We start from the raw sequence: 48,503 nt of genomic DNA on the forward strand, positions 1-48,503 counted from the left end.
AATAGAGGTAATACGCTTTGACGAATAAAAAGAACGGCAATATCGACTCAGCCATCAATCCGAAGTTGGATGGGGATGCCCATGTCGCTTGGGCACAGGCTTGGTCGTCTATTTCGCCGGAGACATCGTTGCTCGCGTGGGTGGACTGGGCGAGCCATTTAGCAAACAGTCCTGGCAAGCAAGCCGAGCTTTTGGCGTTTGCAGCCTCCCTGTCCGAGCAATGGATGGCCGTATTGAAGAAGAATCGGGCCAACCCGAACCGGGGAGCCACCGCTCCTGACCGGTCACCTGTCAATGACCGCCGCTTCAACGATTCTGCATGGGATCAATGGCCCTACGACCTTTTCCGCAGTTCATTCGTCAATCAGACCAAATGGTGGGAGCAGGCCACGCAGGGGGTGTGGGGAGTGGATCCGAAACACCAACGCCTGCTGGCGTTTGGCGCCAAACAGTGGCTGGAAATGCTTTCGCCCGCCAACGCTGCGGTTTTCAACCCCGTTGTCCTGAAAAGAACCATCGCAGAGCAAGGCGCCAATCTAGCGCGGGGGACGTCCAACTTTCTCGACGACTTGCGTCGGCAACTATCCGGCCAGCCTCCCGCGGGAACGGAGAACTTCGTCGTTGGGCGCGACGTAGCGGTCACGGAAGGAAAAGTCGTTCTGAGAAATCGACTGATCGAACTGATTCAGTACACGCCCACTACCGAGAAAGTCCATCCCGAACCGATCATGATCATTCCTGCCTGGATCATGAAGTACTACGTACTGGATCTGTCACCGCATAACTCGCTGATACGGTATCTGGTTGCGCAAGGGCATACGGTTTTTTGCATCTCCTGGAGAAATCCGGATGCTGAGGATCGAGATTTGGGCATGGATGAGTACCTGGAGTTCGGCCTGCATGCAGCGCTGGACGCTGTGACTTCCGTTGTCCCCGGGCATGGAGTCCACGCGGCTGGTTATTGCCTGGGCGGAACGCTACTGGCCATTGGTGCTTCAGCCATGGCGCGTGATGGCGATACGCGGCTGGTGTCGGTAAGCCTGCTTGCCGCACAGACGGACTTCAGCGAACCGGGCGAGCTGAGTCTTTTCATCAACGAGAGTCAAGTGGCGCTGTTGGAAGCCAGCATGGCTCAAACCGGTTATTTGACCTCCGACCAGATGAGCGGAGCTTTTCAGCTACTGCGCTCCTACGATCTCATATGGTCTCGCATGATTGACGAATACCTATTGGGCGATCGCCGGCCAATGACCGACCTGATGGCTTGGAATGCCGATGGGACTCGCCTGCCCGCGAAGATGCATTCGCAGTATCTCCGACGCCTTTACCTGAATAACGATCTCAGCGCGGGGCGTTATCCCGTCACGGGTCGCCCCGTTTCAGTGGGAGACATCGCTGTGCCGGTGTTTTGCGTCGGCACTGCCTCGGATCATATTGCGCCTTGGCGCTCGGTTTACAAGCTGCATCTCCTGTCTTCGGCCGAGCTGACTTTCGTGCTGACCACTGGAGGACACAACGGCGGCATCGTGAGCGAGCCCGGCCGAGGTAAGCGCCAATATCAAATCCATACCCGCGCGGCCGGTGATGGATACATGGCGCCGGATGAGTGGCAAGCGACGATGCAGACGCATCCGGATTCCTGGTGGCCCGCATGGTCGGCGTGGCTGCGAGAGCGTTCCGGTGATGTTGTTGCGCCTCCGCTCATAGGTGCTGAATCCAGTGGATACCCCACTGTTTGCGACGCCCCAGGGGAATATGTACGCAACTGAATAAGCGCATACCGCGTCCGCTATTGCGACACGGTATACGCAATATCTGTTCGTCACCCCGTTTTACTCTGATAACTGGAGACATTCATGTACTCAAGAATCCTGGTTCCGCTCGACGGAAGTCCTACTGCCGATTTGGCGCTCCACCACGCTGCGGTGCTGGCACGCCTGAATGGCGCAACCATCGTCTTGCTGCACGTCATCGAGGAGATGAAGCACAGCAACGGCTTCGAGAGGCCGAGGATCTATATTGAAGAAGTGAGGCCGGGCTTCCTGGCGGCCGGGCAGAAGCTGCTGGACGAGGCGGCGCTGCGGCTGAGGCAGGGAGGCCTGGTGGTTGAGACCGTCCTTCTGGAAAGTAACGGCGAGCGCGTCTCGGTGCTCATCGCTCAGCAGGCACTGACTACTCAATGCGAGTTGGTGGTGTTGGGTACCCACGGACGCCGGGGCGTGGACAGGCTGCTGATGGGAAGCGATGCAGAGCAGCTCGCTCGCATCGCACCAGTTCCGGTGATGCTGGTGCGCCAGTCCCAATCGGTCATTGTGACTGCAACCCCTGGGCAGGGTGGCACGCCAGCGTGACGAAAGTTCAGTCCGCCGACCCCGCTGAATGGAGGCTGGAAGTCGCAGCCTCCTTGCTGCTGCTATTGCTGAGCGCCTCCGCACAGGCCCAGTCCTGCCACCAGGACAACCCGCTGCGCTCAACGGGAACGCTCAATCTGCGGATCGACAACGACATGTTCGGCGGCATTGGACAAGACCAAGGGTACTCCAACGGGTTTCTCGCCAGTTGGGTTTCCCCCAACCTCGTGGACTATAGCGATGACCCTTGTCTACCGCGTCTCGTCCGTGGGCTGAATCGCTTTCTCACGATGCTCCAACCCCAAGGCTTCGACGAACAGAACATGACCATCGGCTTCGGGCAGATGATGTACACCCCGAACGACAAAACGCGCAGCGATCTCATCAAGGATGATCGTCCTTTCGCGGGCGCCTTGATGTTGAGCCTTGGCTATAACGCGAGGCGGGGCGATACGCTGCGCACTTCGCAACTCCGCGTGGGGGTGGTGGGGCCCTCCTCCCAGGCCAGGCAAGTCCAGAACTGGTGGCATGACACCGTCGGAGTGGACAGATTCAATGGCTGGAGACATCAACTGCGCGACGAACCCGTGCTGCAGTTGCTCCACGAACGCCGAACACGAGTCATCAGGCAAGAAAACGTCAGCGGTTGGGGTTGGGATCTGACCCGCCACTGGGGCGGCAGCTTGGGCAATTTCGCCACCTACGCGAATGTCGGCGGAGAACTGCGCTATGGCCTACGCCTGCCGGACGACTTAGGCACCGCACCGCTGCGCCCGGCTGGAGAAAACACCTCGCCCGTGCGTAAGACCGCTGGCAGCAACTGGAACGGGCACCTGTTCGTGGCACTCGACGGTCGCTGGGTTTTGCACGACATCACGTTGGACGGCAATACGTTCAAGTCCAGTCATAGTGTTGATAAACGGCCATTCGTGGCCGATGTGGGCTATGGCATCGCGATGACTCAGGGCAACTGGCGCATCGCGATAGCCCGCTACCACCGCACCCGCGAATTTCGTGGACAAAAGGAAATCCCGGTCTACGGAACGATCACCGTAGGACGGCGATTCTGATGCAGATCGATTCCTTGAACGCCATGCAAGCCACTCTGTTGCTGTTCATGACAAGAGCCTGGTTGCTTGTGGAGCTACCACGTCGACGCAGTACTGCCAATGCCGTCGTCATTAGCCAGTTGGCAAGGTGAACACAGCGAGCTGAACGATAAGGCACCCGCGCTCGATAAGAGACCAAGGACAACAAATAAGGAGATAAATGGATGCAACGACTCACCCTGGCCCTACCCGGCAATGAAGATCTGGCCCGCGGCATCGCGCAGGCATGCGGCAGCGAAGCCGGCCGCATCGAAACGCGCCGATTCCCCGATGGCGAGAGCTATGTCCGGTTGCATGGCGAACCTGCCGATCGGATCGTGGATGTGATTTGCACGCTGGCCCATCCTGATCCGCAGTTCCTGCTTCTGGCTTTTGCCGCTGACGCGGCGCGCGAACTTGGCGCGCAAGAGGTGAACCTGATCGCACCGTATCTGGCCTACATGCGCCAGGACAAGCGATTCCATGACGGAGAAAGCGTGACGTCGCGGTCCTTCGCACGTCTGGTCTCATCGACCTTCGACAAGCTGCTCACGGTGGATCCGCATCTGCACCGCTATCCGACACTATCAGCGGTCTACACGATCCCCACCATCACCTTGCATGCCGCACCACTGCTGGCCGACTGGATCGCGAATCATGTCGAAGAACCTTTGATCGTGGGCCCCGACGAGGAAAGCGAGCAGTGGGCCGGCGCCATCGCGTCCCGCATCGGCGTACCGCACGCTGTGCTTCGCAAGACACGCCATGGCGATCGCAGCGTGGACATCGATGTTCCCGACCTGTCGATCTGGCGCGGCAGAACGCCGGTGCTTGTGGACGACATCGCATCATCAGGCCGCACGCTCGCCGTCGCGGCGCGCAAGCTCGCCGAGCAAGGAATGCGCAAGCCGGAGTGCGTAGTGGTGCATGCCCTGTTCGCCGAGGATGCCTGGGCCCAATTGACACCGTTGTTTGCCCGAATTACGTCCACCGACGCAGTACCGCATCCGAGCAACCGGATTGGTCTCGCTTCGCTGATTGCCGACGCTCTCTCTAGCGGGAAAACCGATCCGCGAGGCTGATCTTTTTATCGATCCAACTATTTTCAAGGAGACCTGAAATGTCCTCTCAAGCTAACCTCGCAACCGATTGGCGTGCTGGTTACGGGCCCATCGCGCACAGGTCTGAAACCATCGAACGTATGCAGGCCCTAGTGCAACGTCTGGTCGCGCAAAGGCGTATAGCAGACGAAGCCTCGGCCCATGCGCTGCTGGCTGCAGCCGACCGGGTGGCCTGCACGGCCATGAGCGTAGTGGCGCATATGACCTATGCCCGGCGCATCGACCGAAGCGGCTGCCCACTGGGCTCCGATGATTTCAAACAAACGCCCGAAGGCCACACCGGCGGCTCGCTCAACATGGTGCCAGCCTTCGTGGGTTATCTGTTGGCCAACGCGCTGACCGGGACGACACGCGGCTGGCTCATGGGGCAGGGGCACTGCGTGGCCGCGATCGAGGCGGTGAACGCACTGACCGGCGATGTATCCGCCGCCCAGCGTGGACGCTACGACCGCAGCGAGGCGGGCCTGTCGCTCCTGATCGCGGACTTCTACTCCTATGCCATCGATAAGCAGGGTCGGCCCGCGGTACCGCTGGGTAGCCATGCCGGGCCGAACACGGCCGGCGCGATCTCCGAAGGCGGCTATCTGGGGTTCGCCGGGCTGCAGTATGTGCACACGCCGTTGCCGGGAGAAAGCCTGGTGGCATTCCTCAGTGATGGCGCTTTCGAGGAACAACGTGGCTCGGACTGGGCGCCGCGCTGGTGGCGCGCCGAGGACTGCGGCTTCGCCATCCCGGTCATGATTCTCAACGGACGGCGCATCGAGCAGCGCACCCAGATCGTGCAGGAAGGTGGCGCTACCTGGCTGGCCGAAGATCTGCGCCACAACGGCTTCGATCCCGTCATCGTTGATGGACGTGATCCGATGGCGATCGCATGGGCCATTGTTGAAGCCGAAGACACGCTGAGCGCCTTCGCCGCACGCTCGGATCGGCGCTATCCGGTCAAGCTGCCCTACGTGATCGCCGAGACGGAGAAAGGTTTTGGCTTCCCGGGCGCGGCGACCAATGCCGCCCACAACCTGCCGCTGAACGGCAATCCGCGCGAGGATGCGCAGGCACGCGAGGCCTTCAACGCAGGGGCTGCGGCGCTGTTCGTGCCCGAGAGCGAACTGGAAAACGCGCTCACCGTCCTTGCGAATCACGGCCAGAGCCAGCGCTCGCGCGAAAGCGAGCACCCCATGGCCCTACGCCATCCAGCGAGCCCTCATCTGCCGATGCCGGCCTGGGCGCCAACTGAGGTATCGGGCAGCGCCATGTCCGCACTGGACCGTTGGTTCGTGGAGCTAGTGCAGGCAAATCCACAGTTGCGCATCCGGATCGGCAATCCCGATGAACTGGCCAGCAACAAGATGGGGACCACGCTAGCGCTGCTCAAGCACCGCGTCAACGTGCCCGAACCCGGCGTCCCGGAATCGACGGATGGCTCGGTGGTCACCGCACTCAATGAAGAAGCCGTTGCGGCCGCCGCCCTCGCCAACAAAGGGGGGCTGAACCTGATCGTCAGCTACGAGGCATTCGCGGTCAAGATGCTTGGATTGATGCGCCAGGAGATCATCTTCGCGCGTCGGCAGAAGGAGCTGGGCCAGCCGCCAGGCTGGATCTCCGTCCCGCTGATCGTCACATCCCACACCTGGGAGAACAGCAAGAACGAGCAGTCACACCAGGACCCGACCATTGGCGAAGCATTGCTGGGGGAGATGTCGGACACCGCACGCGTGTTGTTCCCGGTGGATGCCAACACGGCGTCCGCCGCGCTGCGAGCGGTCTACGCCAGCCGGGGCCAAGTGGCCTGTGTGGTGGTCTCCAAGCGCGACACGCCGAATCACTTCAACGCCGCCGCCGCTCAATCGCTGGTTGAGCACGGAGCAGCCCATGTAGCCGGCGATCCGGCTACAGCACAACTGCAGTTCGTGGTGATTGGCGCCTACCAGTTGGAGGAAGCGTTCAAAGCCCACGCCCGCCTGGAGCGCCATGGACTTGCGTCGTGCGTCACTGTAGTGATCGAACCCGGCCGCCTGCGCATTCCGCGAGATGACCTTGAGGCCACCTTCGTGGTCGGTGACGAAGCCCTGCAAGCACTCTTCCCGCCTCACTTGCCTCGCGTGTTAATAAGCCATACCCGCCCAGAGCCGATGCTGGGTGTGCTGCGCCGCATTGACAGCGGCACCTCGAAGACGCGGGCTTTGGGCTACATCAACCGCGGCGGCACGCTCGATGTGGCTGGAATGTTGATCGCCAACCGCTGCACCTGGGTGGACGCCATCTATGCCGCTGCGCAAGTGACCGGCCGGAACAGTTCGCAGGTTGCTGCGGCCGCGACCGACGAGCGAATTTCAAGTGGTTCTGACGCGGTCCGCGGCGACCGCGCCGGTTCCTGATTTCACAACCCACAAACAAGAGGGGAGACAAATACATGCTCTCATTGACCAGCCTGGGCGGTGCCGGCACCGTCACCGGCTCCAAACACCTTATCACCCATGGCAATACCCGCATCTTGATCGACTGCGGACTGTTCCAGGGATTGAAAAACCTGCGCGAACTTAACTGGCAGCGCCTGGCAGTTGAGCCCAAGGACATCGATGCGGTCGTATTAACGCATGCGCACCTGGATCATTGTGGGTATCTGCCCCGATTGGTGCTGGACGGGTTCCGCGGGAAGATTTTCTCGACCTCAGCCACGCGAGATGTCGCCGAACTCATCCTACTCGACAGCGCCTGGTTGCAGGAGAAGGACGCCGATTTCGCCAATCGAAAAGGATTTTCCAAACACAAGCCAGCCCTTCCGCTGTATCGGGTTCGGGATGCAGAACGTACGCTCCTGCAGTTCAAACCGGTGCCGCTGCATCAAGAGACTGAATTGCCGGGCAATGCCCGTCTACTGCTGCGCAGCGCCGGTCACATTCTTGGGGCGGCGACGGCTCAGATCGACATTGGCGGCAAGCGTTTGGTGTTCTCCGGCGACTTGGGACGCTTTGACGACATGGTCATGCCTGATCCTGAACCAGTCACGGAAGCGGACTACATCATCATCGAGTCCACCTATGGCAATCGTCGTCATGACCGTTCCGATGCCGTCGAAGCGCTGGGCGACATCATCGAGCGCACGACTCGCCGCGGAGGCACGGTGGTAATTCCCGCTTTTGCCGTGGGACGAGCGCAGTCGTTGATCTACGACTTGTGGCTGCTGCGACAGCGCGGTCGGCTCCGCAACGTGCCCGTCTATCTGGACAGTCCGATGGCCACCAACGCAACTGTGCTGCTGCACCGCCACTCCGACGACCACAAGCTCACGCAACACGATTTCGAGGCCGCATTTTCGGAAGTCAAATACGTGCGCGACGTTGAAGAGTCCAAGGCACTATCGGCGAATCGCTACCCCAAGGTGATTATTTCCGCCAGCGGCATGGCCACCGGTGGCCGCGTGTTGCATCACATAGAAGCGTTTGGCGGCATTCATCAGAACACGCTGCTGTTCTCTGGATTTCAGGCCGCAGGTACGCGCGGACGCAAACTGCTTGAGGGCGCTCGCGAAGTCAAGATTCATGGACGCTGGATGCCGATCAATGCGGAGGTCGCCGAGCTTCCGATGTTGTCGGCTCATGCCGACAGCGATGAACTGATGCGATGGCTGGGCGGCTTTACCCGGGCGCCGGAAGGGGTGTTCATTGTTCACGGTGAATCCGATGCCTCCGAGGCGCTGCGCGAACGTATCCAGCGCGAACTCAAATGGCACGCATCGGTGCCCATGCAAAACCAGGAGTTCGCCCTGTGAGTGCCCGCATCACTCCCCAGACACCCGCCTTGCAAGCATTGCGCATGCGACTGCATGCCCAGCATCAACCCGTCGTCTTGATGCGTACCGATTGCCATGTCTGCCGTGCCGAAGGGCTGGCACCGCGGTCACAGGTACTGATCATTGCCGGCGACCGCACTGTGCAAGCGCTACTGTACCAAATCGACAGCGATCTGCTCAAAACCGGACAGATCGCTCTGTCCGAGGCCGCCTGGGATGCCCTGGACATTCATGAGGGCGATCTTGTGCAGGTTCGGCATCCTCCGCTGCTCGAATCGTTGTCGGCCGTGCGTGCGCGAATTCACGGCCACCGACTGCAAACGACGGAGTTGCAGGCGATCGTCCGTGATGTGGTCGATGGTCGCTATACCGATGTCGCACTTTCGGCCTTCCTGACCGCAACGGCGGTACTGCCTCTGGATATGCAAGAGACCATCCATCTCACCCGTGCGATGGTCGATGTCGGGGATCACCTGCAATGGCAGGCTCCGATTGTTGTGGACAAGCATTGCGTGGGCGGATTACCGGGAAATCGCACCACGCCGTTGGTGGTTGCCATCGCCGCAGCCAATGGATTGGTGATGCCCAAGACCTCATCACGCGCCATCACCTCTCCCGCTGGCACCGCGGACACCATGGAAACGCTGGCTCCTGTAGACCTGGACCTGGATACGCTCAGAAAGGTCGTGGAGAAAGAGGGTGGATGCGTGGCGTGGGGCGGCGCGATGCACCTCAGCCCCGCGGACGACATCTTCGTGCGTATTGAGCGTGAACTGGATATCGACACGCAAGGACAACTGATTGCCTCGGTGTTATCCAAGAAGATTGCAGCAGGGGCGACCCACATCGTGATCGATATTCCGGTTGGGCCAACCGCAAAAGTCCGCAGCCGGGAAACTGCCGAGCATCTTGCGCATCACCTTTCGGAAGTCGCCGCGTCATTTGGCCTTGTATTGCGTTGCCTGTTTACAGACGGGAATCAGCCTGTCGGCAGAGGTATCGGCCCGGCGTTGGAGGCGCGCGACGTGTTGGCCGTATTGCGCAACGAGGCGGATGCGCCGCAAGACCTATGTGACCGCGTGGCGTTGGTGGCGGGCGCGGTGCTTGAGCTTGGCGGCGTCGCCAAAGAAGGGGAGGGACTTCGGTTGGCTCATGAGACGATCAGCAGTGGCCGCGCGTGGGAAAAATTTCAGAGAATCTGCGCGGCTCAGGGGGGATTTCGTGAGCCGCCCCAAGCTCTCTATGTCGAACCGCTTTTGGCAACCACTTCAGGCCGAGCAGTACACATCGACAACCGTAAGCTTTCTCGTTTAGCCAAATTGGCCGGTGCGCCTGAGAGTCCAGCCGCAGGGATTCAATTGCAGGTGCGCTTAGGTGACGAGATAACACGCGGACAACCATTGATGTTTTTGCATGCGCAAACCTCTGGAGAGATGGCCTATGCACTCGCATACGTACAAGGCATTGGGGACATTGTAAAGATTGAACCTTAGCGCCGTGGATAAACAGGGCTCTTGAATGCTCGGTCAAACACAGCCCGGCCTCTCGTTTGGAAAAGTTGAACGCCTACATCTCATGCTCAAGAACATATGAAAAAACATCGCTTAAAAGAAGTTTTCAACCTGCATCGCGTGGAGCAAACAGAAGGAGGTCGTCAGCGCCTGAATAGGAACATTGCTCATGGAACTGCGGCACCTGCGTTGCTTTATCGTTTTGGCCGAAGAACTTCATTTCACACGGGCGGCTGAGCGTCTTCACATTGAGCAACCTCCTCTGTCCCGCGCCATCAAGGAGCTTGAGGACGAGTTAGGCGCTGTGCTCTTCGACCGGGACCGCCGGGGCACCCGACTGACCGCTGCGGGTGCCGTGTTCCTGCAGGACACTCGCCGGCTATTCACCGTCCTGGAGCAGGCCCGCGAGAACGTCAAGGCTGTCGCGGCGGGCTTGCGAGGCAGCCTGCGCATCGCCGTATCCGACGGCGCGCTCGATCCCCGGCTGTCGGCGTTTCTAGCCCGTTGCCGTGCCGAAGAACCCGAGATCGAGATACGGATGTCCGAAGTGCCTTTGGCCGAGCAGTTGCGCGGCCTGCGCTCGGGCGACTTCTGCATCGGATTCGCTCATACCGCCGACGTCGGTGATGGCATCGTCGCCGAACCTATCTGGCAGGACCCGCTGGTGGTCGCCTTGCCAGCCCGGCACGCACTGCTCGTCCACAAGGAGGTTCCACTCCATGAACTCCGGGGGCATCCTCTTGTCCTGTGCGATCCCCAGGTGTGCGAAGGCTACTGCCGCGAGTTGGCGCGCCTCCTGCAGACCCAGGAACACAAACTGAATGTCGTTGAGGAGGTTTCCTCGCTGGACATGATGCTCACCTTGGTCGGTGCCGGCTACGGCGTGGGCTTCATGACGGCGACCAAGATTCCGGTCAGCCAGCGACCGGACGTGGTGATCCGTCCATTGGCGCTGGATACAGCCGTGATCACCACCTACCTGCTTCGACTCGAAAGCAGCAACTCATCGGCTTCGCTGGTGCGATTTATCGACCGCCTCCGGGACCCTTCGAGCGACTGACGCAACGGACCGCACCACTTAAGATTGGGCATCGGCACGAAGATTGCGTTCCGTTGCACTCATCAGCTCTGCCGCACTTATGCTGAGGGCAGCGGAGATTTTCAGTATCAATGCGAGCGTGGGCATGTGCTCCCCACGCTCGATCTTGCCCATATGCGAGCGAGCTATACCAGCCATGGACGCGAATTCATCCTGAGCGACTCCCTGCGCCAAGCGGGCAGCACGCACCGCTTGGCCGAAGGCCAGTGCCGGCTCGGCTTCATAGGTGGTTGTGCCAGGGGGGCGGCCCGGTTGAACGCTGCGCTTCTGCATCACCAGAAGCGTCGATCAATCGACCGAATTTAACCACGTTAAAGATATCTCTTTTGGCTATCATGGTGGCTCGCCTTTTTGATCCGATCGCTTTGTGGGGGCTCTCATGCACGACGCCACCAGCCAGTTTTCCTTTTCCAATTTCAGGCTTGCCATAGCGCCTGGCGTACCGTCATCGCATCTTTCGGCATTGCTTGCGTTGCAGCGTGCGGAAGAGCCGGAAGTCACCATTTCGTTTCATGAGGTCACAGCCGATGATTTGATTGCGGGACTTCGGGAAGGCCGCTACGACGCGGGCATGACGCTTGAAGGATCGAGCGATCCGTCGCTGAAAAGCCAACCTCTATGGACCGAGAACATGGCCGTCGCCATGCCGTTGCGCTTTCCCTTACTTGACCAGGCGAAGCTCACGATCGCCGAACTGTTGGACTACTCCGTCTTTCGCTGGCCTGCAGAGAATTGCCCTTTGCTGGATCAGCGGCTGCCTTCTCTTCCCGCGGTGAGTCAACAGAACATTCAGCGTGTCTCTTCCTTCGAGATGATCGCGCTATGGGTCGCTGCCGGCTACGGCGTCGGGGTATCCGCGCAATCGCGCATTGAGCATGCGCAGGGATGGGGCATTCACACACGGCCGCTGTCTGACGGACCCTACGAGATCGTGACCCACCTGCAGCGGCCCTGCGGACAAGCCGACGTTGTTTCAGAGCGGTTCGAGCGCAGAGCACTGCAGGTCGCCAAGAATGCTCCAACCTAGTCGAGTGCCAATGTCCTCGTTCTGCGTCTTCAGTTCAAGGTGCTACACGTGCATTAGGCATTCCACTCGCCAAGCAGCAGACATCACTCGCGCTCTATGACACGGAGCAGCGCCGTTCTACGCTTCGACATGGGGCCAAACGCCTTCGTGACCCCTTCAACGGGTTTCCCTGCCTGCAATGAGTCAAGGATGTCAGCCCAGTCCTGCATGATTACCTTGCGGGACTCCACAAACTTCGTGTGATCGTAGGGCGCGCGCGATGAGTCCTTGCTCTTTTTGGAATGAGCGAGTTGAAGATCGACCCGCTTCTCCGGATATCCCAACAGTCCAAGGATCGTCGTTGCGGTCGAGCGGAAGCCATGGGACGAAAACCGTCCGCCATAACCCATGCGCTTGAGTGCTTGATTGAGCGTCGTTGCCGACATCACTTGTCCCGGCTTTCTGTAGCTCGGGAACAATACTTTGCCGCCGCCAGTTAGAGCATGTAGTTCCCTAAGAGCGGCCACCGCCTGCCGTGACAGGGGAACCAGATGGGGGCGTCGCATCTTCATGCGCTCGGACGGAATCGACCACATGGCGTTGTCCAGGTCGAACTCTTCCCAGGAGGCCTTGCGCAGTTCTACGGTGCGCACGTAGGTCAAAGCCATCAGCTTGAGGGCGAGGACTGTCGTCTGGTAACCCCCTTCGTTGTCCACACGATTGAGAAAGTCCGGGATCTCTGCCCATGTCAACGGAGGGTTGTGGCGGACCTGAGGGCGCTTGACCAGTCCCTTGAGCAAGGCGGCAGGATCGTATTCGCAGAGACCTTGGGCAGCCGCATAACTGAAGATTTGCCCACACCACTGGCGGATGAGGATCGCCACAGTCTTCGCGCCACGAGCCGCCACATCCTTGATGATGGGGCGCAGATGTGGAGCCCTGATGCTGCTGATCGGCAACTTGCCAATCCGGGGGAAAACATCCTTCTCAAGGTAGCTGGTGACCTGGTTGGTGTAGTACTCGCTCCAGTGAGCATTGCTGACGATCCACTCCCGAGCAACGGTCTCGAACGTGCGTTCGTATGTGTCGGCCTGGAGGGCGATCGCCGCCTTTTTCTCCACGATGGGGTCGAGGCCCTTCTTGACCAACGCCTTTGCCCGGTCCCGTTCCGCACGGGCTGCCTCCAGCGTGACCTTTGGGTACACCCCGATTGAGTACACCTGTTCAGCGCCGCCCAGCCGGTAGCGGTACCACCAGAGCTTGGAGCCGTTGGGCTGAACGCGCAAAAAGAGGCTGCCTCCGTCCCGGAGTTGGTACACCTTGGGCCTGGGCTGCGCCGTTTCCACTTTGCGCGCCGAGAGAAGATTGAGTGCTGTGAGTGCCATGTGTATAACGCCTCCAGTTTGGCCCGTTACACACTCCATTACACACATGAGCACTGGATTTGTCCAGCTTTCAGAATCGCTCGATGGACGATCAACCCTTTAAAAACATAGACTTAGAGTTGTTCCATGGAGGTTGATAGACGCCAGTAGACCTCAATCGTAGTTATCGATCATCAACAGCATGGGGAAGGACTCATTGGGCGATCAGGAAGATCGCGTAGACGTTTTCGGAAAGAGTGATGCTGCCGGCTTCGAGCGATTCTGCGAAGAAGCCGTCAGTCGAGCGAGCATTTGCCTGTATGTCAGCAGGAGGAGCCGGTGGAGCTGGAAGGCCCCGCGAGCCGCGCGCTCCCGGCCATGTCCCTGCTTGAATGCCATAAGCGAAATTCGGAGCGACCTCGGAAATCGTGTACAGCCCACCCAGACGCACGCCATAGGAATCAGCCAGCTTCTGCGCCGTGTCCCTTGTCTGTTGCGCGGCTTGGCGCTTCAACTCGGCACGCACCGTGGCCTCATCCTTGAAGCTGGTGGTGATACCTGATACCTGCAGTTCTTCGCTGGTCTTCAAGCTGCCGAGCAAGCGGCGCACTTCGTCCAATGAAGCAAACCGGGCAGACAGCGAACGCTCGACCTTGGTTCCCGCAAACACCTGCGTATTGTTCGCATACCGGTACTCCGGGCTGATGCTCAATGCCGATGCCTGCACGCTGTCGCTCAACGCATGCTGCGCCTTGAACACCGCCAGCACCTGCGCCGCGTTGGCCTGCGCACGTTCGCGGGCAAGGGCCGGATCCTTGTCGATCGAACGCAGCGCTACGTTGATACCGAACTGGTCAGGCACAACCTCACGTGCCGCTTGTCCCTTCACCAGCAGATGCGGTTGCGATGGGAGGCTATTGGCCTGCGCCATCACAGCCAAAGGAAGCATCGACAAAAGCAGAACCAACGCACGCGGCAGTATCTGGCGCATCAACCCATCTCCTTGGTGAAGTCAGACATCGTCTCGAATCTGCAAGGCACGGCAATCGGCAGCCGGCACAAAGCGCATCACAAGCCCTTCGCCGCCTGCGCCACCGCGCGGAACAACGCGCGGCCCTTGTTCATGGTTTCCTGCCACTCGGCATCTGGGTCGGAGTCGTAAACCACGCCGCCGCCGGCCTGCACGTACAGGTAACCGTCCTGGATCACCGCCGTACGGATGGCGATGGCGGTATCGGCATCGCCGTTCCAGCCGATATAACCGACCGCACCGGAATAGACATTGCGCTTGACCGGTTCCAGCTCGCGGATGATTTCCAGCGCGCGGATCTTCGGCGCACCGCTGACGGTGCCGGCCGGGAAGGTCGCGCGCATCACATCGCTATAGCTCAGCCCAGCCTTCAAGGTGCCGGTGACTTCGCTGACGATATGCATGACGTGGCTGTAGCGCTCGATCACGAACTGCTCACCGACCTTCACCGTGCCCGGTTCGGCGACACGGCCGACATCGTTGCGGCCCAGATCAATCAGCATCACGTGCTCGGCGCGTTCCTTGGGATCGGCCAGCAGCTCGACCTCCAAGGCCTTGTCCAGCTCCGGCGTGGCGCCGCGCGGGCGGGTGCCGGCGATCGGGCGCACGGTGACGATGCCATCGCGCAGACGCGCCAGAATTTCCGGCGAAGATCCGACCACCTGCGTGCCGCCAACATCGATGAAATACATGTACGGCGATGGATTAAGCGCGCGCAGCGCACGGTACACATCGATCGGCCGCGCACGGAACGGCACGCGCAGGCGTTGGCTCGGCACGACCTGGAAGATGTCGCCGGCACGCACGTAATCCTGCGCCTTGCGTACCACCGCGTGGTACTCCTCGCGGGTGAACGAGGACTGGAAATCCTGCTCGTCGATGGCATCGGAAACCTGCGACTGCGGGTAACCGGCACCGCCCTGACGCAGGCGGTGTGCCAGCTCGTCGAGACGACGGTTTGCACGTGCCCAGGCCTGCGGCTGCGCCGGGTCGGCATGCACGATCAGGTACAGGCGGCCCTTGAGGTTGTCGAACACCGCCAGCTCTTCGGACAGCATCAGCAGGATGTCCGGCGTACCGAGTTCGTCGGGCTTGTCGCCCGCGCCCAGATGCGGCTCGATGTACTGGATGCACTCAAAGCCGAACCAACCGACCAGGCCGCCAGTGAAGCCCGGCAAGCCCTCCAGCTGCGGCACCGAGTACTGTTTGCGCAGCACTTCCACCTCAGCCAGCGGATCGGCTACTTCGCGGCGCTCGACCACTTCGCCCAGCTCGCTGACTTCCAGCGTATGGCCACGGAAGCTGTAGATGCGGCGCGCAGGCATGCCGATGATGGAATAGCGCCCGAAGCGTTCGCCGCCTTCGACCGATTCAAACAGGTAGGTATACGGGCCGTCGGCGAGCTTCAGATAGACCGAAAGCGGCGTGTCCAGGTCGGACAGCACTTCGCGGACGACGGGTACGAAATTATGCGGGTGTGCGCTGTGGCCTTCAGCGGCCAGCTGCTGGAACTGCTCTTGCGTGATCAAGACGGCTTTCCTTCCGGGAATCGACGATGGCGGTACGGACGACGGCAACGGGCCACCATCGCCACCAGCGGCGAGCGGAAGAAAGGGAACGCTTGGTCGTCAGAATGGGCACCGGGCAACTTTACCGCATGTCGGCGCCGATTGTGCGCTTGCAGCGCAGCGGATTTGCTTGCAGTGGCAACCTTGTCCTGCGGGACCGCCGGAATGACCGAAACCGCACCTGTTCAGCTTTCCGCTGCAGGCAGCAGCACCCGCACCCGCAAACCGGGCCCGCAGTCATCCAAGGTGACGCTGCCGCGGTGCCGGTGCACCACCGCCCGCACCAGACTCAAGCCCAAGCCTGTGCCGGGCGTGCCGCGGTCGGCCTGCAGGCGTTCGAAACGATCAAATACGCGCTGCCGCTCCTGAACCGGGATGCCTGGCCCCTGGTCGTCGACCTGCAGCAGCGCCTGCCGTTGCTCCCGGCCTACCGTGACGGTTATGGCGGTGCCGACCGGTGCGTATTTGATGGCGTTGTCCAGCAGGTTGATCAGCAGCTGGAACAGCTGGTCGGCATCACCGGAAACAGTGACCGAGGCAAGCTGCGGCACGATCTGCAGGCCGCGCTCGGCTGCCATCGGCGCATACAACTCGATCGCATCGGCCGCCAGCGCCTGCAGATCGAGCGCCTGCGCGCCCTCGGCTTGCGGCGGCGCCTGCGCTTCGATGCGTGCCAGCCGCAGCAAGGCAGCAAACGACTGCAACAAGGTGTCAGTTTCGGCCAGACCCGCATCCAACTCGGCCAAGGCCTGCGGCGAAGCCGCCATGGCCGGCGTAGCGCGCATCGTTTCCAGACGCCCGCGCAAACGGCTCAGCGGCGTACGCAGATCATGGGCAATGTGGTCGGTGGCGTGGCGCACACCGTCCAGCAGCTCCTGGATGCGATCCAGCATGCCGTTGAAGCGCTGAGCAACCCGGTCAAATGCATCACCGCTGCCGTCGCTATGCGCACGCAGCTCCATTTCGCCAGCGGCAACCCGCTCGGCAGTGCGGTCCAGGCTGCCCAGGCGACGCGCAACCCAGCGCGAGGTCCAGCGCCCGACAATCGCGCCCATCAGCGCTGCAACCAGCAATGCGGCCAACGCCGAATGCAGGATCAGCCGAAGAAAACCATCCTCCGAGCGCATGCGCAGGCCGGTGATCAGGTAGCCACCGTTATCCAACTGCTGTTGGTTGGCGACCACGCGTGGATCGTCGTCGGCCTCCTCATCAACAAACTCCAGCCAGTGCTGCTGTGGCTTCCAGCCGGGTACTGCCTGCAGGGAACCGGCGACCACGCTGCCATCGGCAGCCAGCAGCATGTACAGCGCGTCAGGATCCTCGGGCATGTCGATGCGCGTCTGTATCTCTTCGCGCAGACGGTCGTAACCGGCGTGACGATAGATATCGCGCAGGCCGGCACCGTCGGCACGCACGAGTTCGTGCGCATCACGCTCCAGCAGGGCGGAAACCGCCAGATAGATACCGGTCCCCAGCAGCATGCAGGCCAGCAGAAACGCCACCGATACCGACAGCGCCAGCCGTGACGTGGTGGAGCGCAACAGTCGCATCAGTTGCCCAATCGGTAACCGGCGCCACGCACCGTATGCAACAAGGGCACCGCGTAACCGTGATCGATCTTCTGCCGCAAGCGGCTGATGTGCACATCGATCACATTGGTTTGGGGATCGAAGTGATAGTCCCACACCGCCTCCAGCAGCATTGTTCGCGTCACCACCCGGCCGCTCTGCCGCATCAGATACTCCAATAGACGGAATTCGCGCGGCAGCAGCTCAATGCCACAACCAGCACGGCTGGCGCTGCGCTTGAGCAGATCCAGCTCCAGGTCTTCCACCCGCAGGCGGGTGGCCTCGGTAGCAGCCGCAGCATTGCCTCCACGCCGCAGCAGGCTTTCCAGCCGCGCACTGAACTCGGAATAGGCGAAAGGCTTGACCAGGTAATCATCGGCACCGGCGCGCAGGCCCTCGACCCGGCGTTCCACATCGCCCAGGGCGGTCAACATCAATACCGGCACCGTGTTGCCGGCACCGCGCAGCGTGCGCAACACGGTCATGCCGTCAATCACCGGCAGCATGCGGTCCAGCACGATCACCGCGTAGGCCTCGGTGGTGGCCATGAACAGGCCCTGCCGGCCATCGGCCACAGTGTCCACCGCATGCCCCTCTTCCTTCAGTCCCTTGACCAGGAAGCTGGCGATCTGCGCATCGTCCTCGACCACCAGTATCCGCATACCCACACTCCGCCCAGATTTGTTTGAGGATAGCGCGGTGCGCGCATGCCGGCTGCATGCGCTGCCGTCGATCAGGGCGTACGCGGTCGCGGCGATGTGGCCGCGTCCACCAACGGATGCCGCGATGGCAGCGACCAGCGCTCACAACGACCAAGCGCACTGCGCTTGAGGCAACGCCGGATAACCCGGGTTTCCTTGGTGACTGCGGCTGAATGCGACGGCGATACCACCACCGCCGAAGTCGGCACCACTGAAGTCGGCAACGGCGCCGCCGCCAGCAGACTCGCCACGCAAAGCGCGCCAGCCGACAGAATGACAAGGATCATCTTCACGACACACCCCCGGCATGCTTGACCATGGACACTACCCGCCGACAGCACGCCCCTGCCAAACCCACACAGGAAAAGGCCCCGTCATTGACGGGGCCTTCTCGCTGGAACGACGCCCCGGGATGTTGACCGGCACGTCCAACCGCAATCAGCGGCTGCCGGCGCCAGTTGCGGCCGGTGCAGCAACGGCCTTCTTCGCAGCACTGTGGTGGTGCTTCTTGCCGTGATGCTTCTTGGCGGCGTGATGGGCAGCCGGCTGTGCACTGCTGGTCATTGCAGGTGCGGGGGTCGCGGCCGGGGCGGTGGTCTGGGCGGCAAACGCGGCGCCTGCGCCGAGCGACAGGCCAACGGCGAGGAGAATGGCGGAGATCTTCATGAGAGTAATCCTTTTAAGCTGGCTGTAACGACGATGACGAGGATTCGGGATGGCGCTGTGTTTCGCCATCGGGGTCAGATTGCGCCCTCCGGTCTAACCTGGAGATGGCCGCTGCATGAACTCTCTGTAATGTTGCCGGCGATGGTTCTGCGGCAAACAAGAGCGCCACCAGCGTCGGTGGGTGCGGCCCGTCATGAAGTCGTCATTGTCGATCCGGAGAATGGAAGTCCATAGCAAGGACGACGGATGGAGGCAGGATCAGCCTCCAAAACATTCCCCGGCCGCAACGGTGACGTTGCGGCTTTTTTTTTCTGTTGTAGGAGCGGCGTAAGCCGCGAAGCTGACATCAATCAAACACCAGCGCATACGCAATCCGAAGCTGCGCGTGCTTCGCGGCTTACGCCGCTCCTACAAACAGCCGGTCATTCGCCTTTGGCGAATTTCTGCAGTGCTTCGCCTTGCAGGCGATACACCGTCCATTCGTCCTGCGCTGTTGCTCCGGCCGCTTTGTAGAACTCGATGGCCGGCGTATTCCAATCCAGCACCGACCATTCAAAACGACCGCAGCCCTGCTCCACCGCCAGCCTGGCGATGTGCTGCAGCAAGGCCTTGCCAGCACCACTACCACGCGCTTCCGGGCTCACGTACAGATCTTCCAGGTAGATGCCATTGCGGCCCAGCCAGGTCGAGTAGTTGTAGAAGAACACCGCGTAGCCAATCGCCTGACCATCGCGTTCGCAGATCAAGGCCTGCGCCTTGGCACCGGCAGAAAACAGACTGGCGCGAATGCCAGCCTCGTCAGTCTGCACTGATGATTCGGCTTTCTCGTAAATGGCCAGCTCGCGGATGAAGTGCAGGATCAGGCCTGCGTCATCGGCCAGCGCCGGACGGATCTGCACTTCAGCCGCGCTCATCACTCAGCCTCGCGCCGCAGCGACATTGCCGCGCATCTTGCTGATCATCTCAGCGTAGTTGGGCGCGTTGAAAATGGCCGAACCAGCCACGAAGGCATCGGCACCGGCAGCGGCAATCTCACCGATGTTGTCGGCCTTTACCCCGCCGTCCACTTCCAGCATCACCGGCTTGCCGAGCTTGTCGATCATCGCCCGCACTGCACGCAACTTGTCCAAGGTCGAGGGGATGAAGGCCTGGCCGCCGAAGCCCGGGTTGACCGACATCAACAGCACCAGGTCCAGGTCTTCCAGCACCCAGTCCAGCACTTCAACCGGCGTTGCCGGGTTCAGCACCAGACCGGCCTTGCAGCCGTGCGACTTGATCAGCTGGATGGTGCGGTGCACGTGGCGGCTGGCTTCCGGGTGGAAGCTGATGATGCTGGCACCGGCCTCGGCGAAGTCCGGCACGATGCGGTCGACCGGCTCCACCATCAGGTGCACGTCGATCGGCGCGGTGACACCGTGCTTGCGCAGCGCCTGGCAGACCATCGGGCCGATGGTCAGGTTGGGCACGTAGTGGTTGTCCATCACGTCGAAGTGGACCCAGTCGGCACCAGCGGCCAACACGTTGTCGACCTCCTCGCCGAGCTTGGCGAAATTGGCCGAGAGAATGGACGGGGCAATGATGCAGTTGGACATGGCAGGACCTTCAGCGTTTACGCAGGGATTTGATGCGGTCGTAGGCGGCGTTGATCTGCCGGGCCTTCTTTTCAGCCTGGGCGCGCAGCTCGGGGGCGGCGCCGGCCACTTTGTCGGGGTGGTACTGGGACATCAGGCGGCGGTAGGCCAGGTCGATCTCGGCGTCGGTGGCGTCACGGGTGACCCCCAGCTCGCGGTACGGCAGGTCCTTGCCCAGCTTGAACCAGTCGTTGTCGAAGGCATGCCCCAGCAACAGGCCAATAATCCCGCCAAACAAGGGGTTGGGCCTGAACAACAGGGCCCCGGCGATGAAGCCGAACAGTTTTCCGTACCAGCGCATGGGTGGGTGAATGGCCTGTGGACAATCAAGACGCGCATTTTATGCCACAGCGGCCCGATCCGGCCGTACACTAGGCCGCCCGCCGACCAGCCGCGGGCCCAGCGGGTCCTCCAGACCCGGGTCCTCCAAGCCGGCGGCATTCATTGCCAAGTCCCAGGAGTGCCCGTGCCGACCACGCTGTTGCAATCCGATCTTCCCGGCCTGCCCTTGCGCCATCGCGGCAAGGTGCGTGATGTGTTTGATATCCCGCGCGAACGTCTGCCAGCCGGAACACCCCCGGGCGAATACCTGTTGATGGTCGCCACCGATCGCCTGTCGGCATTCGACGTGGTGCTGCCCGACCCGATCCCGGGCAAGGGCGAGATGCTGTGCCAGGTATCCAATTTCTGGTTCGCCAAGACCGCGCACCTGATGCCCAACCACCTGACCGGCATCGACGTGGCCAGCGTGCTGCCCGAAGGCGTGGACCCGGCGCTGTACGCCAAGCGTGCGGTGGTGACCAAGAAGCTCAAGCCGGTACCGGTGGAAGCCATTGCCCGCGGCTACGTGATCGGCAGCGGCTGGAAGGACTACCAGCGCACCGGCAAGATCAGCGGCATCGCCCTGCCCGACGGCCTGCAGCAGGCTGAAAAGCTGCCCGAAGCCATCTTCACCCCGTCCACCAAGGCGGCGGTGGGCGACCACGACGAGAACATCGACTTCGACGCGATGGTCAAGGCAGTGGGCGCGGACATGGCCGAGAAGGTGCGCGATGCCACCCTGCGCATCTACCAGTTCGCCGCCGAGTACGCGGCCGAGCGCGGCATTCTGTTGGCCGACACCAAGTTCGAGTTCGGTACCGACGCCGATGGCCGTCTGTACATCATGGACGAGATGCTGACCCCGGATTCTTCGCGTTACTGGCCGGCCGACGAGTATCAGGTGGGCATCAGCCCGCCGAGCTACGACAAGCAGTTCGTGCGCGACTACCTGGAAACGCTGGACTGGGACAAGACCGCCCCGGGCCCGGCGCTGCCGGCCGAGGTGATCGAGCGCACCCGCGCCAAGTACGCCGAAGCGCTGGACAAGCTGGCCGGCATCAGCGTCGACTGATTCCTGCAGCACCGGTCACGGATGCGCACGGCCACCGTGCGCATCCGTAGGGAAGCCGCGCTATGCTCTGCCAGTCAACCCGGGAGGGAGTTGGAATGAGTATTGCGCGTCCTGTGGATCGTTACTTCGCCAGCTACTCAGGCGATCACGTCAACCACACCAACCAAGCCATCCACGTGTTCGCGGTGCCCGCGATCCTGTGGTCGGTGATCGCCATGCTGTGGTGCATTCCACCGCTGGTGCCGTGGTTCCAGCATGGCATCTGGGCGGCATTTGCCATGTTCGGCACCTGGGCCTATTACAACCGCCTGTCGCGTCCACTGGGCATCGGCATGCTGATCATTTTCTTCGTGTTTGGTTGCATCTGCCGGCTGTTGGAAGACCGGTTTGGCATCCAGATGCTGCTGTACATCGCCATCGGCGTGTTCGTGGTGGCGTGGATAGCGCAGTTCATCGGCCACAAGATCGAAGGCCGTCGCCCCAGCTTCCTCACCGACCTGACCTATCTGCTGATCGGCCCGATCTGGGTGCTGTCCAAGCTGTTCCGGCAGTTCGGCTGGCATTACTGAGCGCAGCGGATACATCCGCCGCCTTGCGAACAGGTTATGCCTGCGCCGATTCCGGCGGTGCGCTGAACATCGCCGCCTCGGCAACGAAGGCGCGCGGCGCATAGCCGAAATCACGTCGTGCCGGCTCGATATCGAATGCCAGCGGCTCGGTCATCCGCGCCAGCGCCGCCGCATTCATGCCCTGTAGCCGCCCGCCAGCATGGGCCAGGCGCAAGGCCAACTTGAACAGCGGTGCGGGTACGCGCAGCAGACGCGGACGTGCAGGCAAGCAAGCCAGCGTCCGCCGCACCATCTCGGCATAGCCCAGCACTTCGCCACCGCCCAAGGCATAGGCCTGACCTGCAGTGACCGGGCACGCCAGCACCTGCATCGCCGCATCGGCCAGATCCTGCACATGCACCGGTTGGCGCAGGCCATTGGCATTCGCCGGCAGCGCAAAGAAACCGGTGCGGGTGGCCAGGGCGGCGATCTTGGTGAGGGTTTTGTCGCTGGCGGCGCCATAGACCAGGGTTGGCCGCAGTACGGTCGCGGCCACGTTCCGCGCCGCAGCGCTGTCGAACAACACGCGCTCGGCTTCGCGCAGGCGGCGCGCGACATCGCGCTCGCTCGGCTCGGACGAATCCTGTTTCACATCCACGCTGGTCGAACCAAACGCAACCACCCGCGGTGCATCGATGCTCGAGGTTGAATACCAGCGCGCAAAGTGGTCCAGCGGACCACAGCTGAAAACCGCATCCACGGGTTGGTCCGCCAGGTGGGTGCTGGACAGATCGCCTAACTGCCATTCCACCCCGGGCATGGGCGCGCGCGCCTGCCGGGTCACTGCGCTTACCTGCCAGCCTGCGGCTGCCAGATTCGCCAGCAAGCGCTTGCCGATCTGGCCACTGCCACCAAATACCAGCGCGCGGTTACCGCCCGCTGCACTGCGAATGTCGTTCTCCATGGATGGAAGGATAGGCGAAGCACCCCCGATTCCGCAGCCGTCACCGGGAGTGAGCGGCGGCTGTGGGAGCGGCGTGAACCGCGAAGCTGATGTTGCTGAAGCCCTTGGCATCTTGTGCCATCTGATGATGTACCGGCTTCGCGGCTCACGCCGCTCCCACAAAAACGCCAGTCTGCATATCGACGACGTAGCCCGGGCTAGCGCTGTGTTTACCGGACAACCGGCTGCCGTTGCCAGCTGGTGCGCAGTCAGCCTGCTGCACCGCATCGAACGAGACCCCGGAACCTCCCCGCGACACGCCGCTTTCGTGTTTTCCGGCCGCAGCCACTGGCAGCACTGGCTCCAGCGACCTAACCCGAACGGATCATTCAGAAAAAGTCGCGGATCGAAAAAATCGCCTGTTAGACTGCAAAACCCCTTTCTGAACCGCGCCCTACATGACGCCAGTCCTGTTGCTACTGCTTGCGCTGCCCTTTCTGCTGGCAGCGGCCATCGCTCTCAATGGCCGCTTGTCGCGCAGTGCAGCCGCATGGACAGCAGCAGCGGCACCGGTTCTAGGTCTGGCCCTGCTCGGCAGCGTTACCCCGGCCGTGCTCGATGGCGAGATAGTCCGCAACAGCTGGCAATGGCTGCCACAGATCGGCCTGGATTTCAGCCTGCGGCTGGATGGCTTGGCCTGGATGTTCACCGGGCTGGTGCTCGGCATCGGCGCCCTGGTGGTGCTGTATGCGCACTACTACCTGTCGGCCAAGGACAGCGCGCGACGCTTCTACAGTTATCTGCTGCTGTTCATGGGCGCGATGCTGGGCATGGTGCTGGCCGGCAACCTGTTGCTGCTGATGGTGTTCTGGGAGCTGACCAGCATCAGTTCGTTCCTGTTGATCGGCTTCTGGTCGCACCGCAAGGACGCCCGCGAGGGCGCGCGCATGGCCTTGATCGTCACCGGTGGCGGCGGCCTGGCGCTGCTGGCTGGTGTGCTGCTGATCGGCCGCATCGTCGGTAGTTTCGATCTGGACGTGGTGCTGGCCTCGGGCGACCTGATCCGCGCCAGTACCTTGTACCCATGGGCACTGCTGCTGGTGCTGGCCGGCATCTTCACCAAGAGCGCGCAGTTCCCGTTCCACTTCTGGCTGCCACAGGCGATGGCCGCGCCGACCCCGGTATCGGCCTACCTGCACTCGGCAACGATGGTGAAGGCCGGCGTGTTCCTGCTGGCGCGCCTGCACCCCGCATTGGCCGGCACCGAGCTGTTCTTCTACGTGGTCAGCGGCATCGGCGCGCTCACCCTGCTGATCGGCGCCTGGAACGCGATCTTCCAGCATGATCTCAAAGGCCTGCTGGCCTATTCGACGATCTCGCACCTGGGCCTGATCACCCTGCTGTTCGGCCTGTCCACGCCGATGGCGGTAGTGGCCGGCGTGTTCCACATCCTCAACCACGCCACTTTCAAGGCCTCGTTGTTCATGGCCGCCGGCATCATCGACCACGAGACCGGCACCCGCGACATGCGCAGGCTCGGTGGCCTGCGCAAGCTGATGCCGATCACCAGCGCGCTGGCCATCGTCGCCTCGCTGGCGATGGCCGGCATCCCGCTGCTCAATGGCTTCCTGTCCAAGGAAATGCTGTTCGCCGAGGCATTGGCAACGCAGGGCCCGGACTGGATGCGACGGGCGATGAGTGCCGCCGCCCTGCTGGCCGGCATCCTCGGCGTCGCCTACAGCCTGCGCTTCGTCCACGACACCTTCTTCGGCAAGGGCCCGGTCGACATCGACGTGGTGCCACACGAGCCGCCGCGCTGGATGAAGGTGCCGGTGGAAGTGCTGGTGGTGATCTGCCTGGCCGTGGGCATCGCCCCGGCACTGACCATCGCGCCGGTGCTGCAGACTGCTGCCGCCTCCATCCTCGGCACCTCGATGCCGGAATACAGCCTTGCGGTCTGGCATGGCTTCAACCTGCCGCTGGCGATGAGCGCGCTCGGCGTGGTGGGTGGTGTTGCGCTGTACTTCGGCCTGCGCCGCTTCACCGATCTGTATGCCGCGCGCAACCGGCCGACCGGCAAGCACCTGTTCCATCGCGGTCTGGATGTGCTGTTCGGCTTCGCTCATCGCCTCACCACCGCGCTGGCCAATGGCAGCCTGCAGCGCATGCTGTTTGCGCTGGTGCTGGTGGCGGTGATCGTTGCCGCCGCACCTTACATCGCCAATCCGGTGATGCCGCTGTGGCCGGCTCCACAGACCATGCCGTTGCTGGGCTGGACGCTGTGGCTGGTGATGCTGGCCTGCGCCTTCGCCGGGCTGTTCCTGTACCAGCAGCGTCTGCTGGCGGTGATCGTGATGGGCGGTACCGGCTTGATGGTAGCGCTGACCTTCGTATTCCTGTCTGCGCCCGATCTGGCCCTGACCCAGCTGATGGTGGAAATGGTGACGTTGGCGCTGATGCTGCTGGGCATGAACTATCTGCCGACGCAGTCGCCGCCGGAGCACTCACGCTGGCGCAAGCGCCGTGATGCGGTGCTTGCCATCGTTGCCGGTGGCGGCATCGCCGCACTGGCCTACTCGCTGATGACGCTGCCGCCCAACACCATGTCCGGTGAGATGCTGCTGCGTTCGCTGCCCGAGGCCTATGGCCACAACGTGGTGAACGTGATCCTGGTCGATTTCCGCGGCTTCGATACCTTCGGCGAGATCACCGTGTTCGGCATCGCCGCGCTGGTGGTACACGCGATGTTGCGACGCTCACGGATGGCACCGGAACAGATCATGCCGGGCCCGCCGATCAAGCTGCCGGTGCCGGCCGATCTGGCCCAGATCATGTTCCCGCTGACACTCACGGTGTCGATCTTCCTGTTCCTGCGCGGCCACAACGCGCCCGGCGGCGGCTTCATCGCCGGCCTGGTGCTGGCGGTACCGCTGCTGATCCAGTACGTGATCCAAGGCACCGTCTCGGTGGAATCGCGCTTCGGCTTCGACTACATCCGCTGCATCGGCCTGGGTCTGTTGATTGCCCTGCTCAGCGGCGTGGCCTCGATGCTGTTCGGCGTGCCGTTCCTGACCAGTGGTCATCTGGATCTGGAGCTGCCATTGATCGGCACCGTACCGCTGGCCAGCGCGATTGGTTTTGATACCGGCGTCTACCTGGTGGTGTTTGGCGGGGTGATGCTGATCCTGTCGATGATGGGCACCATCAAGCCCTCGCGTACCCGCAATGCCCGCAACGGCGAAATCGATATCCACCGCCGTTCGGCACGCACCGGGGAGATGCACTGATGGAACTGGCACTGGCAAGCGCCATCGGCGTACTGGCCGGCATCGGCATCTACCTGCTGCTGCGCGCACGCAGCTTCGACGTGATCCTGGGCATGACCTTCCTGTCCTATGCCACCAACCTGCTGATCTTCAGCGCGGGCCGGCCGGTGATCGGCAAGGCACCGGTGCTCAAGGACGGCGTGGCCACCACCCTGACCCACTACACCGACCCGCTGCCGCAGGCGCTGGTACTGACCGCGATCGTGATTGCGTTTGCGATGACCGCGGTCAGCATCGTGTTGGCGATGCGTAGCCGCAGCGACAACCACAGCGACCATGTGGATGCGCACGAGCCCGAACTGCCGGCTGAGCAAGCGGCCAAGTCGAGGGGCGGCGCATGAATCATCTGGTGATCCTGCCGATCCTGATTCCGCTGCTCGGCGCTGCACTGTCCTTGTTCATCGAACACCGCCGCTACGGGCCCAAGGTGCAGCGCTCGGTGGCCTGGGCCAGCATGGCAGCCCTCGCCGTGGCAGTGGCGCTGCTGATCGCACAGACCAGCCAGGGTCAGATTTCGGCCTACCTGCTCGGCGACTGGCCGGCGCGCCTGGGTATCGCGCTGGTTGCCGATGGCCTGGCTGGTTGGATGCTGGGCACCACCCTGCTGCTGGCCATCGCCTGCCTGTTGTACGCCTGCACCGGTTGGGACCGACGCGCGCCGCACTTCCATGCGCTGTTCCAGTTCCAGCTGGTTGGCCTCAACGGCGCCTTCCTGACCGGCGACATCTTCAATCTGTTTGTGTTCTTCGAGGTGATGCTGATCGCCTCCTACGGCCTGCTGCTGTCCGGCGGGCGCGGCCTGCGCATGCGCATCGGCCTGCATTACGTGGTGTTCAACGTCACCGCCTCGACCCTGTTCCTGATCGCGTTGGGCATGCTCTACGCCACCCTGGGTTCCTTGAACATGGCCGAGATCGGCCAGCGCATCGCCGAGCTGCCGCCCTCGCACCTGAGCCTGGCCAAGGCCGCCCTGGGCTTGCTGCTGCTGGTGTTCTGCTCCAAGGCGGCACTGCTGCCGATGTACCTGTGGCTGCCCGAGTCCTATGCACGCGCGCCGGCCGCCGTCGCCGCGCTGTTCGTGATCATGACCAAGGTTGGCCTGTACTCGGTGCTGCGGGTGACCTCGCTGTGGTTCGATGCCGATGCTGGCGCGATGAGCGGCTATGGCAGCGACTGGCTGCTATGGGCCGGCATCGCCACCTTGGTGGTTGGCGCGCTGGGTGCGCTGGCAGCAACCCGCATGAGCGTGCTTGTGGCCTATCTGGTGGTCGTATCGGCTGCGACCTTGTTCATCGCCTTCGCGCTGGGCAGCGCCGGCACCATCTCCGCCGGCCTGTACTACCTGCCGCACAGCACCTTTGCCGCCGCCGCGTTGTTCCTGATCGCCGACCTGATGCGCCGCCGTCGCGTACAGGCCGACCGCCGCCGCGAACACGAGCTCACTGCCGTGCTGCCAAGCCGAACCGTGCCGGGCCTGTTGTTCCTGGTGGGCGCGGTTGCCGTGGCCGGCCTGCCGCCACTGGCCGGCTTCCTGGCCAAGGCTGCACTGCTCTCGGCAGTACCCGACGCGCATACCGCCGTGGTCTGGAGCGCGGTGCTGGGCAGCAGCCTGCTGGTGATCATGGGCCTGGCACGCACCGGCATCCGCCTGTTCTGGCGCGTTCCCGGTGATGATGATGCCGCCATACCCGACCCCGAACCGGTGGATGCGCCAGCGCGGCCATTTGAAACTGCCGCGACCTGTCTGCTGTTGGGCTATGTGGTGCTGATGACCATCTTCGCCGCCCCGCTGATGCGCCAGACCGACGCCATCGCCGCGCAGTTGCTGGCGCCGGATCAATACCTGCATGACGTACGCGGCACCACGCCGCAGCTGAGGCAGCCATGAGCGAACGTCGCCCCCTGCTGCGCCGGATCTTCCCCTCGCCAGCCCTGTCGATCACCGTGGTCGCGTTCTGGATGGTGATGTCCGACAGTTTCGACCTCGGACAGCTGGTACTTGGCCTGTTGCTGGGCGTGGTGATCCCCTTGTTCGCCGCGCGTCTGGACCGCGAGTTTGCCCGCCTCGGCACCTTGCGACCGGTGCCAAAGCTGTTGGCGGTGGTGCTGTGGGACATCCTGGTATCCAACCTGCGGGTGGCCGCGCAGGTGCTTGGACCCGAGCACAAGCTCAAGCCCGGTTTCATCTGGGTGCCACTGGATATCGCCAACATCCACGGCATCGCCGCGTTGACCAGTTTCATCACCCTGACCCCGGGCACCGTGTCGGCAGCCTTGTCCGAAGACCGCCGCCATCTGCTGGTGCACGTACTGCACCTTGAAGATGCCAACGCCCTGATCAACGAGATCAAGAGCCGCTACGAAGCGCCGCTGATGGAGATCTTCCCGTGAACGGTTACCAGATATTCGAAACCACGCTGGTGGTATGCATGCACGTGGTCGGCATCGCCATGCTGTTGGGCTTGTGGCGCCTGCTGCGCGGGCCGACTGTACCCGACCGCATCCTCGCGCTGGATACCTTGTCGGTCACCGCCATCGCCGAGCTGATGCTGTTCGGCATGTACCTGGACTCGGCCATCTACTTCGAGGCCGCGCTGATCATCGCCATGCTCGGCTTCTGCAGCACGGTGGTGCTGAGCAAGTTCGTGCTGCGCAGGGATATCGTCGAATGATCACGTTTCTGCAGATCGCGCTGTCGGCGCTGCTGGCCTTTGGCTGCTTCTTCATCCTGGTCGGCGCGCTGGGCCTGGTGCGCTTCTCCGATTTCTTCAAACGCCTGCACGCACCGACCAAGGCCAGCACACTGGGCGTGGGCTGCGTACTGGTGTGCTCGGTGGCGTATCACATCTTCCTCGGCCAGGACCCGCAGCCGCGCGAGCTGCTGATCACCGTATTCCTGTTCATCACCGCCCCGATCAGCGCCCATCTGATGGCCAAGGCCGCACTGTCGCTGATGATGGAAAGCCGCCCGGAGCCGCCAAAAGAGTAGTGCCGAGCCATGCTCGGCAAATGCTCCACCTGTAGTGCCGAGCCATGCTCGGCAAATGCTCCACCTGTAGTGCCGAGCCATGCTCGGCAAACGCTCCACCTAGTAGTGCCGAGCCATGCTCGGCAAACGCTCCACCTAGTAGTGCCGAGCCATGCTCGGCATTTGGCCTGCCCGGTAATGCCCCAGCGGACCATGGATCCGCTCTACAAACGCCGTCCTCTGTAGTGCCGAGCCATGCTCGGCATTGGGCTTTCCCGGCAATGCTCCTGCCGAGCATGGCTCGGCACTACAGGCACCACCTCAGCGCAACCGCAGCTGCGCGGCGTCATCAACCTGCACATGCGTCTGGTAGTAATACTTGTCACTGACGCGTTTGCCATCGGCAACGAACGCAATGCGCACCATCCGCGCAGTACCCTGTACCAGGATCGCGCGTCCCTTCAAGGCAGCGCCTGGATCGACACCATACAGCGCCACCATTTCCTGAAGCGCATCGGGCCCGATGCTGATGCTGAGATTGCGCGGATCGCGGTAATCCGATTGGGAGTTCAGGTACAACCTGCCATCGGCATTGCCACTGGCACGCACCGTCAGCGCAAACACCCCATCTACCCCGCGCTGCGGACCGGCCGCAGCCGCCAGCTGCACCGCCATAGCTGGGTCCACCCATGCCGTGCTTCGTTCAACATGGGCACATCCCACCAAGCCCATTGATAGAACCGACATCAACAACAGACTACGCATGCTCGACTCCTTGTCAGCCCAGAAACATTGATTCAAGCCCAACACCGGCGATGAGTACACGAGACAACGCCGCTGTACCTGTAGGAGCGGCGTAAGCCGCGAAGCCACTGCAACAGCTCCGGCAACATGGCTTGTGATTGCATTTGATCCCGCGCTTTCAACGCTGTCGGCTTCGCGGCTTATGCCGCTCCTACACGGCGAACAGCGCCAGCTCCAGCCCCACCCACGCCAGGAACGCGACGAACAGCACCGCGCCTTCGCCGCGGCTGATCTTCAGGTCGCCGCGCAGCATCGGGTAAAGCATCAGTACGAACACGATCGCCGCCGGCAACTCCAGCCGCACGAACGAGGCCGGCAACGGCATTGGCCGCAGCGCCGCCATGCCACCAATCACCACCAGCACGTTGAACAGGCTGGAGCCGATCACATGACCTACGACCATGTCGCCCTGCCCGCGTCGCGCGGCGGCAATGGCCGCAGCGACTTCCGGCAACGCGGTGCCGATGGCGACGGGCAACAAACCCGCCAGCAACGGCGACATACCCCAGCCAGCGCCGATCACCGGTGCCGCCTGCACCACGAAACGCGCGCCGTAGTACAGCACCACCGCAGCAATAACCAGACGGATGATGTTGAGCCCGAGCACCGTGCGGGTGGTTGCGTAATTGATGATGCTTTCCTGCAGCTCTGCCGGCTCATGCCGTGCACGCTTCAGCAGGAACGCCAACACACCGACAAAGCCCAGCAGCAACACGATGCCATCGATGCGGCTGATCGCGCCGTCCAGCCCGAACACGATCAAGGCCAGCGTCGCCACCGCCAGCAACACCAGCAGCGGCGACAGCAGGCGTGTGCGTACCACCAACGGGAAAGCCAACGCAGCCAGGCCCAGGGTCAGGCCGACATTGACGATATTGCTGCCGACAGCATTACCCAACGCCAATTCCTGCGCACCGACGGCGAAGGCGCGGGCATTGACCACCAGCTCCGGCAACGAGGTGCCGAAGGCCACCAGCAACAAGCCGGCGACAAAAGGAGACGCGCCGAAGCGCTGGGCCAAGCCGGAGGCGGCCTTGACGATGGAGTCACCGCCCAAGGCCAGCAGCACCAGTCCCAGCACAAACCATGCGATAGCTTCGAACATTGCGCCTCCCTCCCCTGCAGTAATGACGGCGGTGCCCGGAACATACCCGCGCTACTGCCTATGACCGCCGCAGCGTATCAGCCACAGCCTTCCACGTAATCCACTTGCGGCGGCAGGCCTACGCGCCAGAGCGTGGCCTTGCCGTTGGCGCCCAGTTCGAACATCAGCACGCCCTGGCTTCCGTCCGTTGCCGGCACCCGCAGCACCTTGCCGCCTTCCACGTATTTGTGCGGCTGCAGCGGCTCGGCCTGCGGGTAAAGCGCCTGTAGCTGGGCCAGATCCATGCCGATCTTGCCGCCGCCCGGAGCGGCGGTATCGCCACCGCGCACGTCGTAGCGGACGAACTTGCCGCCTTCCAGCATGAAGAACGGCCCGCCCTCACTGTGCGCAGCCGGCGACAGGTAATAGCAGCCGCCATCGGCCGCGGCATCGCCCTGCAGTTCGCCAGTCCACGCCGTACGCAGCTGATCAGCATCGATGCCCAACTGGGCGGCGCCATAGCCCTGCCAATCGGCGTCGCTGCTTGCCGCTGGCGCGGAACTGGCCGGGCTTGGCGCTGGCACCGGAGCTGCAGCAGGTTCGGCAGCTACCGGCGCGGCCGGCGGGGTGCGCTGGCAGGCCACCAGCAGCACGGCAAACAGGGGCATCGGCAGGGCAATACGCTTCATGCAGCAGCTCCGGACGGGTTTGTGGCCGAGTCTAGCGACAACGGTGGCCGGCCCGCGCGAAGACAGGCTTGTCATCGTGGTTTCACCTGATGGCGACAGGCTGGGCGCCTACGTCGCCCGTGCCCAACGCCCATGCAACCGCACAAGACCGAACTTGGCCACACCGTGCTGCAGACGCACCGCGCCGCGCTGGACCTGCGCCAGCGGCGGGCACTGATCCTGTGCGATGGCAAACGCAACCTGGCTGAGCTGAGTGGCATGCTCGGCAACGATGTGCCCGAGCTGATCGCGCAGCTGCAGCGCGACGGCTATCTGCAGGTGGATGCGGTGCCTGCCCCGGCCCCAATCGCGGCGCCTCCGGCAGCATCTGCCGTGGCCATGGCGCCCATCCCGACACCACCCGCCACGGTCGAACGGCGGCGCTCAATGGTCGCCGCACGCATCTATGTGCTGGATATCCTGGCGCTGCAGCGCAATCCCACCGCCGCGCAACTGCATAAGCTGCTGCAGGCAGCACGCGAGGAAGGCGATACCGTGCAGGCGCTGAAGCTGGCCCTCAGCCACCTACCGGCAATGACCTCGGACGGCTACACCCAGCGTGTGCGTGGGCGCCTGCAGGAAGTGCTGCCGGAAACGCATCTGGCAGCGGTACTGGAACCAGCACCGCTGCCGGCGTGAATCACTCCTTGGGCAGAGTGAAGTTGTTGCGCAGCCCGCTCCAGCAGGCCTGATAGCCGCGCTGGCGGTGCGCGGCGTCCATCGCCTGCTCGGTCGGGCAGATCACGCCACGGGTTTCGAACATGAAGGCCATGGTGTCCCGGATCACGTCCGGCTTGGATAGGTCAGCGTGCGAGGCCTTGTCGAAGGTGGCCGCATCCGGGCCGTGGCCGGTCATGCAGTTGTGCATCGACGCACCGCCCGGCACGAAGCCTTCAGCCTTGGCGTCGTAGGCGCCGTGGATCAGGCCCATGAACTCGCTGGCGATGTTGCGGTGGAACCACGGCGGGCGGAACGTGTTCTGCGCCACCAGCCAACGCGGCGGGAAGATCACGAAATCCAGGTTGCTGGTACCCGGGGTATCGCTGGCCGAATGCAGCACCAGGAAGATCGACGGATCCGGGTGGTCATGGCTGATCGAGCCGATGGTGTTGAAGTGGCGCAGGTCGTAGCGGTACGGCGCGTAGTTGCCGTGCCAGCCGACCACGTCGAGCGGTGAGTGGCCGATATCGGCGCGCCATAGGCGGCCCTGGAACTTGGCGACCAGCTCGAACTGGCCGTCGAGGTTTTCGTAGGCGGCGACCGGGGTTTCGAAGTCGCGCGGGTTGGCCAGGCCATTGCTGCCGATCGGGCCGAGGTCGGGCAGCTTCAACAGCGCACCGAAGTTCTCGCAGACATAGCCGCGCGCCTGCCCGTCCAGCAGCTCGACCGCGAAGCGCACGCCGCGCGGGATCACCGCGATCTGCTGCGGTTCGATCTCGATCACGCCCATCTCGGTGCGCAGGCGCAGGCGGCCCAGCTGCGGCACGATCAGCAACTCGCCGTCGGCGTTGTAGAAATAGCGGCCGCGCATGTCGGCATTGGCGGCGTACAAGTGGATGCCTGCGCCGGTATGCGCTTCGGCCGAGCCGTTGCCGCCCATCGTGTACAGGCCATCGATGAAGTCGGTGGGCGTGGTGGGCAGCGGCAGCGGATCCCAGCGCAGCTGGTTCGGCGATGCAGCGGCCTTGCTGAAATCGCTGTGCAGGCGCGGCTGCTCGAACGGGGTGAACTCACCATGCATCGCCGCCGGGCGGATGCGGTACAGCCAGCTGCGGCGGTTGCTGCCGCGCGGCGCGGTGAAGGCGGTGCCGGTCAGCTGCTCGGCGTACAGCCCGTGCGCCACCTGCTGCGGCGAGTTACGACCCACCGGCAAGGTGCCGGGCACAGCCTCGGTGGCGAATTCATTACCGAAGCCGGATTGATAAGCGTTGCTGACCATGGTGACGGCCTTCGTTCTGCAGTTGAACCCCTCTCCCGCGTGCGGGAGAGGGGTTGGGGTGAGGGGAAGCTTTTGAATTGATCCTAAAGCAACTGGCTGTTTGGGTAACCGTGGAAATCAACAGCAACTGCAAGAGCTTGCCCTCACCCCAACCCCTCTCCCGCAAGCGGGAGAGGGGCTTTGAGCAAAGGCTTCAAGCAGAGCCTCAAGCAAAGGCTTCAAGCAGAACCTCGAGCAAAGGCCCTAAGCAAAGCTTTTACAGCACACCACGATCCATCTGGTCGCGCTCGATGCTTTCAAACAAGGCCTGGAAGTTGCCTTCGCCAAAACCTTCGTTGCCCTTGCGCTGGATGATCTCGAAGAAGATCGGGCCGATGCAGTTCTTGGTAAAGATCTGCAGCAGCTTGCGCTGCTTGGTTTCCGGGTCGGCATCGATCAGGATCTTGTTCCTGCGCAGGCGCTCGACGTCTTCGCCATTGTTCGGGATGCGCAGGTCGACGACGTCGAAGTAGGTGTCCGGCGTGTCCAGGAAATCAATACCCTGCGCACGCATCGCTTCGACGGTGTCGTAGATGTTGTCGGTGAAGCAGGCGATGTGCTGGATGCCCTCGCCCTTGTAAGCGTCCAGGTATTCGTTGATCTGGCTCTTGGGGTCGGACGACTCGTTGAGCGGGATGCGCACGACGCCGTCCGGCGCGGTCATCGCCTTGGACACCAGGCCGGTCTTGGCACCCTTGATGTCGAAGTAACGGATCTCGCGGAAGTTGAACAGGCGCTCGTAATAGTCCGACCACTGCTGCATGTTGCCCAGGTACAGATTGTGGGTCAGGTGGTCGATGAAGGTCAGGCCGAAGCCAACCGGGTTCTGGTCAGCACCTTCAATCGGCTCGTAGTCGGCGTCGTAGATGCTTTCGGCACCGCCGTAACGATCCACCAGGTACAGCATGCAATCGCCGATGCCCTTGATCACCGGCGCCGGCACAGCGCGGGTCTCGGCCAGCAGGTCCACTTCCTCGGCACCGTTGCCCAGGGCCATGGCAAGCACTTCGTCAGCCGGCTTCTGGAAGCGTATGGCGAAGCCGCAGGCGCTCGGGCCGTGCTTGGCGGCGAAGTCGGCGGCGAACGAATTCGGCTCCTCGTTCACAAGAAAGTTGACGCCGCCTTGACGGTAGACGGTAATAGCACGCTGCCGGTGGCGGAGGACGGCTGTGAACCCCATGTTCTTGAAGTAAGCGTGCAGCTGGGCAGCCTGCCCCGCCGGTGCGCCGAATTCGACGAACTCAAAACCATCGATGCCCATCGGGTTTTCAAAGGTGGTGACCTGCATGCCCAGGTTGGGCGCGTTGGATGCAGTAGGGGTGTTCATGGATTGCCTCCGGAAGCATGGCGGTCGCCGGGGTACCGGCGATGAAAACAGGAAGATCCGCCGCAAAAAGCGGGTCTGGACCGAAGGTTATAGTTTCACATGAAACCACCATCAAGGTGCACTGCAGCATGAGCTCTTCCGATTACAGCAAGTCCACCAGCATCCGCGCCTCGCACGTGTTGCTGGATCTTGAGCAGTTCCTGCCTTACCGCATCAGCGTGTTGTCCAACCGGGTCAGCGCCAACATCGCCCGGCTGTACGGCGAGCGCTATGGCCTGGCCATTCCCGAATGGCGTGTGATCACCATCCTGGCGCTGTATCCGGGCTCCTCGGCCAGTGAAGTGTCCGAGCGCACGGCAATGGACAAGGTGGCCGTCAGCCGCGCCGTGGCGCGTCTGCTGGAGCGCGGTTTCATCAAACGCGAGACCCATGGCGATGATCGTCGCCGCTCGGTGCTGGCGCTTTCCGCCGCAGGCTTCGAGGTCTACGAGACCATCGCGCCGATGGTGATCGAGATGGAACGGCGGCTGATGTCGGCGCTCACCGAGGACGAAGAACAGGTACTCGAACGTCTGATCACGCGCTTGGCCGATGCCGGTCTGCAGCGCATGAACGAGGGTTGATCGTCGCCGACGATCAACTCAGGTGCTTGCGCCGCGCATAGATCCACGGCGCGGCAAGCGCCGCGATCGCACCACCTGCAAAACCCAATGCCGCCGCCACCGCCGCCGCTTCCACGCGGCCGGGCAAAGCCAATGCTGCAAGCAGCAACAGGCCGGCCGGCAGACCGATGAACGAGGTCAGGAAGAACCGCCAGCGCGGCACCCAGGTGTGCAGCTGCATCAGGCTGGCGCCGGTCCAGGCATCGTTGGCTTGGTCACGTCTGATTTTGTCCACCAGCTTGACCAGATCGACTTCGGCAGCGCCTTTACCCATACGTGCCAACGCCAGTTCCGCGCCAACTTCGGCCGGTATCGGCCAGTTGGATGGCCACGCCTGCGGCGCGGCCACGCCATAAGCAGTCAACAGCGGCAGTGACAAGGCGGGCACCGGCAGCGCGCGCAGCCGTCGCTTGTCCATCACGCACCAGAACTGGGTCAGGCCGTCATTGTTGACCTGGTAGAGCGCCAACTGTTCCGGCGCCGGGTACGGCAAGGCCGTCACCCGCGCTGCCATCGATTCAACGCCCATCGCGCGCAGAAAGCCGACGCGGCTGCGGCCGGATTGCGCCCAGCCCAGGCCCAGCGGCGACAGCAGCATGACTTCGGCGTGATCGCTGATGCCGCTATTGGCGCGCTCATCGCTGGCCAGAAAGGCCGACAAGGAATTGGGTTCGGCCACATCGGCCTTGCCCCAACGCTGCGAATGGCCGAGCAGGAACTTCAACGGCACCCGTGCGGCGACAGTCTCGCCACGTACGTTGTCGGAAGCGAACGGCACCACGCTGGCGACGAAGGCGCGCAGCTCATTGCCGGGCGATGCACTCCACTCCGGCGGCAGCAGGCCGGCCAGCAAGCCATTGCGGGTCAGCCGATCAATCTGTTCTTTCTGCTCGACCAGTCGTGTAACTGCCGACTGCAACATGATGTTGGGCGGCACTGCGGCCTGCGGCAGCCGGTAGCGCGGCGGTACCGCAGACTCTTCCGGCGCTGCGCTTTCGTCCAGCAGCTCGTCCACCGTGGGCAGGCTGGTACCGGACAGGTCCTGTTCGGCGGTCGCGACGGTACTGGAATCGGAGCTGGCAGCTGGCTGCATGATGAGTGAGGGCAAGGAGCCGGATGCAGAGGGATTGATCCGTTAGCGGCCGCGAGCGAACAAAATGAAGATGACGGCTGTGGCTTTGCCCCCTCCCTTTGGCCAACGGCCAAGGGGAGGGCTAGGGAGGGGTGCTTTGGCTTTGGCTTTGGCTTTGGCTTTGGCTTTGGCTTTGGCTTTGGCTTTGGCTTTGGCTTTGGCTTCCAGCCGACAGCAAACAGCAAACAGCAAACAGCAAGGGCAAAGATCAAAAGCACCCCTCCCCAACCCTCCCCTGCGCTATGCGCAAGGGAGGGCAAAAAAAACGGCGCCTCTCGGCGCCGTTTTCGTTCAACCACATCGCAGGCTTACTTCGCCGGCGGTGCCCACGCTTTGAGGAAGGCATCGAACTTGGCGCGATCGTAACCCTTGCCCTTCTCAAGATCGCCAGTGAACTGCGAGTGCAGCAGCTGGCCTTCGGCATCCAGCACGAACAGGTGCGGGTAACCCTTGATCTCGGGGAAGCGCGCAAGGAACTCGGCGTTCTCGTTCTCTTCGCTGTAGTTGACCTTCATCCACACGTAGTTGGCATCGCGGAAGCGGCGCAGCTCCGAGTCACCTTCCATGAAGGCGTCCAGCAGATGGCACCAGGAGCACCACTCACCACCCACGTCCAGGATGATCCGCTTGCCACCGCGCTGGGCCTCGACCTTGGCCGTTTCCAGATCCGCGGCCGGGTCGCGGGCCGGGTCGAACTGTGCATTGAGCCCAGCCACCGCGGCGATATCCGCCGCGGTGGGGGTATTGCCCGATGCCACCGGTTGGCTGGTATCAGCCACCGGCGCCTTCTGTTCGGAGGTATCCAGCGGTTGCACCTTCTCAGGTTTGGCGGCAGGTGGTTGATTGCAGCCAACCAGCGCCACGCTGAGCAACAGGGGAAGCATTCCGAACAGCAGTTTCATCGCGTTACTCCTTACTTCACACCGTGCATGAGCTTCTGCACAAACGGGGCGATCAGGAACAGCAGCACCCCGCCGCCGATCAGGATCCAGAAGCCCATCGTGTAACCGGAATGGGCCGACTGTACGGTCATGCCACCGGCGCCACTGACGTGGCCAGCGAACAGACCGGCCAGATTGTTGCCGATGCCGGTGGACAGGAACCAGCCACCCATCGCAAAGCCAACCAGACGCACCGGAGCCAGCTTGGTCACCATCGACAGGCCGATCGGCGACAGGCACAGCTCACCGATGGACTGGATCCAGTACACCGCGAACAGGGTCCAGAACGGGATCTTGTTGGTGCCCGGGTCAAGCATGCTGGACAGCGCGAACATCAGCAGCAGGAAGGCCAAGCCATTGAAGATCAGGCCCAGGCCGAATTTACGCGGGATCGACGGATTGGCCTTGCCCAGACGCACCCACAGCCAGGCCAGGACCGGCGCCAGAGTGATGATGGCCACCGAGTTGACCGACTGGAACCAAGCGGTCGGGAAGGTCCAATCGCCGAACTGGCGGTCGACAATACGCTCGGCCAGGAAGGTAAACGAGCTACCGGCCTGTTCGAAGAACATCCAGAACAGCACGTTGAAAGTGAAGATGATCAGCATCGCGACCACCCGGTTACGCGCAATCTTGCCCTCGCGCGCGCCTTCGACCAGCAACATGATGCCCAGGCCGATGAACATCGCAGTCAAGATCACCTGCAGCACATTGGCGCCAGCATTGAGCAGACCGTACATCACCGGGATGGCGACCAGGCAGGCGATGGCGGTCTTGATGACCGGGCCACTGCCCTGCTTGTCGGGCAGCGGCGCGCCGATGCCCTTCAGGTGGTGGCGCTCGAACTGGAACCAGATCAGGCTGATCAGCATGCCGATGCCCGAGGCAATGAACACCATCTTGTAAGCCGGCATCGCGTCGGTGCCAAACACCTTCTGCGCGAGGATCTGGGTGAGGATCGGCGAGATCATCGCACCCATGTTGATGCCCATGTAGAAGATGGTGAAGCCCGAATCACGGCGCTCGTCATCCAACTTGTACAGCTTGCCCACCATCGTGGAGATGTTCGGCTTGAACAGGCCGTTGCCGACGATGATCGTCGCCAGGCCCAGATTGAACACCTGATGGTTGGGGATGGCGATCATGAACAAGCCGGCGGCCATGATCACCGCGCCCATCAGGATCGAACGTTGGTAACCGATGATCCGATCGGCCGCATAACCGCCGAAGATCGCAGCGGCATACACCAGCGCCAGGTAGGCACCGTAGGTATGGCTGGCCGATTCCTCACCCTTGGCATCGCCGCCAAAGAACTGCGACACGATGTACAACACCAGTGCCCAGCGGATGCCGTAGAACGCGAAGCGTTCCCAGAACTCGGTCATGAACAGCATCCACAGCGGACGCGGATGGCCGAGGGTGGTCTTGAACTCCGGCACGGGCGCCGGGGTTGGTGCGGAATTCGGCGCGGCAGCGCTCATGCGGTGTCCCCTGATGATTCGTTGGGTAAGTAATGCAAACAAGTCGGCCGGAACCGGCGCGACGGGCGAGGATCACAGAAGCGTCGGCTTCACGTCAAATACATACTGCTGCAACCAACAGCCGCGCCATGGCTGGGGCGGGCTCCCCGAGCCCAGCCCATGCTGCAGCGCAAGCCGCTGAATAGGTTGAATTTTCAACCCTGACAAGGGCTCAGGCGTCGCCGCGGATGGTGGTGCGCACTTCGAACAGCTCGGGGAAGAAGGTCAGCTCCAGCGCCTGCCGCAGGAAGCCCACGCCGCTGGAACCGCCGGTACCGCGCTTGAAACCGATCACCCGCATCACCGTGCGCATGTGGCGGAAGCGCCACAGCTGGAACTGGGTTTCCAGGTCCACCAGGTCCTCGCACAGCGAGTACTCACGCCAGTAGCGGTCGGTATCCTGATAGATGTTCTCGAACACTTGGCGCAGCGCCGGGTCGCTGATATGCGACTGGGTCCAGTCATGGCCTTCGTACGCCGCCGGGATCGGATGGCCGAAGCGCGACAGGTAGGCCAGGAACTCCTCGTACAGGCTGGGCGCCTCCAGCACCTCACGCAGCTGCGCCTGCCCTTCCGGGTCGTGGGCGAACACATTGAGCATGTCGGCGTTCTTGTTGCCGAGCAGGAATTCGATATAGCGGTACTGCAGCGACTGGAAGCCCGAGGACGGGCCCAGCACGTCGCGGAAGCCCATGTACTCGGAGGGGGTCAAGGTCTCCAGCACTGCCCACTGCTCGGTCAGCAGGCGCAGCACCTGCTTGGCCCGGGCCAGCACCTTGCGGCACTGCCAGACCTCGTCGCGCTGCATGTGGCCGCGGGCAGCGCGCAGCTCATGGCCGAGCAGCTTGAGCCACAGCTCCGAGGTCTGGTGCTGGATGATGAACAGCATTTCGTCGTGGTGCGGCGGGTTGGACAGCGGCTGCTGGGCCGTCAGCAACTGGTCCAGGCGCAGATAGCCGCCGTAGGTGAGCCGGCCCTGCAGGTCGGTATGGATACCGGCTTCGAGCTCACGCTGGTTCTTTTCTACGGTCATCGGCCTGGCCATCTAATGGGGCGGCAAGGGTAACGCAGCGTTGGACCTTCTGTAGTGCCGACCCATGGTCAGCAGGGGGGGTACTAGGAATGCCTCTGCCGACCATGGGTCGGCACTACGCCCCCTCCCTTTGCCGCAGGCAAGGGGAGGGCTGGGGAGGGGTGCCTTGGATGTGGCTTTAAAGCCCAAAACAGGAACCTGCAAAATCGCCTAGCAAGAATAGAGCCCCCCTCCCCAGCCCTCCCCTGCGCAACGCGCAAGGGAGGGAGCGGAATCCCTGCTCCTGCGCAAACGGAATCGAAACACGCGCAAACCCCAGCGGCGCGACAATGTGCCGTTCCTGTTGTCACAGACTGAATACGTTGTAATTGCTCGCCCGAGTCTAGTTCCGCGGAACAAACCTGGCCCGTACCCGGTCAGTCTTGTTGCGGCGCAGGACGGCTTTTTCGGACTGAGTCCTTACCATGCGTAATTCCTATCATTTGAAACCATCTGTCTAAGGTGTTGCTGCAATGACGGTTTCCGCCCAGTTCCAAATCGATTACCTGCAGTACCTGGATGCCGAAGGCAACCTGGTACGTGACGATCTCCCCGCCTCGCTGCGTGACCCACGCTCGCTGCTGCCGATGTTCAAGCAGATGCTGGCCACGCGGGTGTTCGACACCAAGTCCGTGGCGCTGCAGCGCACCGGCAAGCTCGGCACCTTTGCCTCCTGCCTGGGCCATGAAGCGGCCCACGTCGGTATCGGCGCAGCCATGAAGAGCGGCGACGTGTTCGCCCCCAGCTACCGCGAGTACGGCGCCATGTTCATGCGCGGCGTGCGCCCGCGTGACGTCCTGATGTACTGGGGCGGCGACGAGCGCGGCAGCGATTACGACCGCGAAAGCGATGCGGTCCGCGATTTCCCGATCTGCGTGCCGATCTCGACCCAGTGCCTGCATGCGGCCGGCTCGGCACTGTCGTTCAAGCTGCGCAACATGCCGCAGGTTGCTGTCACCGTCTGCGGTGATGGCGGCAGCTCCAAGACCGACTTCTACGCTGCGGTGAACTCTGCCGGCGCCTACAAGCTGCCGCTGATCCTGTGCGTGGTGAACAACGGCTGGGCCATCTCGGTGCCGCGTTCGGCCCAGACCGGCGCCGAAACCCTGGCCCAGAAGGGCCTGGCTGGCGGCCTGTTCTGCCTGCAGGTGGACGGCAACGACCTGATCGCCGTGATGGCGGCGATGGAACAGGCACGCGAGCGTGCGCTGTCTGGCCAGGGCGGCACGGTGCTGGAATTCCTCACCTACCGCCTGTCCGACCACACCACCGCCGACGACGCCCGCCGCTACCGCGACGACGCCGAAGTGAAATCGGCCTGGTTGAAGGAACCGCTGATCCGCCTGCGCAAGTACCTCACCGCGCACGGCGTATGGAGCGAAGAAGAAGAAAAGAACTGGATCGCCGAATGCGGCACCCGCGTGGATGAGGAGGTCAACGCCTACCTCAACTGCCCGGTGCAGCCGGTCGAGGCGATGTTCGACTATCTGTATGCCGATCCGCCGCCGGACCTGCTGGCGCAGCGTGCTGCCGCCATCGCCCTGGAGCAGCGTCATGGATGACATCAAGCGCAATGCGCCTGTCACCTCGGCCAGCCACGATCACGGCGTCGCGCACAGCGCGGCGAGCAACAGCGGAGACAACCCGATGACCGCCACCCCGATCACCCTCATCGAAGCCGTCACCCAGGCGCTTGCCTGGGAAATGGAACACGACCCCTCGGTGCTGGTGCTGGGCGAAGACGTGGGCGTCAACGGCGGCGTGTTCCGCGCCACCGCCGGCCTGCAACAACAGTTCGGCTCGCAGCGCGTGCTCGACACCCCGCTGGATGAAACCACCATCGCCGGCCTCACCGTCGGCCTGGCCGCACAGGGCATGAAGCCGGTGGCCGAAGCCCAGTTCGACGGCTTCGTCTACCCGATGGTCGATCACCTGATCTGCCACGCCGCACGCCTGCGCAACCGCACCCGTGGCCGCCTGCACTGCCCGATGGTGCTGCGCGTGCCGTGGGGCGGTGGCATCCGCGCGCCGGAACACCACAGCGAAGCCAACGAAGCCATCTTCACCAATGTGCCGGGCATGCGCGTGGTGCTGCCGTCCAGTCCGCAGCGCGCCTACGGCCTGCTGCTGGCCGCGATCCGCGAGCCGGATCCGGTGATCTACATGGAGCCCAAGCGCATCTACCGCCAGTACAAGGAAGTGGTCGTCAATGACGGCGAAGCACTGCCGCTGGACGTGTGCTTCGTGCTGCGTGATGGCACCGACGTGACCCTGGTCACCTGGGGCGCACAGGTCAAGGAAGCACTGGAGGCGGCCGACAAGCTGGCCGGCGAAGGCATCAGTGCCGAAGTCATCGACGTGGCCACGCTGCGTCCGCTGGACTTCGCCACCATCGCTGAATCGGTGGCCAAGACCGGCCGTTGCGTGATCGTGCAGGAAGCGCCGAAGACCGCTGGTTTTGGTGCCGAAATCGCCGCACGCCTGGCCGAAGAGTCGATCTACGACCTGCTGGCACCGGTCGAGCGCGTTGCCGGCTATGACACCCACATCCCGCTGTTCCGTCTGGAAATGAAGTACCTGCCCAGCGTTGAGCGGATTGTGACCGCCGCCAAACGCGCGGTTGCGGCGGGCTGACATGCTGGCACGCTTGATTGGCAGCTACCGCAGCCAATACCGCAACCCCCTGCAGTTCCGTACCGGGCAGATTGTCGAGCTCGGTGTACGCGACGAAGAATGGCCTGCCTTCGCCTGGGTGAAAACCAGCGAAGGCAGCGCCGGCTGGGCGCCGGTGGCCTGGCTGCAGGTATTGGACAATGGCCGTGCCGAAGCGCTGCGTGACTACAGCGCACGCGAGCTGGACGTTGACCGCGGGGAGCAGGTAAGGCTGCATCACGAACATGGTGGCTGGTGGTGGTCCGAGCGCGCCGATGGCGCGCAGGGCTGGCTACCGGCACGCGAACTTGAATTGCTGGAAGAGAAACTCACATGAGCCAGACCAAGAATTTCAACCTGCCCGACCTGGGCGAAGGCCTGCCGGACGCGACCATCGTTGAATGGTTCGTCAAGGAAGGCGACGTGATCAAGCTCGACGAGCCGCTGGTGGCAATGGAAACCGCCAAGGCCGTGGTCGAAGTGCCCTCGCCGTACTCCGGCAAGGTACTGAAGCTGGCCGGCCCCGCCGGTGACATCGTGGTGACCGGCCACGTGCTGGCCAGTTTCGAGCTCGACCCCAACCTGCCGCAGCGCGCCGAAGGCCAGGACACCGGCCATCACCACGGCGCACCGGCCGAAGCCGCGCCCGCTCCAGTTGCCGCTCCGGCACCGGTCGCTGCCGCTGCCGCCGAACGTGCAGACGAAGGCACCGTGGTCGGCGCGATGGTCAGCTCCAATGCCGTGCACACCGAACAGGCCGTGGCCGTTGGCGGCGTCAAAGCAGTGCCAGCCGTGCGTGCAATGGCACGCAAGCTCGGCGTCGACCTGAGCCGCGTGCGCGCTACTGGCGGCGACGGCGCGGTGACGATGAATGATGTGAAGCAGGCGGCGGCAAACCCGTCGGCGTTGCTCCCCTCTCCCACCGGGACGGGGGCCGGAGGTTCGATCGTTACTGCAGCTGCCGTACCCTCACCCCAACCCCTCTCCCAGGGGGAGAGGGGCTCAAGCCGCACCCCGCTGTCTGCCGCTGGCAAGCCGATGCGCACCGCTCCTCCCGGTGTCGTCGCCAAGGGCCAGCCGGAACCGCTGAAGGGCGTTCGCCGCAACATGGCGCGGGTAATGGCTGATGCGCACAGCAAGGTCGTGCCGACCACGCTCAGCGACGATGCCGACATCCATGCCTGGGCACCGGGCAACGACATGACCTCGCGTCTGGTCCGCGCCATCGTCAGCGCCTGTCAGGCCGTGCCGGCAATGAATGCCTGGTTCGACGGTGACAACCTCACCCGCACCCTGCATGCCCAGGTCGACATCGGCATTGCGGTGGATACCGACGATGGCCTGTTCGTGCCGGCCCTGCGCAATGCCGACATGCTCGATGCTCGCGGCGTGCGTGAAGGCATCAACCGCCTGCGCCAGCAGGTGGAAGACCGCTCGATCGCCCCGTCGGAGCTGAGCGGTTACACCATCAGCCTGTCCAACTTCGGCATGTTCGCCGGTCGCTACGCCACTCCGGTGGTGGTACCGCCGTGCGTTGCCATCGTTGCCGCCGGCCGTGCCCGCTTCCAGGTCACCCCGGTGATGGGCGGCATTGAAACGCATAAGGTCATCCCACTGTCGGTCACCTTCGATCACCGCGCCTGCACCGGCGGCGAAGCGGCGCGCTTCCTGCGCGTGCTGATTGATGATCTGGCCAAGATTCACTGATAGTTTTCTAGTAGCGTTATTTGAGGCCCGCAGCGATGCGGGCCTTTTTTTGACTTGGCGTTTGCTTTGGGGTTGCTTGTGCCTTGCTTTGGGTCTGCTTGGGGTTCGCTTGTTAGAAGCTTCCCCTCACCCCAACCCCTCTCCCGCAGGCGGGAGAGGGGCTCGGATCGCTCGCGCTCGTAGTGCACTAGCCCCTCTCCCGCTTGCGGGAGAGGGGTTGGGGTGAGGGGAGCTATTGATCTTCATCTCTCGCCCAATCAATACCAGCCCCAAAAAACATCACCCACCTGTAACGCCAACCCACAATTCCAGCGCTACGATTACCCCACCCACACAGTCACCCAAAAACCACCATGGGCACCTGGACCTGCAGCAACTGCAAGGAAGTCAACGAAGACTCCTTCGACCAGTGCTGGAAATGCGGCACCCATGCCGACGGCGCACCGCCACCACGCGACTACCACCCTGACGACAGGCGCAGCTGGACCCAACCGCCGCGTTTGATCGATTGTCCACGCTGCCCCGGCATGCACATGGAGTTCATCGGCCGCAAGCGCTTCCATGAAGGCGCGCAGGCCATGCCCTTCCTGCTTGGCGATATCGGCGAGTTGTTCGTCAACCGCGAGGAATTCGACCTGCATGCCTGCCCGAGCTGCGGCAAGGTGGAGTTGTTCCTGTCCAATCGCGTGCGCTGAACACAGCAACCACAGGCGGGCCGCCGATGCGTTACCAGCGTTGCTTGATCCTGCTGTTCATTGCGATGTACCTGCTGATGCTGCTCGGCGGTGCCGCACTCAAGCCCGGCTATTCGCCGCTGTCGCAATACATCAGCGAACTCGGCGCGACCGGCAGCGCGCACGCACGGCTGATCAGCCTGCTCGGTTTCATTCCTGTTGGCATAGTGGCCGCACTACTGCTGTGGGCGTTTGCCGCAACAGCGCCGGTGACCGGTGCCAGCCGGGTCGGCTATTGGCTGCTGTTGTTCGAGCCGTTGGCGTGGATAGGCTCAGCCTTGGCGCCCTGCGATCTTGGCTGTCCGGACAGTGGCAGTCTGGCGCAGACACTGCACACCCTGCTGGGCCTATTTACCTATCCGGGTACCGCACTCGGGCTGATTCTGCTCGCCACTGCGCCTGCGATCCGCCCGACCACACGTGTGCTGTGGATCGCGCTGGCAGCGCTATGGCTGCTGCTGTTCGTATTGATGGGACTCGATCCATTGCAGCCCTGGCGCGGACTACTGCAGCGCCTGGCCGAATGGTGCGTCTACGGCGCCTTGTGCATCAGTGCTTGGCGGCTGAGCGCTCCAACGCATACTCGATAACGCGAGCAACCGGATAGGCGTTTTACGCTGCGCTCCTCTTCCCCCGGAGCATCCGCATGAGCCACCGCAGCCGTCTGGCCGGCTTCATCATTGATTGCCAAGGCACCGACAGCGATGCTGCTGCCGCGTTCTGGGCGCCTGCACTCGGCCTGAAAGCAGAACCTGGCTACACCGAAGACGATGGCGCGCAATACGCCGAGCTGTTGGGCGCGCCAGCTGAGCTGCACGTGGAAGTGCAGCGCGTTGATCACGCATCACGCGTGCATCTGGATATCGAGGCCGACGATATCGATGCCGAAGCCAACCGGCTTGAGGCATTGGGAGCACGCCGCATCGGCAGGATCAAGCGCTGGTGGGTAATGGAAGCACCAACCGGCCATCGCTTCTGCATCGTGCAGATGAAGCACCCAGAACGTGGCCCAGCGCCCAATACATGGGAGTGACTCAAAATTTTCACAGCAGCCTTCAGCGAGCTGTTTTGGAATATTGGATCAACTTCAAGGAGTGAACAGCATGGGTTTAATCACCGGAATGATCGTGGGCGGACTGGGTGGCTTGGCCGCCGTCAACATCCTCGCGCTGATGGCGAAGAACAGCGGCAGGCCGCATGACCTCACCACCTTCAGCTCCGACGAGAATGTGCTGGCCAAGGTAGATGCCTGGGCAAGCGAACATGGTTATCGTCTGGTCCGCGACATCGACGGCACCCGCGTCTATCGCAAGGGCAACAACATCCTGACCTCGCCGATGTATCTGGAAGTAAGCCAGGACGGGAACAAGTACAGCGTCAAGAGCTACACCCAGATCAACGGCTTCATCCTGCGTGGTGACATGGCGCTCACTGGCGATACCTTCATCGCCAAGCTGCCGCGCTCGATGGCCAAGAAGGCGCAGAACACCTTGTTCGCGTCCTTGAACGTTCCTGGCTTGCCCTGAGCGCGGAACAGCGCGTTCGCCGCCTGCAACGCGCAACCCGGGGATAATGTGCGCTCTCCGCCCACCGGAACCGCAGCAATGCCCCCTTCTGTTTCGCTACAAAACGCACGCGTGCTGGTTGCCGGCGGCAGCCGCGGCATCGGCCTGGCCATCGCCCAGGCCTTTGCCCGCGACGGCGCGAAAGTCAGCATCTGTGCACGTGGTGCAGCGGCGCTGCAGCAGGCAGCCGAACTACTGCTGCGCGATGGTGCAGCTGCCGCGCACACACAGAGTTGCGACCTCGCCGATCCAGCGCAGATTCAAGCCTGGATCGATGCCGCTGCAGCCGAGCTGGGCGGCGTCGACATCCTCATCAACAATGCCTCCGGCTATGGCAACGGCAATGACGATGCCAGCTGGCAGGCCGGTTTCGATATCGACCTGATGGCAGCCGTGCGCGCCAACTGCGCTGCCCTGCCATATCTGCGCCTGAGCGCGATGCCTGCCATCCTCAACATCAGCTCGATCAATGCCTCGGTGCCGACGCCGCGCGCAGCGGCCTACTCCGCTGCCAAGGCCGCATTGAACTACTACACCACCAGCCTGGCGACCGAGCTCGCACGCGAGCGCATCCGGGTCAATGCACTGGCCCCGGGCTCGATCGAGTTCCCCGGCGGGCTCTGGGACCAACGCCGCAGCAGCGCCCCCGAGCTGTACGAGCAGATCCGCGCCAAGATCCCGTTCGGTGGCTTCGGCAATGTCGAAGACGTGGCCAATACCGCCGTGTTCCTGTGCTCGCCAGCGGCGCGTTGGATCACCGGTCAGGTACTGGCGGTGGATGGCGGGCAGTCGCTGCCGGCCGGAGCCTCGCCTGCTGTTTGTGGGGGGGGGGGGGGGGGGGGGGGGGGGGGGGGGGGGGGGGGGGGGGCGGGGGGGGGGGGGGGGGGGGGGGGGGCCCGCCCCCCCCGCGCCCGCGGGCCCG

Annotated in this window: 48 protein-coding genes and 1 pseudogene; 28 read left to right on the forward strand and 21 right to left on the reverse strand. The window is 62.9% G+C overall.

Features of this window, described 5'->3' with window-relative positions; genetic code table 11:
* The first annotated feature begins 17 nt into the window (after positions 1-17).
* The 8 genes from ACVOMB_RS02315 (at position 18) to ACVOMB_RS02350 (ending at position 10,924) form a co-directional block, all read left to right on the forward strand.
* Positions 18-1,769, forward strand: a complete 1,752-nt coding sequence (locus ACVOMB_RS02315) for a PHA/PHB synthase family protein (protein WP_312563483.1) — start codon at positions 18-20, stop codon at positions 1,767-1,769.
* 87 nt (positions 1,770-1,856) lie between these two features.
* Entirely contained in the window at positions 1,857-2,351 is a 495-nt protein-coding gene (locus ACVOMB_RS02320) for a universal stress protein (RefSeq protein ID WP_003050031.1), read from the forward strand.
* Complete coding sequence (locus ACVOMB_RS02325) at positions 2,348-3,421, forward strand: lipid A deacylase LpxR family protein (protein WP_104052779.1); 1,074 nt, start codon at positions 2,348-2,350, stop codon at positions 3,419-3,421. Before ACVOMB_RS02320 ends, ACVOMB_RS02325 begins: the two co-directional genes overlap by 4 nt.
* 203 nt (positions 3,422-3,624) lie before the next feature.
* Positions 3,625-4,521, forward strand: coding sequence for a ribose-phosphate pyrophosphokinase (locus ACVOMB_RS02330; protein ID WP_003050021.1), 897 nt, complete (start codon positions 3,625-3,627; stop codon positions 4,519-4,521).
* Between the two features lie 131 nt (positions 4,522-4,652).
* A complete protein-coding gene (locus ACVOMB_RS02335; RefSeq protein WP_226924939.1) occupies positions 4,653-6,938 on the forward strand; it encodes a phosphoketolase family protein in 2,286 nt (761 codons plus the stop codon).
* A 35-nt stretch (positions 6,939-6,973) separates the two neighbouring features.
* Positions 6,974-8,332, forward strand: coding sequence for an MBL fold metallo-hydrolase RNA specificity domain-containing protein (locus ACVOMB_RS02340; RefSeq protein ID WP_026320714.1), 1,359 nt, complete (start codon positions 6,974-6,976; stop codon positions 8,330-8,332).
* Positions 8,329-9,846 carry a thymidine phosphorylase family protein gene (locus ACVOMB_RS02345; RefSeq protein WP_020307800.1) on the forward strand — a complete coding sequence of 506 codons (1,518 nt, stop codon included), beginning with the start codon at positions 8,329-8,331 and terminating at the stop codon, positions 9,844-9,846. The genes ACVOMB_RS02340 and ACVOMB_RS02345 overlap by 4 nt, the downstream gene beginning before the upstream one ends.
* A 187-nt stretch (positions 9,847-10,033) precedes the next feature.
* Positions 10,034-10,924, forward strand: coding sequence for a LysR family transcriptional regulator (locus tag ACVOMB_RS02350; RefSeq protein ID WP_003050005.1), 891 nt, complete (start codon positions 10,034-10,036; stop codon positions 10,922-10,924).
* A gap of 18 nt (positions 10,925-10,942) precedes the next feature.
* On the opposite strand, the gene ACVOMB_RS02355 is transcribed toward ACVOMB_RS02350, so the two are convergent.
* Positions 10,943-11,236: a helix-turn-helix domain-containing protein gene (locus ACVOMB_RS02355; protein ID WP_003050003.1), complete on the reverse strand. Its 294-nt coding sequence runs from the start codon at positions 11,234-11,236 to the stop codon at positions 10,943-10,945.
* 106 nt (positions 11,237-11,342) lie between these two features.
* Here ACVOMB_RS02355 and ACVOMB_RS02360 point away from each other — a divergent pair, with 106 nt between their 5' ends.
* Positions 11,343-11,990 (forward strand): substrate-binding domain-containing protein, encoded by a 648-nt coding sequence (locus ACVOMB_RS02360; protein WP_020307796.1) that lies wholly within the window; start codon positions 11,343-11,345, stop codon positions 11,988-11,990.
* An 83-nt stretch (positions 11,991-12,073) separates the two neighbouring features.
* Here the strand turns inward: ACVOMB_RS02360 and ACVOMB_RS02365 are convergent, their stop codons facing one another.
* The 10 genes from ACVOMB_RS02365 to ACVOMB_RS02410 form a co-directional block, all read right to left on the reverse strand.
* Positions 12,074-13,354 carry a tyrosine-type recombinase/integrase gene (locus ACVOMB_RS02365; protein WP_003060765.1) on the reverse strand — a complete coding sequence of 427 codons (1,281 nt, stop codon included), beginning with the start codon at positions 13,352-13,354 and terminating at the stop codon, positions 12,074-12,076.
* 193 nt (positions 13,355-13,547) lie between these two features.
* Positions 13,548-14,324 (reverse strand): SIMPL domain-containing protein, encoded by a 777-nt coding sequence (locus ACVOMB_RS02370; RefSeq protein ID WP_481529696.1) that lies wholly within the window; start codon positions 14,322-14,324, stop codon positions 13,548-13,550.
* Positions 14,325-14,401: 77 nt separating this feature from the next.
* Positions 14,402-15,892: an anthranilate synthase component I gene (gene trpE, locus ACVOMB_RS02375; RefSeq protein ID WP_481529697.1), complete on the reverse strand. Its 1,491-nt coding sequence runs from the start codon at positions 15,890-15,892 to the stop codon at positions 14,402-14,404.
* A 224-nt stretch (positions 15,893-16,116) separates the two neighbouring features.
* Positions 16,117-17,481 (reverse strand): sensor histidine kinase, encoded by a 1,365-nt coding sequence (locus tag ACVOMB_RS02380; protein ID WP_481529698.1) that lies wholly within the window; start codon positions 17,479-17,481, stop codon positions 16,117-16,119.
* On the reverse strand, positions 17,481-18,161 hold the full coding sequence (locus ACVOMB_RS02385) for a response regulator transcription factor (RefSeq protein ID WP_481529699.1): 681 nt from the start codon (positions 18,159-18,161) through the stop codon (positions 17,481-17,483). Before ACVOMB_RS02385 ends, ACVOMB_RS02380 begins: the two co-directional genes overlap by 1 nt.
* 71 nt (positions 18,162-18,232) lie before the next feature.
* Positions 18,233-18,493 (reverse strand): hypothetical protein, encoded by a 261-nt coding sequence (locus tag ACVOMB_RS02390; protein WP_481529700.1) that lies wholly within the window; start codon positions 18,491-18,493, stop codon positions 18,233-18,235.
* A gap of 145 nt (positions 18,494-18,638) precedes the next feature.
* Complete coding sequence (locus ACVOMB_RS02395) at positions 18,639-18,866, reverse strand: hypothetical protein (RefSeq protein WP_481529701.1); 228 nt, start codon at positions 18,864-18,866, stop codon at positions 18,639-18,641.
* A 422-nt stretch (positions 18,867-19,288) separates the two neighbouring features.
* Positions 19,289-19,780 (reverse strand): N-acetyltransferase family protein, encoded by a 492-nt coding sequence (locus ACVOMB_RS02400; RefSeq protein ID WP_481529702.1) that lies wholly within the window; start codon positions 19,778-19,780, stop codon positions 19,289-19,291.
* A gap of 3 nt (positions 19,781-19,783) precedes the next feature.
* On the reverse strand, positions 19,784-20,458 hold the full coding sequence (gene rpe / locus ACVOMB_RS02405; RefSeq protein ID WP_481514323.1) for a ribulose-phosphate 3-epimerase: 675 nt from the start codon (positions 20,456-20,458) through the stop codon (positions 19,784-19,786).
* Positions 20,459-20,468: 10 nt separating this feature from the next.
* Complete coding sequence (locus ACVOMB_RS02410) at positions 20,469-20,798, reverse strand: J domain-containing protein (RefSeq protein ID WP_481529703.1); 330 nt, start codon at positions 20,796-20,798, stop codon at positions 20,469-20,471.
* 165 nt (positions 20,799-20,963) lie between these two features.
* Here ACVOMB_RS02410 and ACVOMB_RS02415 point away from each other — a divergent pair, with 165 nt between their 5' ends.
* The gene (locus tag ACVOMB_RS02415; protein ID WP_481510113.1) at positions 20,964-21,890 is read left to right on the forward strand and encodes a phosphoribosylaminoimidazolesuccinocarboxamide synthase; all 927 of its coding nucleotides are present in this window, start codon (positions 20,964-20,966) and stop codon (positions 21,888-21,890) included.
* Positions 21,891-21,985: 95 nt separating this feature from the next.
* A complete protein-coding gene (locus ACVOMB_RS02420; RefSeq protein ID WP_481529704.1) occupies positions 21,986-22,459 on the forward strand; it encodes an Mpo1 family 2-hydroxy fatty acid dioxygenase in 474 nt (157 codons plus the stop codon).
* Positions 22,460-22,493: 34 nt separating this feature from the next.
* On the opposite strand, the gene ACVOMB_RS02425 is transcribed toward ACVOMB_RS02420, so the two are convergent.
* Entirely contained in the window at positions 22,494-23,402 is a 909-nt protein-coding gene (locus ACVOMB_RS02425; protein ID WP_481529705.1) for an NAD-dependent epimerase/dehydratase family protein, read from the reverse strand.
* Between the two features lie 437 nt (positions 23,403-23,839).
* On the opposite strand from ACVOMB_RS02425, the gene ACVOMB_RS02430 reads away from it, so the two are divergent.
* Genes ACVOMB_RS02430 through ACVOMB_RS02455 form a run of 6 tightly spaced genes read left to right on the forward strand, consistent with a single transcriptional unit; the run spans position 23,840 to position 29,696 of the window.
* The gene (locus tag ACVOMB_RS02430) at positions 23,840-26,668 is read left to right on the forward strand and encodes a monovalent cation/H+ antiporter subunit A (protein WP_481529706.1); all 2,829 of its coding nucleotides are present in this window, start codon (positions 23,840-23,842) and stop codon (positions 26,666-26,668) included.
* Entirely contained in the window at positions 26,668-27,048 is a 381-nt protein-coding gene (locus tag ACVOMB_RS02435) for a Na+/H+ antiporter subunit C (RefSeq protein WP_481529707.1), read from the forward strand. The genes ACVOMB_RS02430 and ACVOMB_RS02435 overlap by 1 nt, the downstream gene beginning before the upstream one ends.
* Positions 27,045-28,595 (forward strand): monovalent cation/H+ antiporter subunit D, encoded by a 1,551-nt coding sequence (locus tag ACVOMB_RS02440; RefSeq protein ID WP_481529708.1) that lies wholly within the window; start codon positions 27,045-27,047, stop codon positions 28,593-28,595. The genes ACVOMB_RS02435 and ACVOMB_RS02440 overlap by 4 nt, the downstream gene beginning before the upstream one ends.
* Positions 28,592-29,098, forward strand: a complete 507-nt coding sequence (locus ACVOMB_RS02445; protein WP_481529709.1) for a Na+/H+ antiporter subunit E — start codon at positions 28,592-28,594, stop codon at positions 29,096-29,098. The genes ACVOMB_RS02440 and ACVOMB_RS02445 overlap by 4 nt, the downstream gene beginning before the upstream one ends.
* 38 nt (positions 29,099-29,136) lie before the next feature.
* A complete protein-coding gene (locus ACVOMB_RS02450; RefSeq protein ID WP_231732514.1) occupies positions 29,137-29,379 on the forward strand; it encodes a K+/H+ antiporter subunit F in 243 nt (80 codons plus the stop codon).
* The gene (locus ACVOMB_RS02455; protein ID WP_405051648.1) at positions 29,376-29,696 is read left to right on the forward strand and encodes a Na+/H+ antiporter subunit G; all 321 of its coding nucleotides are present in this window, start codon (positions 29,376-29,378) and stop codon (positions 29,694-29,696) included. Before ACVOMB_RS02450 ends, ACVOMB_RS02455 begins: the two co-directional genes overlap by 4 nt.
* Before the next feature lie 300 nt (positions 29,697-29,996).
* On the opposite strand, the gene ACVOMB_RS02460 is transcribed toward ACVOMB_RS02455, so the two are convergent.
* The 3 genes from ACVOMB_RS02460 to ACVOMB_RS02470 form a co-directional block, all read right to left on the reverse strand.
* Positions 29,997-30,440, reverse strand: coding sequence for a hypothetical protein (locus ACVOMB_RS02460; protein WP_481529710.1), 444 nt, complete (start codon positions 30,438-30,440; stop codon positions 29,997-29,999).
* Positions 30,441-30,630: 190 nt separating this feature from the next.
* On the reverse strand, positions 30,631-31,584 hold the full coding sequence (locus ACVOMB_RS02465; RefSeq protein WP_481529711.1) for a calcium/sodium antiporter: 954 nt from the start codon (positions 31,582-31,584) through the stop codon (positions 30,631-30,633).
* 77 nt (positions 31,585-31,661) lie between these two features.
* A complete protein-coding gene (locus ACVOMB_RS02470) occupies positions 31,662-32,252 on the reverse strand; it encodes a lectin (protein WP_481529712.1) in 591 nt (196 codons plus the stop codon).
* Between the two features lie 132 nt (positions 32,253-32,384).
* On the opposite strand from ACVOMB_RS02470, the gene ACVOMB_RS02475 reads away from it, so the two are divergent.
* Positions 32,385-32,930, forward strand: a complete 546-nt coding sequence (locus ACVOMB_RS02475) for a hypothetical protein (protein ID WP_481529713.1) — start codon at positions 32,385-32,387, stop codon at positions 32,928-32,930.
* 1 nt (position 32,931) lies between these two features.
* On the opposite strand, the gene hmgA is transcribed toward ACVOMB_RS02475, so the two are convergent.
* The gene (gene hmgA, locus ACVOMB_RS02480; protein WP_481529714.1) at positions 32,932-34,230 is read right to left on the reverse strand and encodes a homogentisate 1,2-dioxygenase; all 1,299 of its coding nucleotides are present in this window, start codon (positions 34,228-34,230) and stop codon (positions 32,932-32,934) included.
* A gap of 256 nt (positions 34,231-34,486) precedes the next feature.
* Positions 34,487-35,596: a 4-hydroxyphenylpyruvate dioxygenase gene (hppD, locus tag ACVOMB_RS02485; protein WP_481529715.1), complete on the reverse strand. Its 1,110-nt coding sequence runs from the start codon at positions 35,594-35,596 to the stop codon at positions 34,487-34,489.
* 128 nt (positions 35,597-35,724) lie between these two features.
* Between hppD and ACVOMB_RS02490 the strand changes: the two genes are divergently transcribed.
* Positions 35,725-36,219, forward strand: a complete 495-nt coding sequence (locus tag ACVOMB_RS02490) for a MarR family winged helix-turn-helix transcriptional regulator (RefSeq protein ID WP_481517892.1) — start codon at positions 35,725-35,727, stop codon at positions 36,217-36,219.
* A gap of 13 nt (positions 36,220-36,232) precedes the next feature.
* On the opposite strand, the gene ACVOMB_RS02495 is transcribed toward ACVOMB_RS02490, so the two are convergent.
* From ACVOMB_RS02495 to ACVOMB_RS02510, 4 genes are all read right to left on the reverse strand, one after another.
* Positions 36,233-37,366, reverse strand: coding sequence for a hypothetical protein (locus tag ACVOMB_RS02495; RefSeq protein ID WP_481529716.1), 1,134 nt, complete (start codon positions 37,364-37,366; stop codon positions 36,233-36,235).
* A 332-nt stretch (positions 37,367-37,698) separates the two neighbouring features.
* Positions 37,699-38,292, reverse strand: a complete 594-nt coding sequence (locus ACVOMB_RS02500; protein ID WP_481529717.1) for a thioredoxin family protein — start codon at positions 38,290-38,292, stop codon at positions 37,699-37,701.
* An 11-nt stretch (positions 38,293-38,303) separates the two neighbouring features.
* Positions 38,304-39,812, reverse strand: coding sequence for a peptide MFS transporter (locus ACVOMB_RS02505; RefSeq protein WP_481529718.1), 1,509 nt, complete (start codon positions 39,810-39,812; stop codon positions 38,304-38,306).
* Between the two features lie 211 nt (positions 39,813-40,023).
* A complete protein-coding gene (locus ACVOMB_RS02510; RefSeq protein WP_481529719.1) occupies positions 40,024-40,884 on the reverse strand; it encodes a tryptophan 2,3-dioxygenase in 861 nt (286 codons plus the stop codon).
* A 512-nt stretch (positions 40,885-41,396) separates the two neighbouring features.
* Between ACVOMB_RS02510 and pdhA the strand changes: the two genes are divergently transcribed.
* The 9 genes and pseudogenes from pdhA to ACVOMB_RS02555 all read left to right on the forward strand — a co-directional run.
* Positions 41,397-42,485: a pyruvate dehydrogenase (acetyl-transferring) E1 component subunit alpha gene (gene pdhA / locus ACVOMB_RS02515; RefSeq protein ID WP_481529720.1), complete on the forward strand. Its 1,089-nt coding sequence runs from the start codon at positions 41,397-41,399 to the stop codon at positions 42,483-42,485.
* A complete protein-coding gene (locus ACVOMB_RS02520) occupies positions 42,478-43,557 on the forward strand; it encodes an alpha-ketoacid dehydrogenase subunit beta (protein WP_481529721.1) in 1,080 nt (359 codons plus the stop codon). Before pdhA ends, ACVOMB_RS02520 begins: the two co-directional genes overlap by 8 nt.
* Before the next feature lies 1 nt (position 43,558).
* Positions 43,559-43,912 carry an SH3 domain-containing protein gene (locus tag ACVOMB_RS02525; RefSeq protein ID WP_313170923.1) on the forward strand — a complete coding sequence of 118 codons (354 nt, stop codon included), beginning with the start codon at positions 43,559-43,561 and terminating at the stop codon, positions 43,910-43,912.
* Positions 43,909-45,282 carry a dihydrolipoamide acetyltransferase family protein gene (locus ACVOMB_RS02530; protein WP_481529722.1) on the forward strand — a complete coding sequence of 458 codons (1,374 nt, stop codon included), beginning with the start codon at positions 43,909-43,911 and terminating at the stop codon, positions 45,280-45,282. The genes ACVOMB_RS02525 and ACVOMB_RS02530 overlap by 4 nt, the downstream gene beginning before the upstream one ends.
* Positions 45,283-45,635: 353 nt before the next feature.
* Complete coding sequence (locus ACVOMB_RS02535; RefSeq protein WP_481529723.1) at positions 45,636-45,977, forward strand: hypothetical protein; 342 nt, start codon at positions 45,636-45,638, stop codon at positions 45,975-45,977.
* A 26-nt stretch (positions 45,978-46,003) separates the two neighbouring features.
* Positions 46,004-46,606: a DUF998 domain-containing protein gene (locus ACVOMB_RS02540; protein WP_481529724.1), complete on the forward strand. Its 603-nt coding sequence runs from the start codon at positions 46,004-46,006 to the stop codon at positions 46,604-46,606.
* A gap of 56 nt (positions 46,607-46,662) precedes the next feature.
* Complete coding sequence (locus ACVOMB_RS02545) at positions 46,663-47,049, forward strand: VOC family protein (protein WP_481529725.1); 387 nt, start codon at positions 46,663-46,665, stop codon at positions 47,047-47,049.
* A 70-nt stretch (positions 47,050-47,119) separates the two neighbouring features.
* Positions 47,120-47,542 (forward strand): hypothetical protein, encoded by a 423-nt coding sequence (locus tag ACVOMB_RS02550; protein WP_481529726.1) that lies wholly within the window; start codon positions 47,120-47,122, stop codon positions 47,540-47,542.
* Positions 47,543-47,620: 78 nt separating this feature from the next.
* Positions 47,621-48,376 (forward strand): annotated as a pseudogene (locus tag ACVOMB_RS02555) (SDR family NAD(P)-dependent oxidoreductase); the annotation flags it as partial.
* Positions 48,377-48,503 lie beyond the last annotated feature (127 nt).

Source organism: Stenotrophomonas sp. STEN018, assembly GCF_056760235.1.

Coding starts and splice junctions, on each gene's coding strand:
- ACVOMB_RS02435 (WP_481529707.1), top strand. CDS start 26,668: ATGGAACTGGCACTGGCAAGCGCCATCGGCGTACTGGCCGGCATCGGC.
- ACVOMB_RS02460 (WP_481529710.1), bottom strand. CDS start 30,440: ATGCGTAGTCTGTTGTTGATGTCGGTTCTATCAATGGGCTTGGTGGGA.
- ACVOMB_RS02450 (WP_231732514.1), top strand. CDS start 29,137: ATGCACGTGGTCGGCATCGCCATGCTGTTGGGCTTGTGGCGCCTGCTG.
- ACVOMB_RS02520 (WP_481529721.1), top strand. CDS start 42,478: ATGGATGACATCAAGCGCAATGCGCCTGTCACCTCGGCCAGCCACGAT.
- pdhA (WP_481529720.1), top strand. CDS start 41,397: ATGACGGTTTCCGCCCAGTTCCAAATCGATTACCTGCAGTACCTGGAT.
- ACVOMB_RS02370 (WP_481529696.1), bottom strand. CDS start 14,324: ATGCGCCAGATACTGCCGCGTGCGTTGGTTCTGCTTTTGTCGATGCTT.
- ACVOMB_RS02350 (WP_003050005.1), top strand. CDS start 10,034: ATGGAACTGCGGCACCTGCGTTGCTTTATCGTTTTGGCCGAAGAACTT.
- ACVOMB_RS02530 (WP_481529722.1), top strand. CDS start 43,909: ATGAGCCAGACCAAGAATTTCAACCTGCCCGACCTGGGCGAAGGCCTG.
- ACVOMB_RS02540 (WP_481529724.1), top strand. CDS start 46,004: ATGCGTTACCAGCGTTGCTTGATCCTGCTGTTCATTGCGATGTACCTG.
- ACVOMB_RS02330 (WP_003050021.1), top strand. CDS start 3,625: ATGCAACGACTCACCCTGGCCCTACCCGGCAATGAAGATCTGGCCCGC.
- ACVOMB_RS02380 (WP_481529698.1), bottom strand. CDS start 17,481: ATGCGACTGTTGCGCTCCACCACGTCACGGCTGGCGCTGTCGGTATCG.
- ACVOMB_RS02550 (WP_481529726.1), top strand. CDS start 47,120: ATGGGTTTAATCACCGGAATGATCGTGGGCGGACTGGGTGGCTTGGCC.
- ACVOMB_RS02440 (WP_481529708.1), top strand. CDS start 27,045: ATGAATCATCTGGTGATCCTGCCGATCCTGATTCCGCTGCTCGGCGCT.
- ACVOMB_RS02355 (WP_003050003.1), bottom strand. CDS start 11,236: ATGCAGAAGCGCAGCGTTCAACCGGGCCGCCCCCCTGGCACAACCACC.
- ACVOMB_RS02360 (WP_020307796.1), top strand. CDS start 11,343: ATGCACGACGCCACCAGCCAGTTTTCCTTTTCCAATTTCAGGCTTGCC.
- ACVOMB_RS02470 (WP_481529712.1), bottom strand. CDS start 32,252: ATGAAGCGTATTGCCCTGCCGATGCCCCTGTTTGCCGTGCTGCTGGTG.
- ACVOMB_RS02490 (WP_481517892.1), top strand. CDS start 35,725: ATGAGCTCTTCCGATTACAGCAAGTCCACCAGCATCCGCGCCTCGCAC.
- rpe (WP_481514323.1), bottom strand. CDS start 20,458: ATGTCCAACTGCATCATTGCCCCGTCCATTCTCTCGGCCAATTTCGCC.
- ACVOMB_RS02400 (WP_481529702.1), bottom strand. CDS start 19,780: ATGAGCGCGGCTGAAGTGCAGATCCGTCCGGCGCTGGCCGATGACGCA.
- ACVOMB_RS02465 (WP_481529711.1), bottom strand. CDS start 31,584: ATGTTCGAAGCTATCGCATGGTTTGTGCTGGGACTGGTGCTGCTGGCC.
- ACVOMB_RS02395 (WP_481529701.1), bottom strand. CDS start 18,866: ATGAAGATCTCCGCCATTCTCCTCGCCGTTGGCCTGTCGCTCGGCGCA.
- hppD (WP_481529715.1), bottom strand. CDS start 35,596: ATGAACACCCCTACTGCATCCAACGCGCCCAACCTGGGCATGCAGGTC.
- ACVOMB_RS02500 (WP_481529717.1), bottom strand. CDS start 38,292: ATGAAACTGCTGTTCGGAATGCTTCCCCTGTTGCTCAGCGTGGCGCTG.
- ACVOMB_RS02385 (WP_481529699.1), bottom strand. CDS start 18,161: ATGCGGATACTGGTGGTCGAGGACGATGCGCAGATCGCCAGCTTCCTG.
- ACVOMB_RS02545 (WP_481529725.1), top strand. CDS start 46,663: ATGAGCCACCGCAGCCGTCTGGCCGGCTTCATCATTGATTGCCAAGGC.
- ACVOMB_RS02475 (WP_481529713.1), top strand. CDS start 32,385: ATGCAACCGCACAAGACCGAACTTGGCCACACCGTGCTGCAGACGCAC.
- ACVOMB_RS02525 (WP_313170923.1), top strand. CDS start 43,559: ATGCTGGCACGCTTGATTGGCAGCTACCGCAGCCAATACCGCAACCCC.
- ACVOMB_RS02445 (WP_481529709.1), top strand. CDS start 28,592: ATGAGCGAACGTCGCCCCCTGCTGCGCCGGATCTTCCCCTCGCCAGCC.
- hmgA (WP_481529714.1), bottom strand. CDS start 34,230: ATGGTCAGCAACGCTTATCAATCCGGCTTCGGTAATGAATTCGCCACC.
- ACVOMB_RS02425 (WP_481529705.1), bottom strand. CDS start 23,402: ATGGAGAACGACATTCGCAGTGCAGCGGGCGGTAACCGCGCGCTGGTA.
- ACVOMB_RS02340 (WP_026320714.1), top strand. CDS start 6,974: ATGCTCTCATTGACCAGCCTGGGCGGTGCCGGCACCGTCACCGGCTCC.
- ACVOMB_RS02410 (WP_481529703.1), bottom strand. CDS start 20,798: ATGCGCTGGTACGGAAAACTGTTCGGCTTCATCGCCGGGGCCCTGTTG.
- ACVOMB_RS02510 (WP_481529719.1), bottom strand. CDS start 40,884: ATGACCGTAGAAAAGAACCAGCGTGAGCTCGAAGCCGGTATCCATACC.
- ACVOMB_RS02535 (WP_481529723.1), top strand. CDS start 45,636: ATGGGCACCTGGACCTGCAGCAACTGCAAGGAAGTCAACGAAGACTCC.
- ACVOMB_RS02455 (WP_405051648.1), top strand. CDS start 29,376: ATGATCACGTTTCTGCAGATCGCGCTGTCGGCGCTGCTGGCCTTTGGC.
- ACVOMB_RS02505 (WP_481529718.1), bottom strand. CDS start 39,812: ATGAGCGCTGCCGCGCCGAATTCCGCACCAACCCCGGCGCCCGTGCCG.
- ACVOMB_RS02420 (WP_481529704.1), top strand. CDS start 21,986: ATGAGTATTGCGCGTCCTGTGGATCGTTACTTCGCCAGCTACTCAGGC.
- ACVOMB_RS02365 (WP_003060765.1), bottom strand. CDS start 13,354: ATGGCACTCACAGCACTCAATCTTCTCTCGGCGCGCAAAGTGGAAACG.
- ACVOMB_RS02320 (WP_003050031.1), top strand. CDS start 1,857: ATGTACTCAAGAATCCTGGTTCCGCTCGACGGAAGTCCTACTGCCGAT.
- ACVOMB_RS02430 (WP_481529706.1), top strand. CDS start 23,840: ATGACGCCAGTCCTGTTGCTACTGCTTGCGCTGCCCTTTCTGCTGGCA.